Below are 57,671 nucleotides of genomic sequence, written 5' to 3'. Positions count from 1 at the left end.
CGAGGAAGATGTTCGGCGAGTCCTGGAAAAGGATGGAGCACAGACCGCCGCCATCATCATCGAACCCATGATGGGGAGCGGCGGCGGCATTCTGGCCGATCCTACATTCCTTGCCAATCTTCGGGTCATCGCGGATGAGTGCGGGGCGCTTCTTATCTTCGATGAGGTTCAGACCGCCCGCTTCTCCCCTGGCGGCCTCCAGGATCTAGTTCAGGTCCGCACCGATCTCACAACGCTTGGCAAGTCGCTAGGTGGTGGCCTGACATTCGGTGCCTTGGGCGGACGCGCGGACCTGATGGATCGGCTGGACCCGTCCCTTCCTGGCGCTATCGGACATGGCGGCACGTTCAACAATAATGTCCTGACCATGATCGCCGGCCAGGTCGGTCTAACGAAAGTAGCGACCGCCGAGGCTCTCCATGGGGCCAACGCCCGCGGCGACACGCTGCGCCAGAGCCTCCTTGCAGCCGCGAGGGCACGTGGATCAGTGCTTTCGATCGGCGCCTACGGGTCAATTCTATCGCTGCATTTTCAGCCCAAAGCACCCCGTAATCCCGCCGAAATCGCGACCACGCCAGTGCAACGGAAGCTCTTTCAACTGGACCTGCTTCTGCGCGGTTTCTACGTGCAGCGGCGTGGCACGATCAATCTCTCACTGGCCACGACCGATGAAGACTGCACCGCGTTCACCGAGGCCTTCGGGGGCTTTCTTGACCGCTATTCGGCCTTCCTGCCGTCCTGACGACACTCCCTGTAAGCAGGGCAGCCACGCATTATGAGCCCCCTGAAGCGAACCCGAACTGCGGCGCCTGCCTCCTCAGGATTTTTTCAGCTAGCGCGTGACCCTGGACGACATGATCATTTGTGTCGCACGCACCGCGTTCAGGCAGCAAATGCCCCTAAGCTCTCCTTGTTTCGCTCGCGCAAGATGCCTACGCTATGGTACTGTGTGTTTTGCAATTTTGGCTCTGACGCACTTTTTGACCCCTGATCAGGGGTCAAAGTTCGGCTCCGATTAACAGTATCGGGGCTCGAGCCAACCATCGTGGATCTATAGCAAGAGGCGTGCGCCGCATTCCGATTATTGTGATGGTTTCGGCGCAGCGAGGAGCTTCTTCCAAGCCTCGCAAGCGGCGTCGATGATGGCGTCGTAGTTGTCGAAGACGCGGTTTGAGAGCCAATTCTGCCGCAGATATTGCCAAACGTTTTCGACCGGGTTCAGTTCCCGGGGAGCGCGAAGCAGGAAGATCGCGTCATGTTTTTCGGCATCCTGAAGTTGGCGGTGGTGTGCCATACGGCACGGTCCATGACGAGCGCAGCGTGTGCGCCCTCTTCAACATGGCGGCTTATCTCGCCGATATGGCGTTGCATGGCCTCGGTGTCTGTAAAGGGCAGAGCCAGAGCGGCCCCGGCGCCGCGCGCCGGGCAAATCGCCCCAAACAGATACGCACTCTTGCAGCGCTGATCGGCCGGCTGGCGGGGTCGGTTGCCGGGCGTTGCCCATTGCCGCACGATGCCGTTCTTCTGGCCGATGCGGGCTTCATCCCGGAACAATGCTGATCGACAAGACCGTCGGGGCCGGCGAACCGTTGCACCCAGTCGCGCAGCGTCTTCCGATCCATCCTTCGAAGCCCCGCGCAGGTAGTGTTCTGAGAGTTCTGCAAATTCGCTGAGAGAGGGCGGTCATGGCAGGCTGGTGATTGTTCACGCCACCGATTCCCTGGAAGGAACGCCACCATGACCAAGATTGAAAGTAAGACCGCCAGCGCTGCCGTCAAAGACATTCTGCTTTCGCACCCGGATGGACTGCACGAAGTGATCCGTGCAGGAGGTGCTCGAGGCCGAGATGGATGAGGCGCTGGGCGCGCTTCGAAGGGCGAGCGGACGCCGGAGCGGCTCGGCTACCGCTCGAGTTACTGTGGCCGCACGCTTGTGACGCGCGTCGGCAAACTCGAGCTCAGAGTGCCGCAGGACCGCTCGGGGCGCTTCTCCACCGAGCTGTTTGAGCGCTACCAGCTCGGAACGCGCCTTGGTGGCGACGCTGGCGGAGAGGTATGTGCAAGGGGTACGACCAGAAGGTCAAGGCGATCACCGAAGAACTGTGCGGCCATGCGTTCTCGGCCTCGTCGATCTCGGCCATCAACAAGCGGCTGGACGAGAGCCTTGCTGCCTTTGCAAGGCGCCCCCTTCAAGAGCCGTTTCCTTTCCTCATCCTCGACGCGCGCTACGAGAAGGTGCGATCATGAGCCAGGCGGTACTGATCGCGGTCGGCATCGACTGGACGGAAGACGCCAGATCCTGGCCGCGGAGATGGCCAATCGCGAGAGCCGTTCGGTCTGGAAAGACTTCCTCGTGGCGCTGAAGGCGCGCGGCCTGAAGGGCGTTGAACTGGTCGTCTCCGACGACCATGCCGGTCTGGTCGCGGCGATCGGCGAGGTGATCCCGGAAGCGGCCTGGCAGCGCTGCTACGTGCACTTCCTCAGGAACGCGCTCGATCATCTGCCGCGCAAGCACGGCGACGACTGCCTGCAGGAACTGCGCTGGCTCTATCACCGGCGCGATCTCGCCGAAGCCAAGGCCGATCTCGCCGCATGGCTTGCCAAATGGTCGTCGCGCTATCCGAGGCTCACCGCATGGGTGGAAGAGACCATCGAATACACGCTGACCTTCTTTCGCCTGCCGCGCCAACACCACAAGCATCTGAAGTCCAGCAACATGCTGGAGCGCCTCAACGAGGAAATCCGTCGGCGCACTTATGTAGTGCGTATCTTCCCCAATGCCGAAAGCTGCCTGCGCGTGGTCAGGGCGCTTGCCGTCGAAACCAACGAAACTGGATGGAGGCAAACCGATACATCAACATGGACGACCTGCGCGAGCACAAGAAGCTCACTCTGCGCCAAGCCGCATGACCAGTTTCATGGCCGCCCCTTTTTGCAGAACTTGACGCACACAACCCGCGCGCAAGGCGTCGAAGTTCGCTCGCCGAATAGTCATCCCCATAATTTCACCGCTGAACCACACCGAATCTCCTTCGGCATCAGGGAATCACGGTCCACCTGCGACAGAAAATCACGAAAGAGTCAGCGCCCGAGACCGTTGGTATTACACGGTGGGTGACTACGACTCACGATTCAGCTCTGGGCCGTTTCCATTTCGACTTCTGTGCAACCGTCAGGTTCCGGTCTGTCTAGTCCCGTTCTCTGGTCAACAGCTCGACCCAAAGAGCAATTCCGTGGGGCAGGGCCTCGTCATTGAAATCATATTTGGGATTGTGGAGGGGAGCCGTCATGCCATTGCCCATAAAGATGAAAGCGCCGGGCCGGGCCCTCAGCATGTAGGAGAAATCTTCCGCCCCCATAATTGGCGCCGTGTTGCGCCGCACTGCAGCTTCTCCAGCGACGCGTGCGGCGGCATTCCCCAGAATGACAGCCTGGCTGGGATAATTGACGGTCGGCGGGTAACCACGGCGATAATCGAACTCGGCCTCTGCCCCAAACGCCTTGGCGACGGAGCTGGTCAGCGCGCCGACGAGGCTTTCGACTTTGTCGCGGCTGGTGTCTGACAAAGAGCGGGCAGTGCCCTTCATTACGACCTCGGACGGGATGACGTTATAGGCATCGCCAGCATGGATCGATGTGATGGAGAGCACGACCGGGTCAACGGGATCGACGCTCCTTGAGACGATTGTCTGGAGTGCGCTGACCACGTGGTTGGCGACTGAGATTGGATCGATGGTTTCGTGCGGCTGGGCCGCATGTCCTCCCTTGCCGATGATCTTGATATCGAAACGATCGGATGCGGCGAGCATGACATCGTCGGAAAGGGAGAACGTACCGACCTCCATGCCCGGCATGTTGTGAAGAGCATAGACCTCCTCAACACCGAAACGCTCGAAGAGACCGTCCTCGACCATCACCTTGGCTCCCGCACCACCCTCCTCCGCAGGCTGGAAGATCGCAACTAAGGTTCCGGGAAAGGCGCGCGTCCCGGCAAGGTGCTTCACAGCGCCAAGCAAAATCGCCATGTGCCCGTCATGGCCACAAGCGTGCATCCGTCCCACCGTAGCTGAAGCATAGGGCAGACCGGTCACCTCAAGAATGGGTAAAGCGTCCATGTCGGCGCGAATGCCTATCGTCCGACTCGACGGCGCAATTCCTCCACGGACCACCGCAACGACCCCGCTTCGACCGACGCAGGTTACGACCTGATCGCACCCGAAACTGCGAAGCAGCTCAGCGACGCATCCTGCCGTGCGCTCGACATCGAACAAGAGCTCGGGGTTGCGGTGAAAATCACGGCGCCATTCGATGGCTTGCCTGCCAAGCGTCTCGGATATCTTGAAAACTTCCGAGCTGGTAGTGTTCGTGTGTTGAATTGAAGAGAAATTCCGCGGCATTAGGAGCCTCGTTGTCGTATTGTGGAGTTCTGTTCTTGCGGCTGGGCCTGCGTAGCTTCCTCAGAAGCGGCGCAAGAGTAGGCCAGACCGACGGGTCAACAGGGCAACGCAGCCAAGAGAAATCACGGTCAATAATATCAACAGCGTCGCAACCGCAGTAATCGTGGGGTCGATCTGCAATTCTAGCTTGTTAAACATCAGCTTAGGGATAGTAAAATTCGATCCGAACAGGAATACAGACAATATAACTTCATCAAAACTAACGATTAATACCAAGATTCCGACGGCTGCAATTGACGGCATCACGTTTGGTATAACAACCCTTGAAAATACGATCCGCCCACTTGCTCCAAGTGTCCGGGCGGCGTCCTCAATGCGGTTGTCTAGAGACGAGATGGCAACAGACGTAAGAATAATGACGTACGGAACACTTTGCAGAGTGTGCGCGATGATGACTGCGGTCAAAGAGCCGAGCAACCCCGTTCGGGCAAAGGCTATGTAGAGGGCAATTGCAAGAATGATCGATGGCAGGACGAGAGGAGCCATGAAGTTGGCCTCTACCGCCCATCGAGCGATAAACCGACCTCGCACCAGCGCGTAAGCCGCCACTGTTCCCATTCCGAGAGCGAGAACCGAGGATATGCACGCAATAATGATCGAATTTCGCAATGCAATCATCCAAGCTGGATCGCTAAAGAACGCCGCGTACCAGCGCAGGGAAAAGCCCGGAGGCGGAAACATCAGGGACTCCGCGGAGGAGAAGGACATTGGAACGACGATTAAAACCGGCAGAACCAAGAAGAGAAGTGTCGCGACAGCAAGCAAGACCACAAGCCCGCGCTCAACCACCGAAAATAGTCTCAGCGATGGTCCTTGCGAGCGGACACCCTCACCGCGCCAAGGACTTGCGCTCGAACCTGCGCCATTCCGCGCATCGCTATTCATCACCATCCTCCGTCAATTTCTGCCGCCGGAGCGCAATCTGTAGTTGATGCCGTACAAAAGCAGGATCGTTACCATGAGTATCACCGACAACGCTGCTGCTGTTTCCCAGCGTGGAAGCGTGTTGATGAGGACGTCCAGCATGTTGGCGATCATCACCACGTTGCCCCCGCCCAGAACCGCCGGGGTGATGTAGAAGCCGAGCGACAAGATAAAAACGAGGGTTGCGCTCGCTGCTACCGCCGACCCGCTCAGCGGAAAAAACAGGCGCCAAAAGATCGCGCGTTTGGAAGCGCCCAACGAGGCTGCCGCTTGGAAACATCTTTCATCGAACCGGCTAAATGCCGAATAAAGCGGGAGCACAAAAAAGGGTAAAAGGACGTTGACCATGCCGATCAGGACGCCGTATTCGTTATAGAGAAATTGGACCGGCTGATGAACCAATCCGGTAGCAAGAAGCGCCCGATTGAGGAGCCCGTCGTTTCCGAGAATGACAATCCAGGAATAGGTCCGGATCAAGACGCTGATCCAAAAGGGTACCAGTACGAGCACGAGACAGGCGGCGCGCCCACGTGACGAGAGCCCTCGCATCCAGTAGGCAAGCGGATACCCTAAGAAGATGCATGCAAGCGTTGTCATGCTCGCGATACGCAGAGTGTTGGCTATGACCCGCAGGTAAACCGGCGTTTTAATAAGATAGACGTAGTGCCGCGTGGTCGGCGTCGGATTTGAGAAACTCCACTCTAACATTGTTAGGACTGGTACATCGAATGCGAGCATCATGAAAAGCAGGAGCGGCGCCACCATAACGAAAAAGCGCAACTCTCCAGTTTGTATGCGGGCGAGCCACATGCTGATGTCCCTCCTTTGATCCTAGGAATGGAGCACTGCGAGACCACTGTTCGGAACTACCGAACCCGGCATGAGCAGAGCTTGGGTTCGGTCCTGTCTTTTTCGGCGGTCACGTCGCCGAATGTGCAAGCGATACGCCGTTTAGCTAACGCGCGAGTTTCCACTCCTGCCACCGTTGCGCTACGGCATCGCCGTTCTCGAACCACCATTTGCCGTTCGACAGTAGCTGCCGATCTTTGTTTTTGGGTGAAGTTGGCATTTTGTCCTTGAGCTGTTCAGGCAGATACTGGGCCATTTGTGGGCTATTGCCTGGGTAGAAGACCCGTTCTGCCTGCAATGCCTGCTTCTCAGGTACGGTCCAGTCGTGCAGGGCTAGCATTGCCGCTTCCACCTCCTGGGCAGGTGCTCCCTTCGGCACCACCCACCACGCAATGTCGAGCAAAGCTTGGTTATAATTGAACTCCAGCTCAGGCCGGGGCATGATTCGGCCATTCCAAGCCATGCAGTAAGCAACTTCGTTGTCTGCAAGTAGCGTTGCCGCTTGTTGGCCCGACGTCCACCACACGGAAACATTAGGCGCAATCCGCTCGAGGGAACGGAAGGCACGATCAACATCCAGCGGATAGATCTTGTCCAACGGAACGCCGTCAGCCATCAATGCTGCTGGAAGCACAGATTCGGGTTCATCTCGCAGGCAGCGCTTTCCGGGGAACTTTTCCACGTTCCAGAAATCTGCCCAAGTCTCGATTGGCTGAGTTCCCTTCTTCCAGGCCATGCCGGTCGAGAAGTAGCTCTGCCCAAAGGCGTAATCCTGCCTCGTTTCCGGGAATACTGACAGCGGATTAATCAACTTCCAGTTGAGCTTCTCTAACAGACCAAGAGAGACTGCCTGCTCCAACGTCTGGCTATTCATGTCCCATAGCGAGGCCGTGACGTTCCCAGATTCAACCATGGCACGAAGTTTGCCGAAGCTGGTCGGCGAAACGTAATCGATCTGGATGCCGGTGCGTTCCGTAAATGGCTTGAAAAATGCCTCGACCGAGGCGTCGTGGCTTGCGCCGCCCGAATCTCCGACGATGAATTTCTTCGCAGGCTCACTCACTGCTATGGTTGGGTGAACCACTGTAGCGACGAAAAGGCATGAGATTGCCATGGCTGCTGCTGTGAAACGACGGGCCATTGTCATTGAGCTCTCCTCCGGGGTGACATGATTGTTACTTTTCACTGTCCTGGAGGAGCCACCCATCTTCAGGTCTCCAGGTAATGCACACGCGATCCCCCGGCGAGAACCTCGGGACCACGTGCTGACATGATGCGACTAGGTTCGTGCCGATGGACGGTTCCTGCATGGTGTAACGGACGATCTCACCCTGGTAGACTACGTCCGCAACTTCGCAATTGATGCCGAACCGGCCGGTTCGCACGTCAGTCGCTGGTTCGAGGTTGATGCGCTCCGGCCGAACAAGCATCGTCGCGCGGCTTCCGGGTAATCTACTGCCAGAAGGGAGTGGCAACTTTATTCCGCCATCCAGAGTGAGAACCGCGTCGTCGCCTTCTCGGGCCACATCACCGTCAAGCAAGTTGGCGACGCCGAGAAAGCCCGCCACGAAGCGATTGGCAGGCTGCCTGTAAAGCTCTGCCGGTGTGGCTATCTGCTGAATGACGCCTTGTGCGAGTACAGCAATGCGGTCGCTCGTCGACATCGCCTCGTCCTGGTCATGCGTAACCAGAATGGCCGTTACGCCCAACGTGCGCTGCAAGCGGCGCAGTTCCATCCGAACCTCTTCACGAAGCTTCCGGTCGAGCGCGGCCAGAGGCTCATCCAGCAGCAGAAGCCTCGGTCCGAATACCACCGCACGGGCGATGGCGACCCGCTGCTGCTGACCGCCCGAAAGCTGTGAAGGCTTCCTATTCTCCAAGCCATTCAGGCGCACGAGGTCAATCGCCCATTCGACGCGCGCCTTGATGTCACGCTTGTTGATGCCGCGCACGGCCAAAGGGAAAGCGATGTTGCTAGCCACCGTCATGTTCGGGAACAATGCGTAGGATTGGAAAACCAGACCAATGTCGCGTTGGGCCGGGGGGACGAGTGTGACGTCACGTGATCCGATCATGATGCGGCCGCCTGTCGGTTGGACAAGTCCGGCAATCAATCCCAGGAGAGTGGACTTGCCGGAGCCGCTTGGGCCGAGAATGGAAAGGAACTCACCCTCGGCTACCGTGAGATCGATGCCCGCGACGGCAGGTAGCCCGCCGTAATCTTTGCGTAGCCCCGAGACCTCGATTACAGGTGATCGATTGGCTATTACCTTGTCATCGCTTATTAATTGATGACTGGCCATGAGACCCTCGGAACATAACCGACCCTACTGAGGACACGCCGAGCCATCGCGCGGGCGGAGGCTAACACAGCTTCCTGATCCAGTTGCGTTGATTGGCCGTTCAGCAGCACCAGCTTTCCATTGACAAATACCGTCGAGGCGAGCGTGCTATGGCCGGTCAATAATAGTTCTTGGACAGGATTGATGCCCGGCAGCGTTTCGGGCTCGCTATTGCTTCTGATCACGATATCTGCCCTCTTGCCGACCTCAATGGCGCCTATCATCTCAGACAGTCCCAGTGCCTTGGCAGCGTGGGTTGTCCGCATTTCCAAAAGCCGAGTTGAGGGGATGTAGTGCTTGTCCTGCCTTGCAGCCAAGTATCCGATGTGTTCCAGGCCACCGAAGGTCCATACTTTTGCTACGTCAACTCCAAATACGACATTGCATCCGCGGTCTATAAGCTCTGGAATACGCGGCTTCTTGTCGGAACTGATGCCGTAGTACATGGCATTCCCGGGGTGCCATACTAAGGACATACCAGAATCGAGAATGACCGAAATCTCGTCATCACGAATCACGTTCATGTGGACAAACAGGCAATTTGGTCCGAGTAATCCACGTTGAGCAAAGTAGACCATGCTGCTGCTGCCGCCGTTGAGGCGAGCGTCATCGCGCTCGGCCTGCTCCGGCGTAAAGTTGTGGTGCATGGTGAAGGTCACGCCAGCAGTATCAGCGCAATCCTTGGCGGCGCGCATCAGGTGTTCCGACTGGGAGCCCTCCCCGTAAATTGCCACGTGCCCGCGAACGAGCCCGTAAGGATCGTTGTTTCGCACCAGTTGCCCGCCGAGAACCTTGAACGCACGCTCGGAGTCGTTCGGAATGCGTGCCGTCTTTGAGGGCCGAGCATTCCCGGCATCGCTCACGTCCCAGAGATAGGGATCTGCTAATCCCGCTCTAACGCCTACCGATTCTACCGCTGCGGCTGCCGCATCGGGCTCATAAACGGTACCTGGCTCTAGAAAGAAGGTGTAGCCGTGTTTGAGCATCTCAAGACCAACGACTTGAGTTTGGATATACTCGTCCTCAGCCTCGAGTTGGTTCGTCCATTCGGAAAATGCTAACGGCGCTGTGGTTTTCGGGTCGTCAGGTGCAATTCCCCGGATGAGGTGAATATTCGCGTGGTAGTGGCAATCAATAAAACCGGGATGGATCACCGCCCCTTTAGCGTCAAACAGCCGGCGAGGTTGGAAACGGGTTGACAGATCCGCATCACGACCGACTGCGATGATCGTTTTGTCATTAATCGCAACCGCCCCACAGCTGTACACGGTGCGCTCGGCGTCCATTGTAAGGAGGTAGCCGTTGCGAATTAGAGTGTCACAGGATTCTGAAACCGGTTTGCCCGTCATAATTTGCTGCTCCCCTCGACGATTGATTTCGGCAATTCGCGATCCCAACAGTCAGCCCGAAGATCGGGCTTCTCCTCCTTGAGTTGCCGCTTGTCGACGCGTTCCGAGGGGGTACGTGGAAAGTTCTTCCGGTATTCGATGAACCGCGGAACCTTGAAGGGCGCTAGATGACTGCTGCAAAAGGCCGCGATTTGTTCAGGCGGTAATTCGGAGGGGTTGATATCATCGACGAGTAGGATGTAGGCTTTGACCTCCTCGCCGCGGATTTCATCAGGCACCGGAACGACCGCCGCATCCTTGATCTCAGGCATCTGGCGGAGAACTGTTTCGACCTCTACCGCCGAGATATTCTCGCCCGATCGCCTTACGACGTCCTTCTTGCGCCCTTTGAAATAGACAAATGAGCGCTCATCTCGCATTACCAAGTCGCCCGAGTGGAACCAGCCATCGCGAAGCGCCTCCTGGGTGGCATCAGGCAAGCGAAAGTAGCCACTAAATAGTCCCGGTCCGCGAATTAGCGCTTCGCCGACCTGTCCCGGCGGCAAATCCCTGCCCCCATCGTCGACGATGCGCAAATCGACCTCTGGCGCCGGTATGCCAATTGCTCCCGACCCGATCATTTCGTCATGCATGTGCCATGGCATACGGCAAATCGTGCCGGCCTCGGTGGAACCGTAATTGTCCAGCCAAGGAAACCCGAACCGTCCCACCAGCGTGGCGTGAAGATCCGCGGGAACGGCAGCGCAGATCGCATGGTCCACACGATGCGCCCGCTCAAGAGGATGCGGCGGCGATTTGGCGAGCAGCACTGGCATCGACGCGATGGCATGAACGCGCGTAACCTCAAAGCGATTGACGATGTCCCAGTATTTCGAAACGCTGAACCGGCGAGCAACCACCAATGAGCCGCCTGAATGAAGCATCATGAGAAGGAACAATGCTGGATCGGCATAGAAGAATGGTCCGGTGGAAAACGCACGGTCGCGACCACCTGGTACCATACGTATGTCGGTATCGATCGATCGCAGCCAGCGTTCGTGATTGAAGAGACACCCCTTGGGCACGCCGGTCGTACCCGATGTGTAGAAGATCGCGATCATGTCATCGCGCTTGCATTGGGCCGCACGCAGATCAAATGGTGCGGAGCCGCGCGCCGGTGCCGGGAGCCCTCGTGGCTCCTGCCCATCCAACGTGACCACTAAACAGGGGTTTGGAAGACTTTTGGCCAAGCGAGCGAGTAAATCGCCATTTCCTGATTCGGTGATCAAAACGGTTGGCCCGCTGTCGCGGAGGATATACCCTGCGTCGTGCTCGCGCGCCGTAGGATTGATTGATACGAGTATGCCCCGGTTGGCCATGGCGGCGAACAATGCAACGAGATATTCCGTGCGGTTGCCGATCGCGATCGCGACACGGTCGCCCGGCTTGATGAGGGGGCGCAGATAGGCAGCGAAGCTAGAGGTTAGCTCCATGAATTCGGAGCGGCCTATAGTCACCCCGTCCTCGAACATAAGCAGCGGCCGGTCACCGTTGCGATCACACCCCGTGCAAAGCAGTTCGATCAGAGTCTTGGCAGAGCAGCCGCTCCAGGGCGCTCCGGCATTCAAGTGCGACACAGCTGCGCCGAGCTTTACGGCCTCGATCATGCTGCAACCTCCGCCCATCCATTGCTAACGATCCTTGTCCCCGCGCGGTCGACCGCCTCGAACACATAATTTTTGGCCTGAAGAGTTGAGGCAGCAGGGCCGAGCCTCACGGAAATCGTCTGACCCGGCTCGATCAGGAGCAAACCCGAGAAGCGCATAGCTAGCCTGCGCAGCCTCCGTGAGTCCCCTCCGCAGCACAGATCGACCAGTGCCCGGGAAACGAAGGCCATCGTGCAGATGCCGTGAACGATCGGACCCGGCAGGCCGAGCGCCTTCGCGGCGACCGCATCGAATGTATAGGGACTCCGGTCGCCGGAAGCCTCCGCAAATCGCAGCGTCTGGTCAGGATCAAGCGGATAGATTAGCGTCGTAGCGAATTGATGCTTGGCACCGACTCCGCCATGGGCCGGGGCCATCCGACCGCAATCCTGGTCCGCGAACGCACCTTTTGCCAGACTGTATTGGAAATGCTCCGCGATCAGGTTCTCCCGTTGATCCTTCATGATCGCGTGAGTCACAACTACTGTGCCGATCGAGCGCCGCTGAACGCCGATAACCCGGGCCTCCGTGAGCACTGTTGTATCCGGCTCGATTGCGCGGTGAAGGATCAGGTCATGTTCGCCGTGGAAGGCGAAGCCGTCGAATACGGCGCGCCTGGCCCTGCCGATCACATCAAGCGTTGGCACGACCGCGAACACCGGCGGCGCAAGCACCCCTTCGACATGAGATAGAACCGTATCATTGGTTGACCGCGCAAAGGCGACGATTTGCTGCTTATCGACACCGAAAATGCCGATTTCCGCCTGGCCGCCAACCCGATCGAAAGCCCAGGTCACGAACAGAGCCCTCCCTGATGCGCTTGGAGGTCAGCAAGCAATTCCTTCCCCGACGGATGGGTAATGAGCCGCGACGGAACTTCCCGGTCCAGATCCTCGAAGGCCCATTGTCCCGAAGGATTCATCAGATCGCTGACAACCTGCGGCAGGGACAGGATAAGCAATCGGCTGCCATAGACTTGAAAGAGTTGCCCATTCGCCGGACATTCCTTTGCGGCAAGCCACGCGACGACCGATGACACATTGCTCGGATCCAGGGGGTCGAAGCCGTTATCAACGGGCGCCGTCTGGATCGATCCGATCATACGGGTGCGTGCCGATGGCGAGACCGCGTTCGAGCGCACACCATAGCGACTGGCTTCGATCTCGATCACCCGAGAGAGTGCGACGATACCGAGCTTTGCTGCAGCGTAATTGGCTTGGCCAAAGTTTCCCCTATATGCGGAGACGGAGGACGTGTGGACGATGGAGGCGTCGATCTGGTGGCCAGCCTTCGCATGATCTCGCCAGTAGGTCACCGCATGCCTGGACGTCGCCGCGTGTCCCTTCAAGTGAACGGCGATCACGGAGTCCCAGTCCCTCTCTTCCATATTTACAAAGGCGCGGTCCCGAAGAATGCCAGCATTGTTTACTAGAACGTGCAGACCTCCAAAGGTGTCAATGGCGAACCTGACCATATCCGCCGCCGCGTCCCAGTTAGAGACGTCATGGCGGCTTACCACCGCCTCGCCGCCTCCAGCGCGTATTTCCGCTACAACTTCGTCAGCTGGCGAAAGTCCAGTGTGCGAGCCGTCGAGGGCCACTCCGAGATCATTGACGACCACTTTGGCACCGTGGCTCGCCAGCATCAGCGCATGCGAACGTCCGAGCCCCGAGCCGGCGCCGGTGACAATGGCCACCCTATCTTTTAAACGAGTCATTTAGGCAAAACTCCCGGAATATGGTTCAAAGACCGGCAATCGAAGCTCACCCCCGCGTTCCAGCCACGCGACTCTGACCCTATCGCCGATAGAAGGCTCCCCATTGACGAGCCTGGTCATCAGGCGCGGCCCCTCTTCGAGCTCAACGATTGCCACCGAATACGGCGGAGGCAAATCGGGCAGGACCTGCCGCCATACCTTGGTCTTGCTGAAGACCACCCCAAGACCCGAAGCTTTTACCCATTCGAGGGTGTCAGAGTGGCAAACTACGCAGAATGGCCGCGGATAGAGGCTGTTTTGATCGCAATTGCGACACCTCTGTAAGACCAGCTCGCAACCCGATGCCGCCCGCCAGAACGGGGCGGAGAGAGGATCCGAATATTCTGCTATGACATCCGTCATGGCGATGCCCCTTCAGTTTGAGCCAAGGACGAGGGTAGCCGCGGAACCAAAGCAGGCCCCACCGATACCGTGAACCACAGCAAGCTCGGGTTCTGTCACTTGGCGAAGTCCCGCTTCGCCGCGCAGCTGCCGTACCGCTTCGACAATCAGCAGCAGGCCAAGCATGCCGGGGTGGTTGTAGGAAAGCCCCCCACCCATCGGGTTCACCGGCAGCGTACCGCCGGGGCCAATCCGCTCGGGACTTGCGAACGCGCCTCCTTCCCCCTTTCTACAAAAACCAAGATCCTCAAGTTGCATGATCACCGCGATGGTGAAATTGTCGTACAGGAGGACCAGGTCCATGTCGTCGGGCACAACGCCGGCCATTCCATACGCCTGTCGGGCCGACTCGACGCCCGGCGTGATAGTCGGGTCGGGTATCTGACTGACCATCCAATGGGTGACCTTTTCACCCATTCCAAGCACTCGTACGGCAGACTTGCGCGCATCGCGCGCCCGCGCCGCAGTCGTTACGACGACTGCACCGCCGCCATCTGTGACCAGACAGCAGTCAAGCGCATGCAAAGGCTCCGCCACGTATGGCGAGTCCATAACCTGACCCCTCGTCAGGGGCGTGCGAGCCCACGCTTTCGGGTTCGTGGTGGCCCAGGCCCGAGCGGCAACGGCAACGTCAGCCATCTGCTCTGCCGTAGTGCCATACTGGTGCATATGGCGCGCAGCAATCAATGCGTAATTTCCGATGGGGCGCGGCAGTCCGTACGGTGCTTCGAATTGCCCGCTGAGCGAGCGATCTCGTCCGACGTTGCCGCTGCGCGAGCGCAGGCTGCGCTGCCTGGACGCATATGCAATCAGCGCCACCTCACAGTGTCCGGCTCGGACTGCGGCGAAAGCATGGTGCACATAGGCCTCGAAAGAACCGCCCCCGATATCCGTGCTATCGACGTAGCTAGGTGCAATACCAAGATACTCGGCGACTTCTGCGACCGGCTGTCTTCCAGACACACTGACGAACAGGCCATCGACATCACGCAGGGTCATCCCTGCCTCGTCAAGCGCTTCGCGACACGCCAAGGCAATCATGGAGAGTTCGGTCTGATCTGCGACTTTGCCGAGGGGAGCTTCAGCAACGCCGGCGATGAACACCCCCCCTGCACTGCTTGTCATAATGCCCTCCCCGCGGTCGTTCCCAGCTGCAGTTGATGCAGAGAGCCTACAACGGTCCTTAGTCGCCTGTCCAGTAAGTTTCCGCTATGTGAAAACTAAAATTTCAACATGCGGAAAAATTTGCATGAGCATTGCTGCCTAATCGCGCCACTTGCAGAGCGATGCGTCCGGCAGTCCACCAGCCGCCAATGAAGTATGCCACACGAGTGGCTGGCAAGGCTCCGGATCTCGCGAAGCTGACCGGCTAAAACTATTTCGCGGCTTAGCGTTCGCTCAGCGCAGCTCGGATCGCAAGCAGAGCAACTCTATCGTCAATCCAACGTTGATTGACGGTGTCGTCGTCGGGAAAGGCGGATAGCTTAACGGCTGCAAACTCGGCGCCGGGGTCGACATATAGGGTCTGTCCGCCATGTCCGCGCGCCCAAATGGTGCGACGGCGGGTATCCTCAATCCACCACTGATTATGATAGGCACCGTTAGGCAGTAATTTGCGCATGTCTTCCGGGAGCTCGACTCTGCCGTTCCGAGTGGCTTCTATCCAACCGCAGGGAATGATCTGTCGGCCGCGCCAAGCACCCCCCTCAACCAGCAGTTGGGCAAACCGCCCCAAGTCGCGGAGCGTTGCGCACAAGCCGCCGCTAGCTATCGCGAAACCGGCGTCGTCCACAACGATATAGGCGTCCTCTTCGGCCCCCATAGGCACCCAAAGTTCATAGCTCATCAGGTCGGCCAATGACATTCCGGATACCCGCTGCAAAACGAAGCCCAGCACGCACGATTCGATCGAGCGATAATTAAACAGGGCACCGTGTGACCGCTCTGCTTCATGAAGCGAGAGGATCAGCTCCCAATATGTTCGCGGCCACCCCGGCACAGGCTGGCGGTACCAGCCAGCGTATAGGCCCTTCTGCATGTGGGAGCCTTCGTTCAGCGATTCGTCAAAAATCACGCCGCTTGACATGTCGAGAAGCTGCTGCACCGTCGCTCCGCGATACGCCGTCGCAGCGAGTTCCGGCAGATAGTGCGTGACTGGCTTGCGGACATCCAGCAGCTCTTTGTTCATCAGCATTCCGGTGAGCGTCCCGGTGAACGACTTTGTCACTGACATTACGAGATGCTGGTTTTGGGGGCCCAGGCAATCCATGTAATACTCGAGGATGATCCGGCCTCGATGTAGCACCAAAAGCCCGGCTGTAAAATTCCGCTCAAGAAGGTCTGCCACCGAGCGCTTGCCATCGGAAAATCTGACCATGAGTTCTCCCAGGGACTGAAGCGACTCGGGCAATGGCCGCACGGGGCCAGAACCGCGCCATATCGGGGCAGTAGTCGTCATTTCGCGCACGTGCTGGAAGGTCCAACGGTTCCAAGGCGACATGTCCCAGCCCACTCGCGGGATGAGCGGCGCACCAGGGTTACGTGGATCTCGGTGCTGCATGCCGGTCATGTCCTCACGTTGAGCGTCGCCAGCAGCTGCCACAATGCCACCTCCACCGGGCGCCCCTCAGGCTATAGCGCTGCTTAGCCGCCTGTCTAGTCGATTTCCACTATACGGTAAAAGACTTTCGATATGCGGAAAACGTGTTATGAAGCTGAAGTGAGGCGTTCCGGCGCCACGGCCGAACCAAAGGGCCTGAGGACAGACAGGGAGTCACCACACGTGAAGAGCGACATTGTACGCTGCTGGGAATTCGGAGACGTAAGGCAAGAATACGAAAGCCGCGACGCGATTCTGTATGGCCTCGGCATCGGCTTAGGAGGACACCCGCTCGATGTGAATGAGCTGCGTTTCGTGACCGAGAGCAGGCTGGAACATCCACTGCCGACATTCGCCACGGTGCTGGCCAAGCCACCGCTGGATGACCTGTTCGAGGCTGGCGAAATTGATCGCGTCAAGGTGGTGCAGGGCGAACAGCGTTGCCTATTCGACCGGCCGCTACCCCTTGCCGGCGAAGTAGTCGGTCGCGCCAGAGTTACAGGTGTATGGGACAAGGGCACTGAACGAGGCGCCTTAATCAGATGGGATCATGAGCTGTTCGACGCGCACTCGGGAGAGCGCTATTGCCGGTCACGCAGCATAACTTTCGCAAGGGGCGACGGCGGCTGCGGCGGGGATACAAAACCACCTCCAGCTCCGCATGCCGTGCCGAGCGGGCCAGCGGAAGCATTCTATGACCATCCCACCGTTCCCCAAGCGGCCCTGATTTACCGGCAGTTGGGCGATCACAATCCTCTGCACAGCGATCCTGAAGTGGCACTTAAAGCGGGCTTCGGTCGGCCGATTTTGCATGGGCTCTGTACCTATGGTATTGCGGGATGGGCCGTGATCCGCACGTTCCTAAACAGCCGGGTGGAAAATCTCGTGGAGCTTAACTGCCGCTTCTCGAAGCCTGCTTTTCCCGGAGAGACTCTGCGGACCGAGATGTGGCGGCATGCAAACGCTATAGCATTCCGGGTGCGCGCGCTGGAGCGGGACGTAATTACTATCGACAATGGCCACGCGCTCATTCAAAATTAAAATCGGTGTTGCGCGTCGTGTAGTGAAATGGGCTTCGCTTCAAGGGTGAGAAAGTTGTTTCGTGGTGTTTTCCGCCTATGATAATGGCGGAGTTCAGCCCTATCGGAGAAGCGAAGGTGAGAACCGTAACCAGTGAAATGAATGGCGAGCCCCGTGCGCTGGCGCGGACGGCCTCAACACCCAAGACAAGCCGCAATTCAGATCGGGCCACGGAAGGATCAAAGAGCCTGCGGCGGGCGCTTCTCTTGTTGCGCACGGTTGCCGCGCATGACGACAAGGGCATGCGACTGACGGAGCTTGCAAGCTCGACTCACATGCACACAACGACGACGCACAGGCTGCTTTCGGCACTCCAAGACGAGCGGATGATTTCGTTCGATCCCAACACGAAGCTCTATAAGCTTGGCCTTGAGATGCTGCTCTTGGCCGAGTCGGCCCATCGCATGACGATCAAAGATCAGTTGCATCAGGTTCTCGTGGCGTTAGCGCAGGATTGTGGCGAGGACGTTCATTCCATCGTTCCGGCAGGCGACGATCATGTGCTAATAGACAAGGTTGAAGGCACCGAACTGGGGCGCATTACAAGCCCAGCGATTGGGTGCCGTCGGCCGATTGGCGTTGGCGCCGGTTCCATCGCCCTTTTGACCGCTGTTTCAAATGCGGAGGCACGCAGCCTCTACGAGCGTAATTTGCCCCACTTGGCCAACATCCGGTGGACGACGCCTGATCGCATCTGGCGCGATATTGTTGCCGCCCGTCGCCGGGGCTTCTCGGTGGTAAAGGGCCAATTGTTGAAGGACGCGACCGCAATCAGCGTGGCAGCACTTAACAGCGTCGGGGAGCCAGTAGCAAGTGTTACTGTATTTGGACCCAACTCGCGGCTGGGGCGTTCAAAATATGATTTGATCGCCGATCGGATTCGGCAGCAAATCGTTGCGACGGGCAAATTCCACACTCCTCTATGCTCTCCCTCCTGATTCACCCATACTCTTGGGTGCGATAAACGCGTGGTTGAGCGCTGACCTTGATATCTTCTTACGATCCGAGCGGCGCGGGAGTTCGACAATTGGCTGTTGTCTGGCATCGCTGAAAGGGTATGGAGATCACACATTCACAGAAGTCTCGAGGGCCGAGGAGCATGCTTTTCGTCTGGCGCAACAAGCCGCTACAATTGTTTAACAGCCAGCCCCATCCTCTGGTGTATTTTCTTTATGTGAAGTGGTGGTCCGTCTTGACAGGAAGCTCGGTAATATGCCTGCCGCCATCACCGCCATTGATCGATGGGCTGGCCGCGGTCGGCTCCGCGAGGCGCATCGGCATCGACGTAGTGGGCCGCATTGCGGGCCGACGCGCGAGGAGATCCGCGGCTATCTGCGTCGCCTCGTGCCGACCACCCGTATCCTGATCCGCGGCGATGGCCACTATGGCCGGGCGCAAGTCATGGCCTGGTGAAGAACAACGGCATCGACTACCTCTTCGGCCTACCCGGCAACAAGGTTCTGGAGCGGCTCGTCGACGAGAGCGCCGACGACATCCGCACGCGCCGCGCGCTCGAGCGCAAGTCTGTGCTGCGCGGCTATGCCAAGACCCACTACAAGGCGAAGTCCTGGAACCTTGAGCGTCGCGTCTGCTCGCATCGAGGCAACCGCGATGGGCCTCGACGTCCGCTTCGTCGTCACCAATGTCGACAAAGGCCCCGCCGAGCACATCTATAACGTGATTTACTGCGCCCGCGGCCAGGCCGAAAACCTGATCAAGATGCACAAGAGTCAGCTCGCCTCCGACCGCACCTCCTGCCGCTCACCGATTGCCAACCAGTCTTGGTCCTAGACACCGCCGCATACTGGTTGAATCATCCTGCGCTAGGCGGTGCCCACGCCCCATCATCTGCGCAACGCCGAGTTACTTTTTCAAGCAAGCTGCAGCGCCACGGCTGGCCGGCCACCCAAACCCACCCTGGTCCGCGGCGACGGCGACCTATGGCCGGGGCGCAGGAGCCTGGTGCAATAACAACGCGCTCGACGACCTCTTCGGATTGCCCGGCAACAAGGTGCTCCAGCGTCTCGTTCATATACTCAAAGTGCAATAGCGCCGTCTGGGCGACTTCTGTACGCAAATTTTTGCGTTTCATATCACGCTTATAATGCTACGCTTTAGAGCCTCTATCGCGGCAGTTATTCTGCTCTTGATTGTTCTGATCACGTTCTTTATGTGAAGATTCACGGAATTTACAGATACCCCAAGAATCTTTTCCTATTTCCCACGACGATTTGCCCTTCACCGTCCATACGATGCAATCCTTTTCTCTTGCAGAAAGATTAGATGTGCTCTCGATGCCTGTCGAATTAGCGAATTCCGCGACTCTCAAATGGAACTGCAACGCCGCGAATTGCAAGTGCGTGATTGCTCTATTTCGGAATTCACCTCCCAGGCGTGATCGAAGTTCACGATCGCAAGGCTGCCGTCGGGGCCGTGCAACGGGACGCTAATTCCTGACCGTAAGCCAAAGGTGGCAACCTCGTCCAAAACGCGCCGCTCGTCTTCAGTGTGCTTTCGTCGTTGTCCTAGAAGGAAGGCTTCTATTCGCCTCCGACTTCTCTTGATAATAGGGTTTATCTTGTCATAGCCCATTTCTCCATCCGGGTAATTCAGCATGACCGCCGGATCGCCTCGCACCGGCTTTAAGCCTTTTTGGTCTCGTGCAAGAGAGCCATAGGAGACCCACGGGCAATCAAAATTCAGGGCAAAGCAGATAGCAGGTCGAACAACTGCTTGGGTTTTCCGATACCATCAGTCCGGTCGAGAAAACGCGCAAACTCGACCGCCAACCGCCTCCCTGGCAGCCCCAGGGAAATCTATCCTGGGTAACAAAAGTAGCTGGTCGGACACTCTAGGTGATAGGTCTCGAAATTCAGTGGCAGCAGCATTCGCCGGGGTTCCATTGGCTCTGCTCCGTAGCCATTTGTTTGGATGGTTGTCCAATTGGCGAACCACAGGTTCCAGCTGTGAGGCTACGGCTCCACGTCGTCATCGGCAGGCCAACATCATCGGCGCTCTAGCATCTCACCGCAATTGGTGGAGCTAATTTAAGTTACAATGGTGTTTCGCTTTCGCGAACCGCGCGCAACAAACAACACAAGGCGTCTTACCTCAATATGCATTTGCCACTTTCATGTTATAATAAATTGATTGCACGGCTTTTTTAGATTACTCACTGATCGGGCGCGCAACTTTCCTGCCGAGGAGAAGGGGCTCAAAACGACGACCTCACATTGTAAATTCGTAGGTGTAAGGCTCTTGTGGGTCCTGAGGCGCTTCCGGAAATTCTATTTCTAGCCGCTGACAAAGTCAGCGAAATGGCGACGGAGTTCCAAGGGTTGAGGGTGGCGTTCTGGATGGTGGTTTATCCGTTCGACTTTGGGATGCCTAAGCTTTGTAAGGGGCGATCGATATCGTTGCGGTAATGGCTTTCTTCAAGGTACGAGCGCGGAACCTCGATGGTCTGATGGCCTTTGGCGCGCAGATGCGCCTTGGGCTTGGCGAGAGCCGTTTATCAAAATCTTGTGCGTATCGACATTTGTCGCGGATGACAACATCGACCTTTGCCAGCGTCGGAGCGAGCAGCATTTCGACGTAGATCTCAAAGATGCGCTAGCTCATCGGGTGTCGACGACGAGAGGTGCGGTGAGCCATGGCAGCGCAGCCCGGCGATGAAGCCGTTGCCGTTTAGCCAACGGGGCGCAGGCGCGCGGTCCCATTTCGCCGATGAACACAAGCCGATCCGGCTCGAGCCGCATCCACGGCTGGCACCTCTGACGCCACTGCTGCCGCGCCTGCTGACGTCGAGATCACTGTTGGCCAGAGCAGAATGAGCCAAACGTGATTGAGGCGAGAGCGACCTGCAGGCTTGTTGCAGCAGCGGTCAGTTCGGCAAGTTCCCGGCTGGTCTTTGGATCAGCTGAGGGCTATGACTGAGGGGGCCCTCGTTGCGCGGAGGCGTCGGTCAGACATTCACGTCAGGTCCACCAGAGAACAAGATCTGGCCGAGCAAATCCGAAAAAGCAATTCAGAAGCACGCGACGCTTTCCGTTGCCTGATTGGCCGGTGACCCCATGAACGAAACCGCCGTCAAGTAAGGCGATGTCCCCGGCCTTGAGCTGGATGTCGCGACACGGCACATCCTTTAGATAGACTGCTGAATAGGGATAGCCCGTGGTCTCCACCCCCTGCGACTCTCGGTCGTCGACCGTGGGCTTGTGGCTCCAGAGCCGCAGATTGCCGCCTTCCTTGGACATGCTGGGGTAGAAGTTGAGCGCGGCTACGGTATTGTGCGCTACCGCAGAGAGCTCGTAATCGTTCCCGGCACGTAGCACTTGAGCGACATCGTCGTGGGGGTCCAAGGCAAATGTGCCACTGCCAGACCAACTGAGAGCGCGACAGACGTTAGCCTGACCGTGTTCTGAACGGGCCAGCCGCAATTCGATACCCTCTTTGTGAAGCTCGCGCTTCAGCGCTTCGAATACTGCTCGGACCGGGTCAACTAAATTGCCAAAAAGGGCCTCAACGTGCGGCCGTGCATTTTCCGCCTGCCTGAAATAAGTGGCTGCATCCTTCCTATAGTGGGAAGCGCCGACATATTGTCCGGGGACTCCATCTTTGCGCTCGTTAAGACCGGGACTGCCAAAAAAATTCTCGGTGATCTCGTCAGCTATTTCGCTGCTGAAAGCTTGCTTGATATGCAGAGCCGTGACCTCACCCTTCAGGACCGAGATGATCTCCGCAGTGCTGATCGACCCGGTTCGTTCTTTGATCGTAAGAGGCGAGATGGCCGGCGTTTGAAGTGCTTGGTTAGCAGCCATTTGTTTTCTCCTGTAGTGCCTGATCGAGGATGGCAATGCCGTGATCGAGTTCGTCATCTGAGATGGTTATCGGCGGAAGGACTTTGATGACGTCTCGATTTGGCCCTGAAGACTCGATCAGCAGGCCGTTTTGGAACGCGACATCGTGCACACGGCCGGCAAGGGCCTGTGAACCGCACTTGAGGCCGGCCATCAGACCGCGGCCGCGCTTCTGTTCAATGGAATTAGGGAATTTCGCAACAAGGCGATCAAGGTGTTCTTGCAGTTTGACGGCCGTCCGCTCGACGGCTGTAGTGAACTGCCTATCGGACCACATTATGCACATGGCCGCGGAAGTCACGAAGGCGAGATTATTGCCTCTAAAGGTCCCGCTATGTTCTCCCGGCTTCCATATATCCAGGTCGGGGCGAATGAGAACTATGGACAACGGGTTGCCTGAACCGCTTAGCGATTTTGAAAGACACACGATGTCGGGCTCGATTTTCGCGAACTCGAACGAGAAGAAATCGCCCGTTCGTCCCGAACCTGCCTGAATGTCGTCGACGATGAAAACAACATCGTGCTTACGGCAAATGCGCTGAATTTCTGAGAGCCAAGGTGCGGATGCGGTGTTCATGCCGCCTTCTGCCTGGATGGGCTCCAGGATGATTGCGGCCGGCTTTTCTATACCGCTGCCTGGGTCGCTCAACACGTGATCGATGTAGCTCGCGGAATCGAAAGTTTGGTTCGGATAGTTCTCGTAAGGGACACGGATCACATCGTGGCGAGCAACGCCGCCAAGCTGTCTGGTTGACGCTGAACCCGACACAGCCAAGGAGCCGAGCGACATGCCGTGGTACGAATTTGTGAAGGCCATGACACTCGAGCGGCCGGTATATTTTCGCGCCAGCGCCAACGCCGCTTCGTTAGCGTTTGTCCCCGTCGGCCCAGGAAACTGGATCTTGTAAGAAAGGCCCCGAGGCTTCAGGATCGACTCAACGAAAACTTTGATGAAATCACGCTTTGCGGCTGTATACATATCAAGCGACAAGACAATATTTTGCTCGGCGAGATATTTGATTGCCGGCGCCATGATACCCGGGTTGTTATGACCGTAGTTGAGCGCGCCAGACCCTACAAGGAAATCAATATAGGGCTTGCCGGACTCGTCCCAGATTGTCGCCCCAAGTGACTTTTTAAAGACCGTTGGAAACGATCGTCCATAGCGACGAACGTTAGACTCGTAAGCTGCAAAAATGTCGATATCCATCAAAGGGCCTCTCTGTATGCGGCTTGCGATCAACGTAGCAGGTTCTATATTGACGCATTCCAAACCGTTGAGCTGGACGATTAGCTACGGCCAATCTCGGACTTGAAGTAGCATGGTCGGCGACTTGCATTCGCAAAGAGTCTGTAAACTTGTTTGAAGAATCTGTTGCAACGCTTTGGATAGGGATGGGCACCCGCCTTGGGGCAACTCTATCGGCGGGGTTGTTCACGGGAGCCAATGACATAACCACCCCGGTTTGCCAGCATGATTGAAACTACGATGCTTGGGTATTTTTCTATTCCGGCCGTGACGGGATCCTTGCCCACGAGTAGCTGTGACAAATAGCGATTTCTCTCCTTCGATGTGACGGCGAGACCGGTACTCGCTCGAGTTTCGTTTTGGAGCGCGGACGAGCCAGACCGCGATTTGCGATAGAACTGGAGCTGACCGGCGCGCCCTCTAATCGAAGCCGTGGTCGCCGTGCCGGTGATTGGGCCGTTCCCTTGGGGCGCGTTGGCCCACCTGGCTTGACGGCATTTACAATACCTCAGTCGGCCCTCGCGAGGCGACGGCCGCACTGCGGCCACGGGCCGAGCACGCGAGTGGTGTTCGCCATCACGGGTTGACGCGGAAGGCGCCTGCTTCGAGAAGGCACGATCGAAGCGTCATCGACAAACACGGTGTTCGCCACCGAACCGGTGATGACGACGGCGGGGCTTTTGGACCGCATCCGATCCACATTCATATGATCGAAAACGCAGGCTGTGCTCAGGCGACGACATTGGCGATTTGTCCGATGCCGCTTTTTGTACGCAAGGTTTCACTCAGCCAGACATCCGACAAATTGTTGGATGTGAGACAGGGCGCAAAATCAGCCAACCGGTTGTTTTAATCCAATTTCCTCTCTGGCACGTTCTGTGCAGCGTGGCTTGCGAACGCATCAGCGAGAAAATAGTCCCATGATCACACTCACTGAAAACGCTGTCGCCGCCATCAAGGCCGCGCTTTCCCGCGCCGACGAACCGGCAGAAGGCTTTCGCATCATGGTCGAGCCGGGCGGCTGCGGCGGCCTCAAATACCAGATGGGTCTGGAAAGCGTCCCGCGCGAGGGGGATGCCATCATGGAGCCGAACGGGGTCAAGGTGTTCATCGACTCAAGCTCCCAGCCGCATCTCGTCGGCATGACCGTTGACTTCGTGACGAACCTGGAGTCCTCGGGCTTTGTCTTTGACAATCCCAATGCTGGGGACAAATGCGCCTGCGGCAAGTCCTTCCGCAAGGCGCCATGACGACAAGGATCGGCGCCGTGCGGGATGATACCGACAACGTCCACCTCATCAGCGACAAGGTCTATTTCATCAACCCCAACAATGTCGGCGCTTTGGACATCCCCAAAGCGGCCGGCAAGGTCGGCGCCGTCGCCTACGGCGATGGGCTTAAATTGACGATGGCTTTCGACCGTAAGACGCAAACGATCTCCGCCGCAACGTTCCAGACCTTCGGCCGCGGCTCGGACATAACCGCTTCCTCGCCGCTTGCCGAATTCATCGTCGGCAAGACCATCGATGAAGCCCTTCAGATCACCGATGAGGACATGGCGGATTTTCTCGGCGCTATGCCGCCGCACACGACATACTCATCGCTCGACCGCCTCATTCTGGAGCGCGGCTTGCGGCTGATGGGCGAGTTCTTCCGTGCTGTGAGGCAGGCTTCCGACGAGACGCCAGGTTTTTCACGGGTGGTCCTCGTCAAGGCATCATCGCCATGAGCGACGTGATCGAACCATTTCTCATGATGATAGGCTTCGAGGAGCCAGAGACCCTTCCCCACCGCCTCCACCCGCTGAAACCTTCTTCCGCGCGGAGTTCGGGCGTGTGGGTTTTCCGCATCGGGCGCCGACGGTGGAACGAGCTGCAAAGCGTGCGGCGGGACGCTTCCCACCTTTTGCCGCGTCTCATAAGCCGGCAGAGAAGTTCCCTTGCTCACTCGAGGGCCGCCTAAGCAATGTCATATGCGGTCAAGGAAATTTTCTACACTCTTCAAGGTGAAGGGCGAAATGCGGGGCGGGCTGCCGTATTTTGTCGTTTCGCCGGCTGTAACCTTTGGTCGGGACGTGAAGGCGACCGGGAAAGAGCATTTTGCGGATTCTGCGACACTGATTTCGTTGGGATTGATGGCCCCGGTGGCGGACATTTTGCCACCGCACGGGAGCTTGCGTTGGCGGTCGAGCAAGCCTGGCGCGGGTCCGGACCTGGGCAGCGTCTTGTCGTGCTCACCGGAGGAGAACCCCTCCTCCAGATCGATAAACAACTCCTGGAAGCGCTGCATTCCTTGGCATTTGAGATTGCCGTGGAGACCAACGGTACCACTCCCACGCTCGCCGGCATCGACTGGCTGTGCGTCAGCCCGAAATGCAATGCACGCCTCGTGGTCACGGCAGGGGACGAGCTAAAGCTTGTATACCCTCAGTTTGGCGCGGAGCCCGAACATTTCGAAGTTCTCTCGTTTGAGCACCTTTTGCTTCAGCCAATGGATGGGCCAGGGCGCGATGCGAATACGGCCGCCGCAGTGGCCTATTGTCTTGCCAACCCACGTTGGCGCTTGAGCCTGCAAACTCACAAGCTTCTCGGGATCCCATGAAAATTACGCAAGTGTTCACCTTCGAGGCAGCGCACCGTCTTCCGCGCGTGCCAGAGACCCACCGCTGTCACCGCTTGCATGGCCATTCATACCGTGTGGAACTGCGCCTGGAAGGGCCTGTCGATCCAGACACTGGCTTTGTCATCGATTTCTTCGATGTTGAGGCTGTGTTCGGACCGCTTTTGCAACGTCTCGACCATCAGTATCTGAATGAGATTGTGGGTCTCGAAAATCCGACCGCGGAAAACATTGCGGTCTGGATCTGGAACCAAACCAAGCCGCTTATTGGCCAGATGTGCTCGGTAACGGTCTATGAGACGCCGCTGTGCTGGGCTGAATACGAGGGTTGACCTGATGCAACGAGATTCGGGAACCGCACTCGTGCTTTTCTCCGGCGGGCAGGATTCGACAACCTGCCTGACCTGGGCGCTGGAGAACTTCGAGCGCGTCGAGACAATCGGCTTCGACTATGGACAGCAGCACCGGATCGAGCTCGATGTGCGGCCATACCTGCTTGGGCGCATTCGAAAAGACTTTCCGGCCTGGGGTGGACGACTAGGCGAGGACCACATGATTGACATGACCGTGCTCGGCCAAATCAGTGATACCGCGCTCACGCGCGACGTCGAGTTCGCAGTGAACGCGAACGGCCTAGCGAATACCTTCGTGCCTGGCCGCAACCTTTTGTTCCTCGGCTTTGCGGCCGCGATAGCTTACCGGATCGGCGCAAAACACCTCGTGATCGGCGTGTCCGAGATGGATCGTTTCGGCTACCCGGATTGTCGAGATGACGCAGTTAAAGCGATGCAACTTGCCCTGAACCTTGGAATGGAGACGCGTTTCGTCATTCACACACCCCTTATGCGGCTGGACAAGGCGCAGACCTGGGCGCTGGCGGATTCGCTGGGCGGCGAGCCGCTGGTGAAGCTCATCTGCGAAGAAAGTCACACCTGCTATAGCGGAGACCGCGAGCATCGACACAGCTGGGGTTTCGGTTGCGGGACCTGCTTCGAGTGTAATCTTCGCGCAGCAGGATGGGAGCAATTCCGATCCTCCAAAGAAGGACCCTTGGCCTCCCATGAATTGACGTGAGCGCCCAGTTCCAGGCCAACGGTGGCAATCTGTTCCATAGTGGTTTCCTTCTCTTTGTGGTGTTCAGCAAGACAGGTACGCGCCTTCGATGCCGTTTCGAACGGCTGTCCCATACCATCGACCTTGATGATCCTCGCCGATCGCGTGGCGCTGTTTTGGCAGCACCATGGCGAGCAGACTGCGATCGTTATTCTTGATCCCGGTCGCATTGAGCGTGGAGCGTACTGCCGAGAAAAAGGAGAGGTTGTGCTCACGAGAGGCGGTTGATGCTCCACCCTGCTGATATGTGGAGATCGTCGATACACGTCCATAACCAGCATGGCCGCACCATCATTGAAGCGACGAATGACGCGCATCGGCAATCGATGCCGGCGCCTGCGTAAACCGGGCGGGGGCAGGCGCCCGCGGCGGAGCGATGTTGCGGATATCGCTCTCTTCGGCGCAATCAAAGGATTTGTCGATCGCGCCCTGCAAATGCGCCCAGTGAGCACCTTGGCCGTGCTACACCGATAACAAGCCAGTTTTGCTTTGACAAGGTATCCCTGTTGCTGGGCCGCAGCGAATATCCCCGACTAAAATTGACTGCAGCGCGTCGCGCTTAGCGCTCGCTGGGCGGAGCTGGTCCGGGTTGCGAAGCCCGGCGAGCGCGGATCGTCTTGGACTAGTGTGGGGATCAGCCGCGGTTCTTGAAGCGCCAGGATTCATGTCCGATTTCGATAATCTCGCAATAATGCGGGAGATGGAGAGCAGTGCGGTCGTTGTCGCGTCGAAGAAGCGGCCGCGCCGGCCGTCGCGGATGAGCGCGCGGGTGATGGCATTGGCCCGATACGAGTTCCCGTTCGGGGCCAAAATCAGCACACCATAGAACAAACGCTATCAGGGGGAGATCTCAGCCGCCAGGCGAAGAAGGAGAAGAAAATGATGGAACGCAAGCTTGACGTGATCGCAGCCTCGCTGAGGAGTGTCGGGAGCGTGTCGAGGCATGCTTCGAAAAGTTAGAGGACGAAGGTCGAGAGCTTCGGCGAGCCGCGCCGTGCGGCTGGGAAGGCTCAGGCAGAGATTGTCTCCGACTCTAAGATCACCTTGGGTCTCGAAGAGGGATGAGCATGGCCGATATTTGTCTGTCGACACGGAGAGCTACTTAGAGGCGATCGGGGGACAACTCGACCTCATCGTCGCCTCCGCTCGCGCGCCCCTGCCACAGAGCGGCTCGGTGAAGTCGTAGCCCAAAAGCCTGCTCCGCCGAGTGCCAAAAGAGCGCCAGATGGACGAATCTGCTCGAAGGCCACGCGCGCCGGCTGAACGCGCCGTTTCGGTCAAGACAGATGAAGGGACGACGGTCTGTTCGCTCGCAATAGCTATTAGCAACCCCTCGTTAAGCCGTTAAGCCGGATATCGACCTGCCTGTTCTCACGCTCGCGGGGGACCCCTCTTCCCCCGCCCATGCTGGCCCGGTTCACCTCCGCGCCAGGGTGTCCGGCGATGTGCTCGCCGAGCACGACCAACTCGAGCACGCTTGGCCACAGCTTCGGTACCTGATCAAGTAGATGCTTCAACGCCTGCGCGACAGTTTCGTGGTTTGCAATTTATCAAATTCATGGCGATCATTGCCGCATCCGCTAAATGACAAAAAAAATTAAACGGCCATGTCTGCTGTCTCTTATGCGGCTCCAGCCCACATTGAGCACAAGCAAAAAGTGGTAAGCGTGCCAGCGCCACGACCACCACGTCGTGGCGGCAGTTATCAGCCCACAGGGTTTCCAACTGCAATCGGACAAGCTTGGCGCAGCGCTGTCACGGCAGACACGGCACGTCGAGACCTGTCGAGCGTCAGCCGTTGCGAAAGGTATAGCCGTAACCGTTGATCGCCGGCGCGCCGCCGAGGTGGACATAGAGGACGCGCGATCCCCCTGGAAAGAAATCTCTCTGGACGAGGTCAATCATCCCTTGCATGGATTTTCCCTCATAAACCGGATCGGTAATCATGCCCTCGAGCCGAGCGCACAGGCGGATTGCCTCCTTCGTTTCCTCGGACGGAATGCCATAACGCGGATACGCATAGTCTTGAAGCAACACCACGTCGTCCTCGACGAGGTCCGTTCCCAGCTCAACGAGCCTCGCTGTATGTTGGGCAATACGAAGCACCTGCGCCTTTGTCTTTGTAGGCGTGGCGGAGGCATCGATACCAATCACGTTGCGCCGTCGACCGTCCTCGGCGAACCCGACGATCATGCCGGCATGTGTTGAACCGGTGACAGTGCAAACGACGATGTAGTCGAAGGCAAACCCAAGCTGTTTCTCCTGGGCGCGCACCTCCTCGGCGAACCCGACATAGCCGAGTCCGCCATTCGGGTGAACAGATGCGCCCGCTGGTATCGCATAAGGTCTGCCGCCCCTCGCCTTGACCTCATAGAGCGCCTTTTCCCAACTATGGCGACTGCCGATGTCAAAGCCCTCGTCGACCAAGCGCACCTCTGCTCCCAAGATGCGGCTTAAGAGAATGTTGCCGACCCGGTCGTAGGCGACATCCTCATGCGGAACCCAGCTCTCCTGAACCAGAAGACATTTCATGCCGATCTTGGCGGCAACGGCAGCGACCATGCGCGTGTGGTTGGACTGCACGCCACCGATGGTGACAAGGGTATCGGCATCCGATGCGATCGCGTCGGGGATAATGTATTCGAGCTTGCGGAGCTTGTTTCCGCCGAACGCCAGACCGGAGTTGCAGTCCTCGCGTTTGGCATAGATCTCCACGTTACCGCCCAGATGCTCGCCGAGCCGGTCGAGCTTCTCGATGGGTGTGGGTCCAAAGGTGAGCGGGTAACGCTCGAATTTTTCCAGCATATTTCCTCCGGCGATGATCATTCAGGTGAAATAGCCACGCAAAACTCGTCTCATAAGCGCTGCTGGGATTGGTCGGCCGCGCTCTTCGACCCCCCATCCGAGCCTTGGGGATTTCCAGCGCTTTCCTTGCGACTGAGACGAAGCGATCCACATGTCGGCATGCTGCGGGTGAGCCGACCATCACCCAGGAAACCGACGGCACCCGGTCGGCACCTGAGCGCAGCCAGACCGCCAAATCAACAGACTTCGATAAAAAGCAATGGCTTCTTTTTTGTGATTGGACCGGCAGTAACCGCCCAGTTGCCGAGCCGAATTTCTGCGAGGCGATTTTGTGGCGCTCAACGCCTCACAGAAGTTTCAGCTGCTCAATCGAAGTGCTCGTCTACCTGATCACGACGGGTGCCAATGCCCTCGAAAGGCTGGCCTCCCCGCGTCCGTAAGTCGCCGCATCATAGTTGACGAGCGTGTCGGTTCTGGCTGTATCCAGCAGCTGATTGGTGATCTGTGTCGGTGTTGCGGACGTGAATTTGCTGCCAAGGATGGCGGCATAGCCTGCAACCACAGATGCCGCGACAGACGTTCCGGTTAGGCCAGTCTTGTCGCTCTCGACACCCACCGTCAGGAAGTGGTTCTGCACCTCCGAATCTGAACCGGCGTAATTCGAATAGGAGGCGAGCCTTGTCTGGTTTTCGGGAGTGCCATTGCGCTCCAGCGCACCCACAAAGATTGCCGATTGCTTCCCAATCAGGTCGAGAGCAAGGAAATCAATATCCCCATCGGCAAGGGTATCTACCGCTACGGACCCGTTGCCGGCTGCCTTTGTGAAGACCGCAGCACCCGCCCGAGCCGCATCGACAATCGACTGCTCAAGCCGGTACCCGCTCACTGGTTCCTCAAGGCCATAGCTCAGATTAATGACATTGAGGCCCTGCTTCAGCGTGAGCGGAACTTGTTCCGAATAGTCAAGCTCGGTTATGTTTGCGCCAGGCGCGACCATGCCGGCTGCTTGAGCGACCCACTGCCCATGTCGCCGCCATTGGGAGCCATGGCCGAGATCCCCCACCTGTCCCATGTTACCGGTGAAGTCATCTATGATAGTTACCGACACGCCAGACCCATTATAGCCCGAGGCCCATGCTGCGCCGACGTCCGGGCTCATCCAGCAAAAGGTGCCGTCGGCATTTTGTGGGCAACGCGAGCTGCTGCCGTCCATGGTTGGCCTCGCAGCCCCGCCATCGCCGGCGAGCCTGGATTGGAGGTCATCGGCGAAACCGGGTGGTGCCGACGTCCATAGGACAAGACTGGCAAGGTACGCCACCGGCAACAATCGCTTTATCTGCATTCAACTCTCCTGTTTGAACTGTTCTTCATCAACAAGACGAAGCATTTCACCATTGGGTAGAACGACCTCGGAACCAAAGACCGATGTTCAGCAGGTTCAGATGAGCGTTCGCCAGGTATTTGAATGTGTCCGCCGGCCGGAGCAGCGACGCCACGGACGGCAATTCACCGCCTGGGCGCCGCGATCCACCCACGTTCGGACGCATGAGGGTAGGGTGGCAGTCTAGTGAATCGAAACGGGTGCCAGCGCCCTCGAAAGGCTGGCTTCGCCGCGGCCATAAGTCGCCGGATTGTAGTCGACGAGCGTATCGGTCCTGGCTGTATCCAGCAGCTGATTAGTCACCTGTGTCGGAGTTGCGGACGTGAACTTGCTGCCGAGGATGGCGGCATAGCCTGCAACCACAGGTGCCGCATGAGACGTGCCGTATAGGCCAGTTTTGTCACCCTCGACACCCAGGGTTAGGAACTGGTTCCGCAACTCGGGGTTTGAGCCGGGATAATTCGAGTATCTGGCCAGCCGCGTCTTGTTGCCGGGAGTGCCATTATGGTCGAGCGCACCCACGAAGATTGCCGATGGCGCCCCGATCAGCCCGAGGGTTAGTCCATCGAAATGCCCCTCGTGGGGCCTACCTACCTCGTTGCTGCGGTTGCCGGCACTCTTTGTGCCGATGGCAGTGCCTGCCCAGGCGGCATCGACAATCGCCTGCTCGCGCGGATGCTGGCTCAGTGGCTCTATGATGTGGTGGCTCGCATTGATGATATTGAGGCCGTCCTGCAGCCCGATCGAAGACCGCTCGAGATAGCCATACTTGAATATGTTTGCGCCAGGGGCGACCATGCCGGCAATTTCAGCGACCCAATCTCCATGTCGCGTCTGCCGACCGCGACCGAGATCTGCATCAAATGGCTGTCCCGTGAAGTCGTCCATGACGGTCACCGATACGCCGGAACCGGTATAGCCCGATGCCCATGCTTCACCAATATCCGGGCTCATCCAGCAAAAGGTGCCATCGGCATTTTGTGGGCAGCCTACGCTACTGCTTTCCGTGGTTGGCCTTCCGGCCCTCCCGTTGCCGCTGACCCTCGCATCGAGATCGCCAGCAAAACTGGGTGCCGTCAGCAGGCACATGAAAAAACTGGCAACGAGACCTACCGGGAACAATTGTGTTTTGTGCACAATAGACTTCCTGTCTGGATTGTTCTTCATCAACGAAACGTACCCCGCATGCCTTTCACTATTGCTAGAACTTACCTGTGAACCGGAGATCGAGTTTCAATCGGCTTGGATTTATGTTTGCCATATATTTCAACGTGTCCGCAGGTCGGAGTTGCGAGGCGGCCAGCCGGCAATTCACTGTCTGGAAGCCGCCGATGGCGCCATAGTCAGCCATGCAAGGTCGTTCAGTCAGGTTCCCGCCCAAAATCGAAGTGACGGTGAGAGAAAGCGTGGTGGACAGCGTCGGTCGCTTTTGCAGAATAAAGCCGAGTTTCACACTTGGCTCGATTCGGACCTTTTCGGCACGTTGGCCGGTGCTCGCGCCCCACAGGAGACCGAAATCATCCGACAGTTGTGTCAACATTTCAAATCGCATGTCGATCCATTTGCTATGGTACCATTTGTCGAAAGACACTTTGGTACCGTCCGACAGCTCGTATCCGCCTCGTCCCAGATGGTTGGCGGCCGCGGTTAGCTCCGAACCCTGGTAAATGCCGACAAGGCTGGTCTCCTGTCCGTGCGCAGTCATATCGCTGACGAAGAATGCCATCACGAACAAGACGTAACCGGCCCCGAACCGTACGCACACCTGCAACGCCCATTGTTGGGCCCGACAGCAATTCATGTGGGATCGGGACGCGTACTGCAGTCCCTCGCCGCATCTTCAACCCATCCGGATGCTCTAGCCCCAGACGCATGGCCGCCAGCGGGCAACGTATTCATTCGCAACAAATCTGTGATCTCCCGTCCTTCAATTTTGCCGAGCCATCTCTTCGCTCTTCCCTGGCAAGCAGCTCCCGTCCTCTCAAGGGAATTAAGCGCAATTCATGCCAATCCGGGTGACGGTGGAACGGAAAAGATTGTAGGATTGTTTTCAGCGGCTTAGACAAAAACGTCCAAGATGCCGGCCAACCAAGGCTGTGTCGTCAAACCGACAAAGCCGGCCCAATTGTCGGATGTCGACGAACACGCTGAACATAACCCACCCCCATGGGCCAACACTCCCTTCTCGCTCCGGCCATGCATCTGAGAGCCCTCGAAAGGCCTTCATTTTCCATTCGACGCAATCCTCTTCAGCCCGGAAATTGCGCCGCCCAAATTTGGCATGCCCGGCAGAGACGGAGCTCTCTGCCGGGCCGGGTTCGCCTTGGGAGGTGGCGTAAGCTAGCGACTTTCGTCGCGGTGGGACCACTCAATCCGAGCGTTTTGCGCAATAGCGAGCATTTACTGTGCCAAGCCAAAAGCGCCTAAAAAACACCCCGAGGGCCAGCTTCCTCACGTTGCGTACCCGACATTGTCGGCTATCGGACAATGCCGAACGTGATCTCGGCATCGACCTACGTCTGAACCAGAGCGCACCCGCAAAATCGTTCGCTGCCATTTCGACCAGGCGAATTGGTGGTGACAGGTTTTAGACCCGAACTGTTCGCCGGCTGACGGCAGGGCGGATGTCGCTTTTAAAGAGGAGCTGTCTGTATCTTCTTCAAGAGACAGCGTGCGGCCCCGAGAGATGGCGCGGCGAATGCGGTCGGGCAGTTGATCGCGATCGCCACGATCGGCATGGACGCGCCGTGGGCCAATCAGTACTCCGGGGATCTCGCGATGTGACGCCCAGCAAGTAAGCCGCGAGCGCACGAAGAACGAAGGTTACACGCGTTTTTCCGGCTTGGCCCAGACTTAGAGGATTGAGGCACTCGAGTGCACCTCAGGCGGGCTTCGGAAGCATCGCGGGTCAGGTCGCCTCGGAGGTAAATAGGGTGAAAGATATCCTCGCCTGGGATGGCGAGCGGGCGACAGCAGGGCCGTCGCACGACATGGCAATGCGGAGGGCTCGAATGGCGGTACGGCGATGTCGACGAGGATGCGGACAGCTGTTCTGGGACGCACGGTAGCAGAGACCTGCCAATCGGCGCCGAACTTTGACCCTGATCGGCGTCGACTTAATAGCCCCGCTTGCATAAGCGCGACGAGGAGCGATCGCCGGGCGGAGCTGGTCGGGTTGCGCAGCCCGGCGAGCGCGGATTGTTTGGGCGGTGGGCGCGTCAGGCGCGGTTTGTCAGGCGACCAGGGTTCGTTTCCGGCTCTATGATCTCGCAGTGATGGGTGAGGCGGTCGAGCAGCGCCGTGTCATCTTTGCGTCGCTGGCAAAGAACTCGGTCATTCGCCGAATGCCAGGTCGGTGGTGACGATGATGGATGTGCGTTCGTACTGATGAAATGGAAGAGAAACTGCCCGCCGCTGCGGGTGAAGGGGACATAGTCGAATCGTCGAGGACGACGACGGTGGGCGAGGTAGTCAGCGATGCGTCCCTGCTTGCCGTTTCGGTGCTCCTGACCTCGATAATCAACTTGAAACAAAGTGACGAATCGGAGCTCTGATCTTGTTGCGGCGCCTCAAGGGAGGAGCAGCGATATGCCGAGCGTTTGATTGCGCTGTGGCACATCTTGAGTTTCATTTATATGCTCATCGTCGCGCGACTGGCACCGAACCTCCTGGAACCTATCGAAAAGCTCAGCCCCTTGCCGGGCTTTGCCCGCGCAGCTGGATCGCCAAATCAGAAAGAGCACACTTGCGAAATAGCCCAGCTGAAGAAGTAGCGAACAGCCCAGCGTCGTGATCACTGCTAGACGGAACGAATGCGAGGCGAAGTAAACCGTCATAGCGCTGCCGCACAGGACCAGCCCGGCGAGCCGACAAAAGGTGATGAAGCGCAATGCCGTTCTCCTGATTTCGTCTCGTCAATCATGCAGCTCATGCTGCGATCTGGTCGGCCGCGACATGGGTCTGGCAGTTCTTTGGGCAGACGCGGCTGCAGGCTCCGCAGCCAATGCCCCGGCATGGTCGACAACCATGACCATGCGATTGAGCTCACCATCGAAATCGTCGTCACTGCCGTCGCAGGCGCCGAGGATTTCACCCGCGTCATTGACGCTAAAGATGCATGACCTCTCGCGAGCAGACCTTGAAACAGCGGCCGCAGCCAATACAGATCTTGCCATCTATAGCTGTCAGGTATTGCGGCACCCATAAGGAGCCGTCGCGGCTGATGAATGTGCTCCTCATCGCAAAGTCTTCATTTTGGCGAGCTCTCTCCTGCACCATCCAGCTCGCCGTAAACGGCGTGCTTTCTCTCGGCGACATCCTCTATCTCAATCCATTTGACCGGGAGATCCTCGGCAAGGTCGCCCAAATTCGTCCTGGCGATTGTCGCGCGCAGTTGAAGCTTTCGGACTTTTTTCGTCATCTCATCCAGATTTGACATGATCCTTCCTCGAAAATCGGTTTCTTCACGCCGCGCCACGTCCCGGTAGGCAATAGCTGCAGTCGCATCGCCGACCAGTTTCGCCGCGGTAGCCACGAGTTTCCGGAGATTCTCGAAGCCGAACCGATAGATGCCTCGACAGACCGACGAACTGCCCGACCGTGAAAAGCACGCGCCAAGAGCACCGGTCGTCTTCATTTCGGTTGTTGACTATGTCATCACGTCTGAGCGCTCCTCGATCTCAAGCTCCACTACGGTCTAAAACATGCCGAGCCGCCCAGCGCGACCGGATCCGGATCGCCAATGATCGGATATTCCGCTGCAGTTCCTTGATGATGATGAAATTGGCCAGCAACCCGGTGTCCGATTTCTTGGCATGAGCCATTGAAGGCGAGCACGGATTAACCGCGGGAGGCGGACGGGCGGGCGAGAGCCTCGCCGTCCTTTTGACGGCAGGGCGATGCGCCGCGTGCGACATTTGGTTTCCTCGATTTCCGTGCTCGATTTCTGCTTTCGGGTTCGCCGACCCAGGGCCCGGTTGCGCAGCCGACGTCCGACCTGGCCGGGGCGGATCCCACGTCGATGCCTTCCCCTGGGCTGACCACGTCCCGGGTCGTGACGTCTTCCGATAGGCCCAAGTCGGCTCGGGCATCTCTTCCGCGCCGATCCGGTGAGAGGTACTCAGGTTCGAGCCTTGACGTTGAGCAAACGATCCAACCCTGTGCTGCCTGGACATACTTGCCGCGGGCGCGCTGCAGAAATTGGCGGATTGACCAGGGTTCTTTTTCACTTGTCGTCTCTTCGCTCTCAGGCGACTGCGCTTTGATTTTCAGCGGCCGTGTTTTGCGGAACCACGCAAAGATCCCCGGAGCATGCGTTCTCACCCGTGTAGTTGGCCAGGGCTTGGAGCAATGCGGTAAGGTAGTATTGTTTGATATGGTCCGGCATCATCCCTGGATTCCCCAGAGATTTCAGCGCCACCTCGATCAACTCGATTGCTCGACCCTTGTTGCCGCTCTCGTAATAATACTGAGCGACCGGGACGTACCACCGGAATTTAAGAGGCCCCTCGCCGTATGGGGGATTCAGTGTCAGTATCTGTTCCGAGAGCTCGTGGCCCATCGCGAAGCGTTCAGCACGGGGGATATGTGAGTTGTCAATCGCGGGATCGAAGAGTTGGTTCAGGGCCATGACCATCCAAGAGACGGCATCGAATTTTTTGTCGATGGCGTCCTCGACCAACTGGCGCATGACGGGCAAGCCGGTCTGCATGTCGCGCAGCTTGTGAAGCAGTAGATTCGCGTGCGTTTCCCGGAACCCGATATAATCGGGCACTAAGGCGAGGCCTTCTTCGATGGCCGAGACCGCCGCCGTCCAATCCTCGGCCTGCATCGCCGGGTGAAGCTTGGCGTAAATCGGTCGGGTCAGTGCTAGCTCGCGTGCCTTGGATTGGTTAGTAGCGATCCGCCTTGCATCGGCGCGTTGAGCTTCATCGCTGTTGCGCCAACTGCCGTTGAGAACCTTTGGCAAAACGTCATCGAGTTCCGCCGGATGTCCTATGAAAGCGATGAGGCCGTCGCGGTCGACTAAGAACGAGGCGGGAATCCCGAGAGATGAACTGGGTTCCATCCATAGTCTATTCATTTCGCCTGTGTAATCGAATGCGATGCGATAATTCAGATTCGGGAACCTCTCTGTCAGCCAAGCATCCAAGCTAGTCCGCGTCTCCTCCGCGGTCGGGCCCTTTTCCCCAGCTGCGACTCCGATGACCTCAAATCCGCTGTCTTGATACTTCTCCTGCAACTGCGTCAGATGGGGCATCACCGCCACACAGGGTCCGCACCAAGTCGCCCAAAATTCTAGGAGGTACACCTTGCCGGGGTGAAAGTTGGCGAGGGGCTCGCCACGCAGCCAGTCGTCCACTTTGATCGGAGGAGCCGGGGACTCCTTATGCAACACCATATTGTTCTCCAAAGCTCTATTCTCACACCTTTCGGGCGTTTCTGACGAGCCGGTTCTCCTCTGAGAAATGGAAGAAACCGGTTCGGTGACCAGCACTCGTCTTGCGCGTTCGCATGCGGCTAGTCCTCACCCATTGTTGCCGCATCTCAACCAGCAATGGTCGTGCCAGCCCGCTTAGTGAGCGTAAGTGTGTGGTTAGCTCGGAAAACCTTTGGGCGTAGAAGGCGGTCGATTGTTTTGAACCCGACATGGTTCCTGCCGCTGTCTGGTTTTCGACACGCATCACTGATGCTTCACGCTTGAGAACCGAAGACAGCTTGGCTGTCTCGCCTGGGGCAATGTTCGGCGTCGGCCCGTCTAACAGCATCATTTCGGGGCCGGTCGAAAATGCGCCGGCGATCTCCACGACCGGCTCCCGCCTGCAGCCACTGCGTCCTGGCCTGCTGATGGCTGAGCCTCCTTCTTGGGCCGGGTCGGTGAGGCGGTGAGGCCCAGCGCGTAGACTGCGAGCCGCCGCCGTTACCGCTTATGATGTTTCGCGAGACGGCTGATCCCGCATTCACCAGCCGATATTTCGTGAAAGAGCTTTGGAAGCATTGCAGGTTTCTTGCGTAGACCACCCGCTGTTGCGGGCATTCGCGCCCGCTTCGCTGAATCGGAGGGTCGAGCTGGGCCAGTCTGGTCTCAATTGTCTGGTGGCGGCCCGTAGAGATGTCGGCTTATGCCGCGCAGATCTCGTCAAGATTCGGATGGGCTATAGGCCTTCGGTTCATTGAGCAAAGGATTGTCGGCTCCCGTAGAACCCCAGTACGGGTCGGATATCAAAGATTGTCCCTGGCGGAAGGCGCCGGACGGAGGCAGGCCATTTTTCGGTTGAGACGCCGATGCCTCTCGCAAGCATGCTGGCAAATCGGGGCATCAGCGGTGCGAGTGTCTGCGCCAGGATCGCAGCGGCTGTAGCCTGAAGCGCGAGCGAGGTCCGGGTGCGGGCGGGATAGAGACGTCGCGCCGCTTCGTAGTCTTGCGCCTGACGGTAGATCAGGCAATCGCGCACGAAATCGCAGGCCTGCGCGGCCGCGCGCCGGACCGAGAAGCCATCATCCGAATAGGCGCGTTCCATCGCCGCGCGATGGAACTCTATCCGAGTAAAGAAAGCGCGATCTGCGGGACCCCAGTCGCCTGCGTCGGGCACACAGCCGCTAAAGTCCTGCTGGATTTCCCGGTGAAGCGCATCAAGCCATTTCAGCCAGGTCCCTTGGAACACCTCGTGCTCGGTGCGGCGTAACGCGTCCAGTGTGAAGTTCGTCCCCTCACCTTCCGGGCGTGTCAGGCCCAAATGAAGACGCACGGCGTCGACTGTCTTTGGGCCCAGAACCTCTTTGCCCCAGACCGCATGGCCACGGCTGGTAGAGAACTTCTGGCCGTCGAGCAGATAGAACTCGTTCACATGATACCGGATACGCGGCGTCCAGCGGGAGAACACCTCAGCGTAAAGCGCGGGATAAAGTAGCGCATGGTAGAAGGAATTGTCGAAGCCGAAGAAATGGACAATCTGCCAGTCATTGCTGGGCATCGCCGCATTCCAGTCGCGCCCCAGCAAGCGAGCTAGCGCCTGGATGTTGTAAAGGATTCCGAAAGCCATCTCCGGCCAAACCCACATCACCTGCCCCGGGAGCCCTTCGGCCGGCAGGGCCCAGTCCGAGGGGCGGGTGATGGGCACCCAAAAGTCGCCGCGTTGGCGTACACGCACGAAGAGATCCAAAATCCGAGCGGGAGCGCCCGACGCTCTTAAATGCCGGTCGATCTCGTCGTAGCATCGATGCAGCGCAAGTTCGGCGCGACGCACGGAGCCGACCATCGGCGCCTCGACCGAGTGCCGCGACCCGGCCCTACCCAAGTCGTGACATAGGTTCGGCGCGCCGCATTCCTCGCAGATTTTGCCACCAGCCGAGCTGCCGCAATCGGGGCAGAGGCCGCTTACATCCGGTTCGTAAAGGTAATCGCCTGTCACTGCATCAAATAGCGCAGGGCTCTGGCGCAGATCTACCGCCGTGCTGCTCAGAAGAGTGCGGAAACACGTGGCTTGAAACTCTGCGTAATCGTCGTCCCCCAACGTGGGCAGGAAGCTGTGGACCTCACAGTCGAGAAGCGCAAGCGTGGCTCTGAGCTCGTCGGCGTAGTGGCGCGCCACCTTTGCGGGCGTCGATTGATCGGCATCGGCACGCGTGGCGACGTAGCTCTGGTGATCGTCGCTCCCAGTCAGGTGGTAGGCTTCGGCCCCAGTCATGCGCAGGAAACGCGTGTACACGTCGGCGCCAAAATACGGGCCTGAAAGATGCCCCAGCTGCAGATCGCCACTGGGCGTCGGCGGCGTGGAGAAGACGAAGATTGGCCTGCGGGGAGTCGTGACCTGTGCAGCAGCTTCGAGGGCGGCCTTGCCGTCGCGCCAGTAGACATCGACGAAATCTAGGTCTTCATCCCCATCATTGCACAGCACATGCGCTTCAAAGGGGTGGAACAGAACGACGTCGCCGGCTTTGACCGGGATTTCCCCAAGGTCGGTCCTGACCTTGCCCGCCCCAGACAGGACTACGAAGGCCTCGATTTCGTCGTGCCGATGAGGCTCGGATGTGACCCCTGGTGCCACCTTGCCGAATGAAAACCCGGTGCCCGCGCTTCCCGTTCCAAGCGTGGCTATGTCGATACCGAACGCACGCGACAGCTCCGTTCGAGAAAACCTGTATTTGCGCATGACGAAGCTCAGCCGTTGAAGCAGTGGTATCTTCGGCTGCGAACGCAACAGCCTCTGCTGCAAGTTGCGAAGAGAGGCGGCAGCCCGGACCGGTTGGCGGCCCCCGCGAGAACAATCCGGCTTTAGCCGAGGCGGGCTAAGACTGCGCGCCAGTAGGAATTTGGACGCCGGTGGCTACCTCTATCCGACGTGCCGACGCGTCGTAACGGGGCTGCGATACTCCAGTAGCCACAAATCAGAACGCAATGCTCCGCGCATTTTTGGCGGTCGATCGTTCCTTGGATGCCACCGCCAAGGATCCGCAGTCGGCCGGTCATATCCCGCTGCCCATTTCTTCTGCAACGGTGTCGGACCAGCACTCGACTGAGGTAGGGCCGATGAAGCCGGGATGCTCGGGGTTGGCGCGCGGCGCGCGCCCCAGAAGGCTGTCGAGGATGCGACGCGCTCGCCAGGCCAGCAGGCTTAGATTCGGATCAGCCAGCCCACGCTGCCCTAGGCTCGCGTTCTGTACGAAGATGCGGCTGTCACACGGTCCGTCCCAGCACACCGAAAAATCTTCGCGAATAGCCAATTCATTGTCGATCTTTTCAAGCCGGTTCGCGATCGGTTCCAAGAAGCCTGGCACCGCGTTCTCGTACCCGGTGGCCAGGATGACGATGTCGGCCGTGACGTCTTCGGACTCCTCCATGCCGTGCTGCAGGGTGAGTCTGTGGCCCGCGCCGGCGTTGATGCAGTGCGAGACAGTGCAGCCCGGCCGCAGAGTGATTTCGCATCGGTTTGGCTCTAGAAACGCGTGGCGGTAAAGCGCCTGATAGATCGCGCGCAACGTGCTTTCCGCAACGCCGTCCGAAGCAAGCACGAAGCGCCGCAGGAACAGCTTGCGCTGCGACTCGCGCATTGACGCAAAACGATCCGAAAAGAAGGGCATGAACAACTCGTTTGTGAACGGGCTGTTGTCGATGGGAAGGAAGTTTTCCCGCTGTGAGACCCAGGTTATCGAGACAGGCCGCCGTCCTTTTGGCAGGCCAACAAGGTGCAACAGCACCTCGGCTCCGGACTGTCCGCCGCCGACCACGCAGACATGGCTATTGTGCACCTCAGGATGGATGTGCAGCAATTCAGATGAGTGGAACAGGTTGCGTCCAATCCAGCCCTGAAACTGACGCGGAATATGCGCCTGCTTGCCAATGCCGACCACGACGTTTCTGGCACCGAGAACCGCCCTATCGGTGCGCACCCGAAACTCGCCGTCAAAGCGGATTTCGCGCACGGTCTCGCCGCCGCGGACAAGCGGGTTCTTGTGGAAGGCCCAGTTCAGGTATTGCTCGAACTCAGCTCTGAGCACGGCTTCGAAGTGTGCATTCAGGAAGTGGTACAGACGCCCGTTCTCATGGAGGTAGTTCACGAAAGTGTAGGCTGATCGCGGGTTCACCAGCGTGACCAAATCCTTGAAGTGGCTGACCTGGAGCTCCGAGGAATCGAATGCGCTGCCTGGGTGCCAGCGGAAGTCGACTTGCCGATCCAGGAACAGTGCCCCTTGCCCCATTTGCTCGTGCATCTGGCACGCCAGGCTCAAATTCGACGGCCCAGCTCCCACTCCAATGCAAGAGAGCTCCACTTGTCTTGCTCCTTTAGGTGCTTCCCAACTAGGCGATGTTCGCGAGGAATATCGGCTCTGGCCATCGGCTTCAGTCTCCACGCGGACGATCTCGACTTCGGTGCCGCTGGATTTGCTGGATTTTGTCCCCGCTTTCGTATGGTCGGGTATGAAGCCCACATGGATCCCGGCCAAGTGATGCGATCGACACTTATGTCCACGACTTGTGGGCGTGGACGGGATCGACGTATCTCCGCCCGCTTCGATGATCGCGTTTCGGTCAGCGACATGCTTTCGAGGCTTGTTCCGTGTTTCAATCGGCAAAGCCGCCCGCCTCCACAATGGTACGCCTTCCTTCGACCGACTTGGGGATCGGCGAGGGCGCGGTCTCGAATGCGGCGACATTGAGCCTGCTCATAGGAGGGCATCCGCTGATGTTTTTCGGAAGATCCCCCGCATCAAACGTGCCAGAAGGAAACTTTCATGGAAGCAACGGTTAGCGGGTTTGTGATCCTGTCGGGTATCCGACAATGAGGCGGGAAACCTTGCGCCGGTGGCCGATTTGCCGCGTCGCCGTCCTCTTGCCATGAGCCGCTAGTTAATCGGGCAGCTCCGCATCGGAATTTTCTCTCAGGACGGCCAGCAACCCAGGTTCACGGACTGTGGCGCGGTAAAAGGCTCTTGCCCTTCTCGCGGCCGAAATCTGAAAAGGCGCCTTTGGAAGCCGGGGTCCCACGAGGTCTCTCCCGTCTTGCGGAAGATTGAGAAGAGATCCGGATTTTGAGACGCAGAACCCAGCTAAAGGCGGTCACACTATGTCGAGGCCGTGTGCCACATCCTGCAGCACCACGAGCCTGACGGTGCTCGTGTGACCAGCGAGACGCATTCGATCCGCAGCTTTGTGGAGGCTGCCCCAGGCGGGTCCGCAAGGAGATATTTTGGGAAGGCGAAGTGTTGACGGGTTGGGCCGCGAACGCAGGAATAACCAGGCGCTGATCCAAAAAGACAACGTTGTTTCGGGCCAATCGAGGTTGGACCTGCTGATCGGTCGTCAGACGAAGCGAGCCAACTTGCGCCGCGGTGCGATGAACGAAATTCTCGCCGGCTCGAACTTTACCGCCTTACGAGGAGGTTGCACAAAAAGCGCGGCCTTGCCCAATCGTACCACAAGGGGGCCGACAGGGCGGCCGAAATGTGCAACCTGGTTAAGAAGCTGGCGCAACGGAGCCGAGCGAGGCGGACTCGAGGGGACGAGGATGAAAGCGCGCAAATCCTTAAAGAGACGGCGCGCGTCGAGAAAACTCGTGTCTGGCTGAGATCGGGGCAAGGGTAGCCAAGGCTCCCCAACCGTGGCGAGGCCCGTGATCACGCTTTAGGCACCCAATAATGATAATGGAAAAATCTGCGCGAAACGGTCGCACCGGTATTGACATTAATTGACACTCCCCGCGAACACTTGCATAAGCCACATAGCGGTAGTGACTAGGTGCATGCCGCACCCAAATTTTCCCTAGGGGCGAGGTCTGATCTATGGCGGCACTGGCGAAATTCAGACCAGTTGATTCCGGCCAACACGACAAGGACGAACTCCGCGAGATTGTCCGTGAGCGCTCTTTTCGATTCGGACGCTACACGCTCTCGTCGGGCATAGAGAGCGACATCTATTTCAATATGAAGCCTACCATGATGGTGGCGCGAGGCGCGCAACTTGCCGCTCTTGAGTTCCTAAAAATAGCTAAGCAAGTGAAAGCAGAGTACGTCGGCGGACTTGAAATGGGAGCGGTCCCCGTAATCGGATCGATGGCGGCTGTCAGCTCGGTGATGAACAATCCCATAAACACGATCTTCGTTCGCAAGGCTCCAAAGGCCCATGGCACAAGGGATGTGATTGAAGGTCTTGGGCCTAAAGAAGATCTTCAGGGAAAAGTGGTCCTAATCGTTGACGACGTTGCCACAAGCGGCAAGTCGATATTGAAGGCGATTGAAGAGGTTCGCCGCGTCGGCGGCATTGTGGGTGACGCTGCTTGCCTCGTGGACCGTGACGAGGGAGCTACGGCCCTGCTAGCCCAACATGGCGTCACGCTGCACTCCGTACTGCACGCGAGCGAATTTGTGGAACGCCACTGACAATCTCGTACAACGTCTTTCCGGCGACCTAGCCTTGGAGGACATTCCGCCGCTTTGCAGCGAGTGCAGGCGCCTCGCGAACAAGAGTGATTGCCCTTGCCCATCCTCCCTCCTTTTGGTGCAACATATGCTCGCTGCCGTTCACCAGCGGGTTGACGCTATTGACTACCTCTCAGAGCAACGCGCCCTAAGACTGAAGGCTTTTACCGGCTATCTGGCGGCGGTCGTTCGAATAGCTTCAAAGAGAGGCGACGCGGCACCCTGGATTGATCTAGCAACCCGGTTTAGCGCTCTTTTCGGTCCCGACGAGGTTGCCCATTAATCTCGCGCTGATCGTTTTTTCGTGGAACGAGCAGCCCTCGTCGGCAATCGCGAGCGGCATGCCGGCGCATATGCGAGCGTAAAAGCGCCGAGCAGCCGGTGCTGAATCTCGAACGTGACGACGCCGATTGGCGCGATGTGCGTCGGCTCGGGGCCCTCGTGCCCAAGCATGGTGCGTTCCCATTCCCAGCATCATGCTGCAGGGCAGAGGAGGTGCTGTCCCGCCAGTGTTAGATCACATTCAATTCCCTGAACGCCCGCCCCTCCGCGACGCGCTCATATCCGAACGCCGTGCAATCGATCGTGCGATAGCTGCCATGCACGATGAGCTCCGACGGCGCCTTGCCGACCGCCGGCGCCTGCTGCAGGCCGTGGCCGGAAAAGCCGTTGGCGAAGAGAAAGTTGTCGACCTGCGCATCCGGCCCGACCACCGCGTTCTGGTCGAGCGTGTTGTAGTCGTGAGGGCACGCGCGCGTCGGCTTAATGGCTTCGAAGGCGGGAATGGGGGTCGCCAGCGCCGGCCAGATCATCTCTTCGAACAGCGGCCAGTCGGGCTCGAAACCGTTGGGGTCGGCGGGGCCGTCGCCCTCTTCCGATTCGGCCCCGCCGGTGATGTAGCCCGAGCCTTCCGGTCTGACTAGATGCCGGTCGGATCGACCAGTATTGGCATGTCGTCATATTTCTCGCGCGCCTCGAAGAGAAAGACATTGCGCTTGCGCGATTCCACTGGCAGCGCCAGTCCGGCCATTGCTGAAACTTTGCCGGCATTCGGCCCGGCGGCGTTGACGACGATGCCCGCGTCGAGCCGCTCGCCATTGTCGAGCTTTGCCCTGGTAACATTGTCGCCCTGCGGCACCGGCATGCCTGCCTCGGCATCGTGCTGGCCCTCCTGAGGCGCATGATGGCATGAACCGCCTGGTTGAGCGCGCTACGCGCTTCGAGATCATCCTGCCGGTTAATTTGAATGGAGCACGCCTTTTCCGAAAACCGTGGTGAAGAATGGCTCGAAAATGCGGGTCCGGTTGCTGGGCGAAATACCGCCGCCCTCGTCGCTCACCAGGACAATGGCCTTGCCGTCCCCGTCGCCCCTGTGATTAAAACCAGCGTGGCGCCGTGCCTCGCCGAATTGTCGATGAGATTGGCGAGCACATCCGCATTCTCGGCCGATATGCGCAGGCCGGTCGCTCCGCCGGCCTCGACGCGAAGTGCCGGCCTGTCCTGGGCCTGCAGCAGCGCCAGCCCGGCACCAATCGACGTGCTTTCGCCACTGGCGCGAGATTTTCGGCGCGCCAGGTCGAGCAGGCGGCGCACCAGCAGATTAAGCCGCCCCACGTCAGTGACGATATTTGTTCGAAAACCGCCGCCGCTTGGCCTCATTCATTGCGCTGCCTAGGTGCCAGCGGAATCGAAGTGCCGACCCAGGATCAGTGCCCCTTGCTCAATCTCTTCGAGTATCTTCCACGCAAGGCTCAAATTGGATGGGGCCAGCACCGAGACCAACGCAAAAGAACTCCACTTATCTTGCTCCTCTGATGAGTGTTTTCCACTCAGCGGGATTTTCGCAGCGACCCGCATTGGGCATTGCGAATGTCACAGGCACAGTGGAGCCTCGAACAGCATCGGTGCCGCTTCGGAACCGTCATCGGGCCAAAAACAGCGGCAATGTCGGCTTATCAAAGATCCATCTGGTCACACCGCCAAAGAGCCGCTCACGCAGCCGACGGCTGCCATAGGCGCCCATGACTATCATGTCGGCAGAAATGTCGATTGCGTGCTGCGCAAGCACCGTGGCCGCCGATTTGCCGGCACTTGGCAGTAGGTCAACCGACACCCGAGCACCGTGCCGAGTGAGATAGGCAGCGATGTCGGCTCCAGGCTCCGCGCCATTGCCGTTGTAGTCGACCTTCGGATCGACCAGGGCGACACGAACCTCCTCAGCAACGCATAGGAGACCCAGCGCTTCTCGAACCGCACGGAAGGCCTCCACTCGCGAATCCCAACCAACCAGGACTCGCCGTGGCCACAGCGTCGCCTCAGCACCCTTAGGCACTACGAGCACCGGCGTTCCCGTTTCGAACAAGCAGCCGTTGACCACAGGAGGTCCGAGATTCTCGTCGTTGAGGAGCCCTGGTCCGATGATCGTCAGGTCGGCGCAGAGCGCCCGCTGTCGTGCCGCTTCACCGAGGCTGGCCGGATCGCAATAGTCGGTGTCAACGTCATAGTTGAGCGACATAGATTCCAGCAGTTTCTGGATATCGCTGGAGCGCTTTTCCAGCCTGACCGCGTCCTGTGCAAATCGATCGATTTGCCGCAACTGATTGTTCAATTTGGCACTTGCCAGTCCACGTCCTACCGGCCACTCGAGGACACCATCTCCGATCCGCCACATAAGGAGCGTCGGATGGGGTATAATCAGTACGGAAAGATAAGCGCCGATTTCCGCACACAAGCGGGCAGCAGTTCTGACGTCCTGATCGGAATGGTCAGCGCCGGTCAAACAGAGTACGGTTCTAAAGGCCATTTTCCTAGTTCTTCCTGAGTATTCGTTGACGGCGTTTCAGGCCGCAAGACCGGCTCACCGCGCGAGGAAAAGGGAGTGGCACCACACCAGCGACTTGATCAGCCGTCCAGCTTCTCGAGCGAGTAGCCGGACGACCTCACTGTACGGATGACGATATCGGTCGAGGCCGTCTCCAGCGCCCTTCTGAGCCGACTGATGTGGACATCGACTGTGCGTTCACCGACATGAATATTGGCCGGCCAAGCCGCGGCGATCATCTCGTCCCGGCTGAAGACCTTGCCGGGAGTTTCCAGCAAATGCCGCAGCAAGTTGAACTCGATTGGTCCGAGATGAATGTCATGGCCATTGCCGCAAACCCGGCGGGCATCGAGATTCATCGTAACGTTGCCAAAAGAGAGCCAGCTGCCGTTTTCAACCCCGTTTGAACCCGGCTTCGGCAGCGCCAGCCTCGTCCGCAGACAATCGAGCAGCTTGGCCGGGTCGATCGGCCGCACAAAGCTCTCAACGCCTGCCTTCAACAGATCGAGGTGCTGGTTCTCGGCGCCAGGCGCGATCAGGGCAATGATGAGCAGACCGCCGGTCCGGGGCTCCCGCTTGAGCCGGGCGCAGATTGCGGACCCGGTAAGGCTCGTTGGACCGCAGTCCAGCACCACGGCCTGGAATTCCCGATCGTCGGCCAATGCAAGCGCCTCCTTCGCGCCGCCTGCCAGCTCACTGGCGAAGCCGTCCACCTCTAGTATGTGGCTGAGGAACAGATAGAACTCCGCATCTTGCGAACAGATCAGGACGAGTGGCTTCATTGGTGCTACCCCGAGAACCAAATTGGCCTCGACCACGTTGGCCGCGTGGGCTGGCCCAAGCGGCTCCTCAACGTCTGACATGGTTTCTCTTGCTCGAAATCCGGTTCATGCGCGTGCCACCTCGGGATAGGCGTCGATGGCTGCAATGGCATCGTCGACCAGTTTTGTACCGGCCGCGGCGAGTTTGCAGAACGTCTCGAAGCCGAACCGATGGACGTCGCGCAGGGTCTTCGACAGAACAACTAGCCGCCCGGCGGTGAACAGCACGCGCCCGAAGCCCTCATGACTCATTTCGATCATCGGCGATGCCATCAGGCTGGAGCGCTCCTCGATCGCAAGGGCGACGGCAGTGTAAAACTTGTCGAGTCTCCACAGCACGTCCGGATCGGGATCGCCGATGATTGGAATCGCACGGCGCTGTTCCTTGCTGACGATGAAGTCGGCCAGCAGCTCGGCGTCCGCTTTGCCGTCCCAGGACCCGTGGGAATCCTGCGCACGGATCAGTCGCACGAGGCATTTGACGAACGGGCTGGCAAGGGCCGCCTGGTCATCGTTGACAGCAGGGGTGATGGCGACTTCAAACATTTTGCTCTTCCTCGTTTCAGTCCTCGTCCTCGAAGGAGGGGTTCTTTTCGGCGAAACCAGCGTCAGCCAGCACCTTGCGCAGCCAGGGCGCAGGACATGTCCTCAGCATCATCTGCGTGCGCAACAGCACCGCTTGGATCGTTTGTGGCTGCGGCACCTTGATCGGATGGATTTTGGCAGAAACAACCTTAGCTGCCGAAGGCCCGCCGATGGCCAGACAAAACAGCAGCTGGCAGCCCTTCAGCGCCTCCACCTTTGGCGTGATGCGGTCATCGCCTTCGGTCCGATGCTCCCCACTCTCATCGGAAACGTCATCGAAGGCCACGGCTTCCACGAGATGCCACTCCTCGCGCGTGACGTCGTAGACAGCAAAGCGCTTGGCCGACCCGAAATGGGCATCGAGATTCTTCATGTCTTGCGTGGCGATGGCAACGCGTAATGCGCCTGCTCGTCGTCGAGGCATGCGTGGGTGAATCTCGTCAGTGACGAGTGATAGGCGACGAACGTAGCTCATCTGGCATTTCTCGTTTTCGGAATGGATCAAGCGCCTCAGGCGTCGGCGCGTGCTGATTGGCCTGGAAGATGTTGGCAACCTCGAAGATCAGGTCGCGGGTCCCCTGATAGAGGATTTTGAGCTTGTGCTGGCTGCCGAGCCGGTCGAAGATCGGGAAGCCGACGCGCATGAGCGGGATGCCAAGGCGTTGCGAAGCCTGGCGACCGTGGGAGTGCGTAACGAGGAGATCCGCGCCCGCTGCAAGAGCTTCCAAATCGCGGAGATCGCCGATCTGAACCCACTCCGCCGATACTTTTTCCAGAATCTTCGACATATCGGTCGTGGTGACCGCCGCCGCGATTTTGGAGCCCATGCCGGCGAAGAACGTTGCGAGTTGATAGAGTTGGTCTGGTTCAGCAGCGATCGCAATTTTCTTGCCTCCGAAATGAAAATGTCCGTCGAGCAACGCATCCTGCAATTGCGCCCGGCGACGGCGCACCCGGGCCGGCACCACCGCGCCCGAAAGCCACGACAGCAACGAGACGAACCGGTCGACAGCCTTCAATCCGGTCAGCGACTGCAACACCACGTAAGGCACGCCGGTCAACCCGTGCAGCATTTTCGCCGGGTGACGCATGTGTTCGCCGATGGCGATGCATTGCGCGGCGGTGCCCAGCTCCCGGATATCCTCGACGCTGGTGCCGCCATAGGTGGTCGTTACCCAGCGGTCAGGAACCGTACCGTCGAGCGAGCGGGAGACGTCCGGCAAAATAACCGGCTTGAGCCCAAAACTTTCAACCATGTCACGCAAATGCTCGATGTCGGCGACAGTGAGGTTGCATCCGGGCAGGATCGCAATCTTCTTTGGCTGTCTGGTCCGTACGCCCGGCCGTGTAATCCCTTCGATCATCGCCGCGACAGCTTTGGCCCAGCCTGCTTCGATCGCACCGTCAAAATCCGGCGTGTTGGCCAGCACAACTTCAGTACCGGCGAGCTCTTCCACATGCTTCAGCTTGATGTTGGCAATATCGCTCGCGCAATCTTCGCCACGGGTCTCTACCAGCGCGGTCGTGCACACTCCTATCAGCTTTGGCTTAGTGCGGGTTTTGAGATTGAGGATCGCCTCTTCCAGATGGTCCGCTCCGCCGAGTATGGCGGCCACCTCGTCCATCGCCGTTGTCTGCAAGGGGATCGCTTCCTTGAAATGACGCACAAAGAGCACCAGCGCGAAGCTGGTGCAGCCTTGGCTGCCATGGAACAGGGGCATCGCACCGTCGACTCCGAGAAAAGCGAGGGCGGCACCCATCGGCTGTGACGACTTCAGCGGGTTGACCGCCGCTGATTTGGTATTGCGAAGGATGCGGACCATCGGATGTCCTCAACGCTCGCCGAAGCGCTGAGCCGTCGCGCCGGTTAATTCATTGAAAGCGTTCACACTCGCGGTCCCGTCCTTCGTGCTCGAAAGATCGTCCTTCACGGCAGGCTGGCAATCCCACGGCGCCGGCTCACGCACCTGGCCCCAGATCGGGTTATGAATGGCGAGGTCGATCTGCCGTACAAATTCCACCATGCCGTCATAGCCGGCATATGGATGTTGGCGTTCCTGGTTGATATCGAGCCAGGGTGTCTTCGCCTTCAGCGCGATGAATTGCGTGCGCCCGCCCGACAGCATGATGTCGGCCTTGTCTTTTGAGAGCATTGCGTAAAGATCGCGCGCTGCCATCTGCTCGAACATGTGGTTTTCGTCCTTGAGGATCCGTTTGATCCGCTCCTTGTCTTCGACGGTGGATTTCTTGACCGAGGTGCCGACGATCTCCATGCCGATCTCCATCAGCGCGTTGACGACCGACCAGGACTTCACACCGCCTGTGTTGAGCAGCACGCGCTTGCCTTGAAGCCGCCGGCGGTAGGCCTCGAGCTTCTTCCACGCAATCGCCTCCTGCTCAGCAATCAGCCTCTCTGTGCGATCAAGCATCTCCGCATCGGCGCCCTTCCTCACTAGCAGCTCAGCCAGGTTGCGAAGTGCTTCCGAAGTATCGGTTATCCCGTAGAAGGACCCCTCGAAGAACGGGATGTCCCAGCGCTCCTCCATTTTGCGGGCCAGATTGATGAGCGCGCTCGAGCACACCATCATAGCCGCACGGGCGCGGTGCGCGGATGCAACGTCGATGTAACGCGCATCGCCCGGAATGCAGGCGCGCACCCGGATGCCGAGCCGATCAAGCAGCGGCTTCACCAGCCAAAATTCGCCGGAGAGGTTGAATTCGCCAAGGATGTTGATGTCGCAGGGCCCCGCGTCGTCTGGTTCCACCGTGCCGATGACATGATCGAGCAGCGCTTCGGCGGCGAGTTTGTTCCCGAGGTTCTTGGAGCCGGCCAAGCCCGGCGCGTTGATCGGCACCACGGCCAGACCGAATTTTTCGGCCGCGCGTTTGCACACGGCCTCGATGTCGTCGCCGATCAGCGCCGTCACGCAGGTCGAATAGACGAAGACTGCCGGTGGAGCGTATGTTTCCTTGATCTCGCGGATCGCCTTGAACAGCTTCCGCTCGCCATGCCCCATCACGACGTCGAGTTCGGTGAGGTCGGTCGTGAAGCTTGTCCGCCACAGGGTTGGCCCGGACGAAGCTGCGCCTCTGTTGTCCCAGGAATTCCCCTCGCAGGCGAGCGGCGCATGGACCAGGTGCGCAACGTCGGTGATCGGCTGCAGGACGATCTTGGCGCCGTCAAAGGCGCAGCCGCCGGCTGCCGCCCCAGGGGTCAGCGGCTTCGAGCAGCCCTCCTTGCGCGCCTTGGCATCCTTGCCGCGGTTTTTATCGCATGCGGGCTCGTCGAAAACGTCCTGGATCTTGGCACTGAGCGAGGTCATTGCGTCAATCTCCGAACTCATTGGGCGGGGCGGCCACGGCGGAAAGCCGGCACCGGCTCTTAGCGGGTGAGGTCATAGGAATAATCCGTCACGCCAGTCTCGCTCGTCTCGCGATCGAGCTTGTCGAATATCTTGTCGAGGATCGTCGTCAGCACGCGTAAACCGCCCTGGTAGCCCATGAGCGCAAAGCGATGGTGATGGTGCCGATCGAAGATTGGAAACGTCAGCCGGATCAGCGGCGTGCCGGTATCGCGCTCCAGATACTTGCCGTAGGAATTGCCGATCAGCAGGTCCACCGGCTCTGTATAGAGCAGCGAGCGCATTGCCCAGAGATCCTTGCCCGCCCAGACCTGCGCATCCTGGCCGAAGGGCGAGGATGCAAGCAATTCCTTCATCTCGGCCTCCCAGGCCGATGTGCCGTTGGTCGCGAGGCAATGTGTCGGCTCGCCGCCGGTCTCCATGACGAAGCGGGCCATGGCGTAGACGAAGTCCGGATCCCCATAGATTGCGTACTTCTTACCGTGCAGCCATGACTGGCTGTCGGCCATCGCGTCAACCAGTCGGCCGCGCTCCATCCGGATGGTCTCGGGAATCTGCTTGCCGGAAATCGCCGAGACCTTCATCAGTAACTCGTCGGTCGCCTTGACACCTAGTGGATAGCGGAAGGACGCCGTCGCCTGCCCGACCTCGCCGCAATATTCCAGCGTCTTTCGGGTGTTGTAATGCTGCAGCGACAGCGTCGCCTCCGCGTTGAGTGCCCCTTTCACGTCTGCGATCTTTGTGCCGCCGTCATACATGCGGTATTCGCCGTCCGACGGTGTGTCGAACTGGTCGGAAGCGTCTTGAATGAAGGTATAGGTGATACCCATCAGGTCGAGGAGGCGCTTGAGTTCCCGGTTGTTTCCGACGCAGAATCCGTCGAAGCCTGGAATGATGTTGATGGTGCCATCTATTTGGGAGCGCTCGCTGCCCTTCCAGAAATGCTCCAGCACACCCTTGACCATGCCGTCATAGCCATCGACATGGCTGCCGACGAAGGCAGGCGTATGAGCGAAAGGCACGTCGAAGTCGCCCGGGACCGAGCCTTCGTTTTTGGCGTTCTCGATGAAGCTGCGCAGGTCGTCGCCAATGACTTCAGCCATGCAGGTGGTCGAGACGGCGATCATCTTGGGGTCGTAGAGCTTGTAGGTATTGGCGAGCCCGTCAACCATGTTCTTTAGGCCGCCAAACACGGCCGCGTCCTCGGTCATCGAGGAGGAAACCGCTGACGACGGCTCCTTGAAATGTCGCGACAGATGCGAGCGGTAGTAGGCAACGCAGCCCTGGCTACCGTGGACGAAAGACATGGTCCGCTCGAACCCCGCGGCCGCGAATACCGCGCCGAGCGGCTGGCATGCCTTGGCGGGGTTTATGACAAGCGCCTCGCGAGCGAGGTTCTTTTCGCGGTATTCCCAAGTCTTGGTCAATTCGCGTTGATCGGCGACGATCTGATCAGGGTGCGGACATTCGAAATTCAGTTTCTTCTCGGCAAGCATATGTTTGTATTCCGGCTCGCGGAACAGGGGGGCGTGGTCGAGAACTTTTTCGGCCGATTGCGGCATGGTGGTCACCTTTCCATCTGGCCGCGCCAAGCGGCAGCACAGGGACATCAAGACGTTAAGGGCCTGCCTCGGATCGAGCGCGCCCCAAGCATTTATCGGCCTCCCTGCCTGGCAGGGAGGCCAGTCCTCATTCGGCGGCGAGCGCCGTCGGCGGCGCGTCCTTCATCTTCTTCCACGGCGCGCGGTAGAGGTCCCAGACCGGGTTGTTGATGGCGAGATCCATGTCGCGGGCGAAAATGGCGAAGCCGTCATAGCCGTGATACGGGCCGGAATAGTCCCAAGAGTGCATCTGGCGGAACGGGATGCCCATCTTCTGGACCGGGTACTTCTCCTTGATACCGGAGCCAACGAGATCAGGGCGGATGCCTTCGATGAACTTCTCCAGCTCGTAACCGGTGACGTCGTCGTAGACGAGCGTGCCATTTTTCACGTAATGGCCGGTGCGCTGATAGTCGTCGTTGTGGGCGAATTCGTAGCCGGTACCAACGATCACCATGCCGAGGTCCTCGTAAGCAGTGATGACGTGGCGTGGGCGCAAGCCGCCGACATAAAGCATCACCGTCCTGCCTTCGAGGCGCGGTCGGTACTTGGCGATGACGGCATCGACCAAGGGCCGGTACTTGGCGATGACCTTTTCGGTCTTCTTCTCAATTTCCGGGCCGAAATGCTTGGCGATGTTGCGCAGAGAAGTTTCGATCTGGGAGGGACCGAAGAAGTTATATTCCATCCAGGCGATCCCGTACTTTTCCTCCATGTGCCGGCAGATGTAGTTCATCGACCGGTAGCAGTGGATCAAATTGAGCTTGGCCTTGGGCGCGCGCTCTATCTCGGCGAGCGTGGCGTCGCCCGACCAGTTGCCGACCACCCGAAGGCCAATCTCCTCGAGCAGGATTCGCGACGCCCAGGCATCGCCGCCAATGTTGTAGTCGCCGACGACGTTGACGTCGTATGGGCCGGACTCGAACTCGACATCTTCCTTGCCGAAGACCCAATCGCGGATCGCATCATTTGCAATGTGGTGGCCGAGCGATTGTGAAACGCCGCGGAAACCTTCGCAGCGCACCGGTACAATTGTCTTCTCGTGCTCCTTGGCCTTCTTGCGCGACACTGCCTCGATATCGTCCCCGATCAGGCCGATCGGGCATTCGGACTGCACCGAGATGCCGCCATTGAGCGGAAACAGGTCCTCGATTTCGTCGATGATCTTTTCCAGCTTCTTGTCGCCGCCGAAAACGATGTCCTTCTCCTGGAAGTCGGAGGTGAACTGCATTGTCACGAACGTGTCGATGCCGGTCGTGCCGACATAATAGTTGCGGCGTTGCGACCAGGAATATTGCCCACAGCCGACCGGCCCGTGCGAGACGTGGACCATATCCTTGACCGGACCCCACACCACGCCCTTGGAGCCGGCATAGGCGCAGCCGCGAATTGTCATCACGCCCGGAATGGATTTGATGTTCGATTTGACGTCGCATTCGGAAAGGCCCTTGTCCTCCGCTGAGGCCTCGTCCTTGCTCATTGCGACACCGAGGTGCTTCTTGCGACGCTTCGCCGCCTTGTCTGGATATTGCGACAGCACGTCTTCGATAAGCTTCGCATGCAAGGCGCCGTCATTCTCATAGTCGAGGCCCATGGGACCTGCCCCTTTCAAGGTTCGGGTAACGCCTCGCCAACGAGGCCTTGTTTCGCAGAAAGGGGCGCAGGTCATGGTCGGCGCCCCTGTTGGTAGCGGGGTTACTGAGCGACGGACAGTTTCGCTTCCTTGGCCTGAAGCTCGGCAAGCATTTGCTCGTCGCTCTTCATGATGCCGAAGTCGAGCAGCATGTCCTCGAGCTCCTCCATGGTGATTGGGGTCGGGATGGTGCCCTGGCCCGAATTGAGATGGATCTTCTCGGCCAACGCGCGGTACTCCCCTGCCTGTTTGGAGTCCGGCGCATACTGGATTACCGTCATCTTCCTCAGTTCGGCGTGCTGGACGATGTTGTCGCGCGGCACGAAATGGATGAGCTTGGAATTGAGCCTGGCGGCCAGCGCTTCGGAGAGGTCGAGCTCGCGGTCGGTCTGGCGCTCGTTGCAGATCAGCCCGCCGAGCCGCACGCCGCCCGAATGGGCGTATTTTAGGATACCCTTGGCGATGTTGTTGGCGGCATAGAGCGCCATCATCTCGCCCGACATGACGATGTAGATTTCCTGAGCCTTGTTTTCGCGGATCGGCATTGCGAAGCCGCCGCACACCACGTCGCCCAGCACGTCGTAGGAGACATAGTCGACATTGTCATAGGCGCCGTTCTCCTCAAGGAAGTTGATCGAGGTGATGACGCCGCGGCCGGCGCAGCCGACACCCGGCTCAGGCCCGCCGGACTCCACGCACTTGATGTCTTTGTAGCCGATCTTGAGCACGTCCTCGAGTTCGAGGTCCTCCACAGAACCTTCCTCGGCGGCGAGATGCAGAACCGTGTCCTGCGCCTTTGCGTTCAGGATCAGGCGGGTAGAGTCGGCTTTGGGGTCGCAGCCGACGATGAGGATCTTCTGTCCGAGGTCGACCAGGGCAGCGAGCGTATTTTGAGAGGTGGTGGACTTGCCGATGCCTCCCTTTCCGTAGAATGCGATCTGACGCAGACCTGACATGTTGCTTCCTTCCTTCTTTCCATCCATAGCGGCTACCCGCGACTTGAAGTCCGGTCGGCAGAATCCGGCGCCTCGCACAGATCGTCTCAAAACTCGTGCCAATTTGTCCGGCTGGATCGAAGAAGAAATTTTATGATTGCTTTTCAGCTATTTAACATTTGGCGAAAATATTAAATTGGCTAAATAAACTTATGTCGCAGGCCCGACAAAGGCGACAGGAGCTGTCGATGGCTTACTCGCGACCGCTATTGAACCGTAAGGGAGGAAGGCAACCACCCCATCTGCCAAGCCACCGGCAGGCGTTTTCTTAGGCGACGCGCCAGTTGCAAAGTCCAGCGCCGTCGCGTCGGCCAGCCCCAACCGACTTTTGGCAGGATCTTTGTCCAATAGGGCCGGCATGCGTTCACCTGTCATACCGAATCGGCTCGGCTACGACATAAAGACACGCTAACGCCTGCCGCCGATCCGATCGGACATCTGAAGGTGGCAGTCGCGTGGCGATAAAAGCCTTATCGCCTTCCCAGGGAGTTTGCTGGAGCACCTTCTGTAGGTCGTGCCCCACCGCGTGGTGTAGCTCGGCGGTTACGAAGCCGCTCGCGAGCGCGCCCTCAACAGCGCTGGAGCGAGCGAGCGGCGAAGCCGCGGCGCATGGCCGAGAAGGCGCGGCATGGTCGGGGTCAATGAAGGCCTCATCACCACGCCTGAGGCGCCGTTCGGCGGCGTCAAGGAATCGGGCCTCGGCAAGGAAGGCGGACATCAAGGCATCGAGGACTATCTCGACACCAAATATGTCTGCATCGGCGGACTTGGTCTCTAGCGTCGCCGGCTTTGCTGTCATTGAGGCGGAAGCTTCGGGCGTTGTCGCAGGCCGTCATCGGCGACATAATCCACACCGGTGCGCGGCGATGAGCTGATCCGCTCCCGCAACGTCGTTACAGCTGGAGCTGGAAAAGCCACCCGGCTTTCAGCCGCGCTAGACATCATCGTCCGCCCGATGCGCCGTTCGCCAAGGCACTGCTGCGGAAACGCCCATCTCGGTGCGCGATTGTGTAGCCCTGTCGTTTACGTCGACATCGCCTATCGCGGAGCGTACCCGCGACGGCAGCTTGCGCCATCCTTCGTTCAAAATGCGCTGGCATTCAGTGACGTGCGCCGGGGAGTTCGAGGAGCGCGTACGCTATCTCGTCCTCGGTCCCAGCCAGATTCCGCAGCGCGCTCAGCCAATTCCTGCAAGGCCGGTTCCAAGGCGAGCTGATATTGAAGGCTGCGCTCCGGATGCGGCCGGGCAGCTTGGGTCCACGATTGCAATCCTTGATCGCTTCATTGCAGGCCATGGGCTCTCGCCGCTCTCCCTACCCAGACGGGGCGCGCCAGCTCATGTGTTGTTGTTGGTGTGCGCCCTCGGCAACCAGGCCGATCACCTCTTCCTCGATCGCCTTGCCCTGGTCGACCGCCGAGAGCAGATCCGTCAGCAGGTTGTCGCCCGGATCCTGGCGCTTGTCCCACATC

42 protein-coding genes and 8 pseudogenes (1 of these 50 running past the window's edge) are annotated in these 57,671 nt (G+C 58.7%); 12 read left to right on the top strand and 38 right to left on the bottom strand.

All coding sequences use genetic code 11. The annotated features are described in order from the left end of the window. Window positions 1–742, top strand: partial view of an aminotransferase class III-fold pyridoxal phosphate-dependent enzyme gene (locus tag CK215_RS26335; protein ID WP_095832628.1) — the 3' portion only. 575 nt of this gene lie to the left of the window's left edge; only the last 742 of its 1,317 coding nucleotides appear in the window; its start codon lies off the left edge, out of view; the stop codon is at window positions 740–742. A 256-nt stretch (window positions 743–998) separates the two neighbouring features. On the opposite strand, the pseudogene CK215_RS32040 reads toward CK215_RS26335, so the two are convergent. Then, a pseudogene (locus CK215_RS32040) lies at window positions 999–1,551 on the bottom strand (transposase); the annotation flags it as partial. Window positions 1,552–1,737: 186 nt separating this feature from the next. Between CK215_RS32040 and CK215_RS26325 the strand changes: the two are divergent. Beyond that, a pseudogene (locus tag CK215_RS26325) lies at window positions 1,738–2,909 on the top strand (IS256 family transposase). Between the two features lie 278 nt (window positions 2,910–3,187). On the opposite strand, the gene CK215_RS26320 reads toward CK215_RS26325, so the two are convergent. The 11 genes from CK215_RS26320 to CK215_RS26265 form a co-directional block, all read right to left on the bottom strand. Then, window positions 3,188–4,396 (bottom strand): M20 aminoacylase family protein, encoded by a 1,209-nt coding sequence (locus CK215_RS26320; protein WP_095832626.1) that lies wholly within the window; start codon window positions 4,394–4,396, stop codon window positions 3,188–3,190. Between the two features lie 60 nt (window positions 4,397–4,456). Further along, the gene (locus CK215_RS26315) at window positions 4,457–5,341 is read right to left on the bottom strand and encodes an ABC transporter permease (protein WP_170950398.1); all 885 of its coding nucleotides are present in this window, start codon (window positions 5,339–5,341) and stop codon (window positions 4,457–4,459) included. A 12-nt stretch (window positions 5,342–5,353) separates the two neighbouring features. Then, on the bottom strand, window positions 5,354–6,190 hold the full coding sequence (locus CK215_RS26310; RefSeq protein ID WP_095832624.1) for an ABC transporter permease: 837 nt from the start codon (window positions 6,188–6,190) through the stop codon (window positions 5,354–5,356). 145 nt (window positions 6,191–6,335) lie between these two features. Continuing rightward, window positions 6,336–7,376: an extracellular solute-binding protein gene (locus CK215_RS26305; protein WP_170950397.1), complete on the bottom strand. Its 1,041-nt coding sequence runs from the start codon at window positions 7,374–7,376 to the stop codon at window positions 6,336–6,338. Between the two features lie 28 nt (window positions 7,377–7,404). Next, on the bottom strand, window positions 7,405–8,532 hold the full coding sequence (locus CK215_RS26300; protein ID WP_095832622.1) for an ABC transporter ATP-binding protein: 1,128 nt from the start codon (window positions 8,530–8,532) through the stop codon (window positions 7,405–7,407). Further along, the gene (locus tag CK215_RS26295) at window positions 8,514–9,920 is read right to left on the bottom strand and encodes an amidohydrolase family protein (protein WP_095832621.1); all 1,407 of its coding nucleotides are present in this window, start codon (window positions 9,918–9,920) and stop codon (window positions 8,514–8,516) included. Before CK215_RS26295 ends, CK215_RS26300 begins: the two co-directional genes overlap by 19 nt. After that, window positions 9,917–11,566: an AMP-binding protein gene (locus tag CK215_RS26290; RefSeq protein ID WP_170950396.1), complete on the bottom strand. Its 1,650-nt coding sequence runs from the start codon at window positions 11,564–11,566 to the stop codon at window positions 9,917–9,919. The genes CK215_RS26295 and CK215_RS26290 overlap by 4 nt, the downstream gene beginning before the upstream one ends. Next, complete coding sequence (locus CK215_RS26285) at window positions 11,563–12,402, bottom strand: MaoC/PaaZ C-terminal domain-containing protein (RefSeq protein WP_095832619.1); 840 nt, start codon at window positions 12,400–12,402, stop codon at window positions 11,563–11,565. Before CK215_RS26285 ends, CK215_RS26290 begins: the two co-directional genes overlap by 4 nt. Next, on the bottom strand, window positions 12,399–13,322 hold the full coding sequence (locus tag CK215_RS26280) for an SDR family NAD(P)-dependent oxidoreductase (RefSeq protein ID WP_095832618.1): 924 nt from the start codon (window positions 13,320–13,322) through the stop codon (window positions 12,399–12,401). Before CK215_RS26280 ends, CK215_RS26285 begins: the two co-directional genes overlap by 4 nt. A gap of 414 nt (window positions 13,323–13,736) precedes the next feature. Then, window positions 13,737–14,888, bottom strand: a complete 1,152-nt coding sequence (locus CK215_RS26270; RefSeq protein ID WP_095832616.1) for an acetyl-CoA acetyltransferase — start codon at window positions 14,886–14,888, stop codon at window positions 13,737–13,739. 262 nt (window positions 14,889–15,150) lie between these two features. Further along, complete coding sequence (locus CK215_RS26265) at window positions 15,151–16,140, bottom strand: serine hydrolase (RefSeq protein WP_245418816.1); 990 nt, start codon at window positions 16,138–16,140, stop codon at window positions 15,151–15,153. Window positions 16,141–16,545: 405 nt separating this feature from the next. Between CK215_RS26265 and CK215_RS26260 the strand changes: the two genes are divergently transcribed. The 3 genes and pseudogenes from CK215_RS26260 to CK215_RS26250 all read left to right on the top strand — a co-directional run. Continuing rightward, entirely contained in the window at window positions 16,546–17,403 is an 858-nt protein-coding gene (locus CK215_RS26260) for a MaoC family dehydratase (protein WP_210201694.1), read from the top strand. A gap of 116 nt (window positions 17,404–17,519) precedes the next feature. Further along, window positions 17,520–18,380, top strand: a complete 861-nt coding sequence (locus CK215_RS26255) for a helix-turn-helix domain-containing protein (protein ID WP_170950395.1) — start codon at window positions 17,520–17,522, stop codon at window positions 18,378–18,380. Window positions 18,381–18,774: 394 nt separating this feature from the next. Beyond that, window positions 18,775–19,266 (top strand): annotated as a pseudogene (locus tag CK215_RS26250) (transposase); the annotation flags it as partial. Window positions 19,267–19,767: 501 nt separating this feature from the next. Here the strand turns inward: CK215_RS26250 and CK215_RS32030 are convergent. From CK215_RS32030 to ectB, 3 genes are all read right to left on the bottom strand, one after another. Next, window positions 19,768–20,145 carry an autoinducer binding domain-containing protein gene (locus CK215_RS32030; protein ID WP_245418821.1) on the bottom strand — a complete coding sequence of 126 codons (378 nt, stop codon included), beginning with the start codon at window positions 20,143–20,145 and terminating at the stop codon, window positions 19,768–19,770. 1,274 nt (window positions 20,146–21,419) lie between these two features. After that, window positions 21,420–22,262 carry a hypothetical protein gene (locus CK215_RS26240; protein WP_095832612.1) on the bottom strand — a complete coding sequence of 281 codons (843 nt, stop codon included), beginning with the start codon at window positions 22,260–22,262 and terminating at the stop codon, window positions 21,420–21,422. Then, the gene (ectB, locus tag CK215_RS26235) at window positions 22,252–23,511 is read right to left on the bottom strand and encodes a diaminobutyrate--2-oxoglutarate transaminase (RefSeq protein WP_095832611.1); all 1,260 of its coding nucleotides are present in this window, start codon (window positions 23,509–23,511) and stop codon (window positions 22,252–22,254) included. The genes CK215_RS26240 and ectB overlap by 11 nt, the downstream gene beginning before the upstream one ends. A gap of 959 nt (window positions 23,512–24,470) precedes the next feature. Here ectB and CK215_RS26225 point away from each other — a divergent pair. The 5 genes from CK215_RS26225 to queC all read left to right on the top strand — a co-directional run bounded on the left by CK215_RS26225 (window position 24,471) and on the right by queC (window position 27,243). Continuing rightward, entirely contained in the window at window positions 24,471–24,800 is a 330-nt protein-coding gene (locus CK215_RS26225) for an iron-sulfur cluster assembly accessory protein (protein WP_095832609.1), read from the top strand. Then, on the top strand, window positions 24,797–25,279 hold the full coding sequence (locus CK215_RS26220) for an iron-sulfur cluster assembly scaffold protein (protein ID WP_245418815.1): 483 nt from the start codon (window positions 24,797–24,799) through the stop codon (window positions 25,277–25,279). The genes CK215_RS26225 and CK215_RS26220 overlap by 4 nt, the downstream gene beginning before the upstream one ends. A 236-nt stretch (window positions 25,280–25,515) precedes the next feature. After that, window positions 25,516–26,151: a 7-carboxy-7-deazaguanine synthase gene (queE, locus tag CK215_RS26210; protein WP_095832607.1), complete on the top strand. Its 636-nt coding sequence runs from the start codon at window positions 25,516–25,518 to the stop codon at window positions 26,149–26,151. Then, window positions 26,148–26,501: a 6-carboxytetrahydropterin synthase QueD gene (queD, locus tag CK215_RS26205; protein WP_095832606.1), complete on the top strand. Its 354-nt coding sequence runs from the start codon at window positions 26,148–26,150 to the stop codon at window positions 26,499–26,501. The genes queE and queD overlap by 4 nt, the downstream gene beginning before the upstream one ends. Window positions 26,502–26,505: 4 nt before the next feature. After that, a complete protein-coding gene (queC, locus tag CK215_RS26200) occupies window positions 26,506–27,243 on the top strand; it encodes a 7-cyano-7-deazaguanine synthase QueC (protein WP_095832605.1) in 738 nt (245 codons plus the stop codon). Between the two features lie 1,830 nt (window positions 27,244–29,073). Here the strand turns inward: queC and CK215_RS26190 are convergent. The 12 genes and pseudogenes from CK215_RS26190 to CK215_RS26140 all read right to left on the bottom strand — a co-directional run bounded on the left by CK215_RS26190 (window position 29,074) and on the right by CK215_RS26140 (window position 42,217). Continuing rightward, window positions 29,074–30,087 (bottom strand): 1-aminocyclopropane-1-carboxylate deaminase, encoded by a 1,014-nt coding sequence (locus CK215_RS26190; protein WP_095829657.1) that lies wholly within the window; start codon window positions 30,085–30,087, stop codon window positions 29,074–29,076. Between the two features lie 382 nt (window positions 30,088–30,469). Beyond that, window positions 30,470–31,429 carry a S8/S53 family peptidase gene (locus CK215_RS31460; protein WP_170950394.1) on the bottom strand — a complete coding sequence of 320 codons (960 nt, stop codon included), beginning with the start codon at window positions 31,427–31,429 and terminating at the stop codon, window positions 30,470–30,472. A 222-nt stretch (window positions 31,430–31,651) separates the two neighbouring features. Further along, window positions 31,652–32,635, bottom strand: a complete 984-nt coding sequence (locus tag CK215_RS26180; RefSeq protein ID WP_245418820.1) for a S8/S53 family peptidase — start codon at window positions 32,633–32,635, stop codon at window positions 31,652–31,654. A 34-nt stretch (window positions 32,636–32,669) separates the two neighbouring features. After that, the gene (locus CK215_RS26175; protein WP_245418819.1) at window positions 32,670–33,194 is read right to left on the bottom strand and encodes a hypothetical protein; all 525 of its coding nucleotides are present in this window, start codon (window positions 33,192–33,194) and stop codon (window positions 32,670–32,672) included. Window positions 33,195–34,686: 1,492 nt separating this feature from the next. Further along, window positions 34,687–34,974 (bottom strand): annotated as a pseudogene (locus CK215_RS31655) (ATP-binding protein); the annotation flags it as partial. A gap of 63 nt (window positions 34,975–35,037) precedes the next feature. Next, complete coding sequence (locus tag CK215_RS26165; RefSeq protein ID WP_095829644.1) at window positions 35,038–35,358, bottom strand: exopolysaccharide production repressor protein; 321 nt, start codon at window positions 35,356–35,358, stop codon at window positions 35,038–35,040. A gap of 37 nt (window positions 35,359–35,395) precedes the next feature. Beyond that, window positions 35,396–35,707 (bottom strand): annotated as a pseudogene (fdxB, locus tag CK215_RS32025) (ferredoxin III, nif-specific). After that, window positions 35,704–35,906: pseudogene (locus CK215_RS26155) on the bottom strand (CCE_0567 family metalloprotein). The pseudogenes fdxB and CK215_RS26155 overlap by 4 nt, the downstream one beginning before the upstream one ends. A gap of 807 nt (window positions 35,907–36,713) precedes the next feature. Then, the gene (locus CK215_RS26150) at window positions 36,714–37,868 is read right to left on the bottom strand and encodes a TlpA disulfide reductase family protein (protein ID WP_170950393.1); all 1,155 of its coding nucleotides are present in this window, start codon (window positions 37,866–37,868) and stop codon (window positions 36,714–36,716) included. A 22-nt stretch (window positions 37,869–37,890) separates the two neighbouring features. Beyond that, window positions 37,891–38,274 (bottom strand): hypothetical protein, encoded by a 384-nt coding sequence (locus CK215_RS30950; RefSeq protein WP_141245535.1) that lies wholly within the window; start codon window positions 38,272–38,274, stop codon window positions 37,891–37,893. 363 nt (window positions 38,275–38,637) lie between these two features. After that, window positions 38,638–40,620, bottom strand: coding sequence for a class I tRNA ligase family protein (locus CK215_RS26145; protein WP_141245534.1), 1,983 nt, complete (start codon window positions 40,618–40,620; stop codon window positions 38,638–38,640). Between the two features lie 313 nt (window positions 40,621–40,933). Further along, a complete protein-coding gene (locus tag CK215_RS26140; RefSeq protein ID WP_280953090.1) occupies window positions 40,934–42,217 on the bottom strand; it encodes a SidA/IucD/PvdA family monooxygenase in 1,284 nt (427 codons plus the stop codon). A gap of 1,530 nt (window positions 42,218–43,747) precedes the next feature. Between CK215_RS26140 and pyrE the strand changes: the two genes are divergently transcribed. Continuing rightward, window positions 43,748–44,344 carry an orotate phosphoribosyltransferase gene (gene pyrE, locus CK215_RS26130; RefSeq protein WP_066993327.1) on the top strand — a complete coding sequence of 199 codons (597 nt, stop codon included), beginning with the start codon at window positions 43,748–43,750 and terminating at the stop codon, window positions 44,342–44,344. 551 nt (window positions 44,345–44,895) lie between these two features. Here the strand turns inward: pyrE and CK215_RS32430 are convergent. The 11 genes and pseudogenes from CK215_RS32430 to nifH form a co-directional block, all read right to left on the bottom strand. After that, window positions 44,896–45,515: pseudogene (locus CK215_RS32430) on the bottom strand (FAD-binding oxidoreductase); the annotation flags it as partial. Between the two features lie 203 nt (window positions 45,516–45,718). After that, the gene (locus tag CK215_RS26115) at window positions 45,719–46,042 is read right to left on the bottom strand and encodes a hypothetical protein (protein ID WP_348626615.1); all 324 of its coding nucleotides are present in this window, start codon (window positions 46,040–46,042) and stop codon (window positions 45,719–45,721) included. Between the two features lie 262 nt (window positions 46,043–46,304). Next, window positions 46,305–47,186: a universal stress protein gene (locus CK215_RS26105; protein ID WP_095780036.1), complete on the bottom strand. Its 882-nt coding sequence runs from the start codon at window positions 47,184–47,186 to the stop codon at window positions 46,305–46,307. A 98-nt stretch (window positions 47,187–47,284) separates the two neighbouring features. Then, window positions 47,285–48,067: a response regulator transcription factor gene (locus tag CK215_RS26100; RefSeq protein ID WP_095780035.1), complete on the bottom strand. Its 783-nt coding sequence runs from the start codon at window positions 48,065–48,067 to the stop codon at window positions 47,285–47,287. A gap of 24 nt (window positions 48,068–48,091) precedes the next feature. Beyond that, entirely contained in the window at window positions 48,092–48,571 is a 480-nt protein-coding gene (locus CK215_RS26095; protein WP_095780034.1) for a NifX-associated nitrogen fixation protein, read from the bottom strand. Window positions 48,572–48,587: 16 nt separating this feature from the next. Further along, window positions 48,588–49,085, bottom strand: a complete 498-nt coding sequence (gene nifX, locus CK215_RS26090) for a nitrogen fixation protein NifX (protein ID WP_095780033.1) — start codon at window positions 49,083–49,085, stop codon at window positions 48,588–48,590. Continuing rightward, a complete protein-coding gene (nifN, locus tag CK215_RS26085) occupies window positions 49,051–50,433 on the bottom strand; it encodes a nitrogenase iron-molybdenum cofactor biosynthesis protein NifN (protein WP_095809485.1) in 1,383 nt (460 codons plus the stop codon). Before nifN ends, nifX begins: the two co-directional genes overlap by 35 nt. 9 nt (window positions 50,434–50,442) lie before the next feature. Further along, the gene (gene nifE, locus CK215_RS26080; protein ID WP_095829649.1) at window positions 50,443–51,933 is read right to left on the bottom strand and encodes a nitrogenase iron-molybdenum cofactor biosynthesis protein NifE; all 1,491 of its coding nucleotides are present in this window, start codon (window positions 51,931–51,933) and stop codon (window positions 50,443–50,445) included. A gap of 59 nt (window positions 51,934–51,992) precedes the next feature. Beyond that, window positions 51,993–53,534, bottom strand: coding sequence for a nitrogenase molybdenum-iron protein subunit beta (gene nifK, locus CK215_RS26075; protein ID WP_095829650.1), 1,542 nt, complete (start codon window positions 53,532–53,534; stop codon window positions 51,993–51,995). A gap of 127 nt (window positions 53,535–53,661) precedes the next feature. After that, window positions 53,662–55,167: a nitrogenase molybdenum-iron protein alpha chain gene (gene nifD, locus CK215_RS26070; RefSeq protein WP_095829651.1), complete on the bottom strand. Its 1,506-nt coding sequence runs from the start codon at window positions 55,165–55,167 to the stop codon at window positions 53,662–53,664. Window positions 55,168–55,268: 101 nt separating this feature from the next. Beyond that, the gene (nifH, locus tag CK215_RS26065; protein WP_095780066.1) at window positions 55,269–56,162 is read right to left on the bottom strand and encodes a nitrogenase iron protein; all 894 of its coding nucleotides are present in this window, start codon (window positions 56,160–56,162) and stop codon (window positions 55,269–55,271) included. Between the two features lie 664 nt (window positions 56,163–56,826). Between nifH and CK215_RS26060 the strand changes: the two are divergent. Beyond that, window positions 56,827–56,979, top strand: a pseudogene (locus CK215_RS26060) (aldehyde dehydrogenase family protein); the annotation flags it as partial. Window positions 56,980–57,671 lie beyond the last annotated feature (692 nt).

It is taken from the genome of Mesorhizobium sp. WSM3864 (assembly GCF_002294955.1).
In the GTDB taxonomy this organism is placed as follows: Bacteria; Pseudomonadota; Alphaproteobacteria; order Rhizobiales; family Rhizobiaceae; genus Mesorhizobium.
Note: the sequence above shows the minus strand (reverse complement) of the source record. Positions and strands in the feature narration are given on the sequence as shown.

Coding starts and splice junctions, on each gene's coding strand:
- CK215_RS26320 (WP_095832626.1), bottom strand. CDS start 4,396: ATGCCGCGGAATTTCTCTTCAATTCAACACACGAACACTACCAGCTCG.
- CK215_RS26315 (WP_170950398.1), bottom strand. CDS start 5,341: ATGAATAGCGATGCGCGGAATGGCGCAGGTTCGAGCGCAAGTCCTTGG.
- CK215_RS26310 (WP_095832624.1), bottom strand. CDS start 6,190: ATGTGGCTCGCCCGCATACAAACTGGAGAGTTGCGCTTTTTCGTTATG.
- CK215_RS26305 (WP_170950397.1), bottom strand. CDS start 7,376: ATGACAATGGCCCGTCGTTTCACAGCAGCAGCCATGGCAATCTCATGC.
- CK215_RS26300 (WP_095832622.1), bottom strand. CDS start 8,532: ATGGCCAGTCATCAATTAATAAGCGATGACAAGGTAATAGCCAATCGA.
- CK215_RS26295 (WP_095832621.1), bottom strand. CDS start 9,920: ATGACGGGCAAACCGGTTTCAGAATCCTGTGACACTCTAATTCGCAAC.
- CK215_RS26290 (WP_170950396.1), bottom strand. CDS start 11,566: ATGATCGAGGCCGTAAAGCTCGGCGCAGCTGTGTCGCACTTGAATGCC.
- CK215_RS26280 (WP_095832618.1), bottom strand. CDS start 13,322: ATGACTCGTTTAAAAGATAGGGTGGCCATTGTCACCGGCGCCGGCTCG.
- CK215_RS26270 (WP_095832616.1), bottom strand. CDS start 14,888: ATGACAAGCAGTGCAGGGGGGGTGTTCATCGCCGGCGTTGCTGAAGCT.
- CK215_RS26265 (WP_245418816.1), bottom strand. CDS start 16,140: ATGGTCAGATTTTCCGATGGCAAGCGCTCGGTGGCAGACCTTCTTGAG.
- CK215_RS26240 (WP_095832612.1), bottom strand. CDS start 22,262: ATGGCTGCTAACCAAGCACTTCAAACGCCGGCCATCTCGCCTCTTACG.
- ectB (WP_095832611.1), bottom strand. CDS start 23,511: ATGGATATCGACATTTTTGCAGCTTACGAGTCTAACGTTCGTCGCTAT.
- CK215_RS26225 (WP_095832609.1), top strand. CDS start 24,471: ATGATCACACTCACTGAAAACGCTGTCGCCGCCATCAAGGCCGCGCTT.
- CK215_RS26220 (WP_245418815.1), top strand. CDS start 24,797: ATGACGACAAGGATCGGCGCCGTGCGGGATGATACCGACAACGTCCAC.
- queE (WP_095832607.1), top strand. CDS start 25,516: ATGTCATATGCGGTCAAGGAAATTTTCTACACTCTTCAAGGTGAAGGG.
- queD (WP_095832606.1), top strand. CDS start 26,148: ATGAAAATTACGCAAGTGTTCACCTTCGAGGCAGCGCACCGTCTTCCG.
- queC (WP_095832605.1), top strand. CDS start 26,506: ATGCAACGAGATTCGGGAACCGCACTCGTGCTTTTCTCCGGCGGGCAG.
- CK215_RS26190 (WP_095829657.1), bottom strand. CDS start 30,087: ATGCTGGAAAAATTCGAGCGTTACCCGCTCACCTTTGGACCCACACCC.
- CK215_RS31460 (WP_170950394.1), bottom strand. CDS start 31,429: ATGCAGATAAAGCGATTGTTGCCGGTGGCGTACCTTGCCAGTCTTGTC.
- CK215_RS26180 (WP_245418820.1), bottom strand. CDS start 32,635: ATGAAGAACAATCCAGACAGGAAGTCTATTGTGCACAAAACACAATTG.
- CK215_RS26175 (WP_245418819.1), bottom strand. CDS start 33,194: ATGGCATTCTTCGTCAGCGATATGACTGCGCACGGACAGGAGACCAGC.
- CK215_RS26150 (WP_170950393.1), bottom strand. CDS start 37,868: ATGGTGTTGCATAAGGAGTCCCCGGCTCCTCCGATCAAAGTGGACGAC.
- CK215_RS26145 (WP_141245534.1), bottom strand. CDS start 40,620: ATGCGCAAATACAGGTTTTCTCGAACGGAGCTGTCGCGTGCGTTCGGT.
- pyrE (WP_066993327.1), top strand. CDS start 43,748: ATGGCGGCACTGGCGAAATTCAGACCAGTTGATTCCGGCCAACACGAC.
- CK215_RS26115 (WP_348626615.1), bottom strand. CDS start 46,042: ATGAGGCCAAGCGGCGGCGGTTTTCGAACAAATATCGTCACTGACGTG.
- CK215_RS26105 (WP_095780036.1), bottom strand. CDS start 47,186: ATGGCCTTTAGAACCGTACTCTGTTTGACCGGCGCTGACCATTCCGAT.
- CK215_RS26100 (WP_095780035.1), bottom strand. CDS start 48,067: ATGTCAGACGTTGAGGAGCCGCTTGGGCCAGCCCACGCGGCCAACGTG.
- CK215_RS26095 (WP_095780034.1), bottom strand. CDS start 48,571: ATGTTTGAAGTCGCCATCACCCCTGCTGTCAACGATGACCAGGCGGCC.
- nifX (WP_095780033.1), bottom strand. CDS start 49,085: ATGAGCTACGTTCGTCGCCTATCACTCGTCACTGACGAGATTCACCCA.
- nifN (WP_095809485.1), bottom strand. CDS start 50,433: ATGGTCCGCATCCTTCGCAATACCAAATCAGCGGCGGTCAACCCGCTG.
- nifE (WP_095829649.1), bottom strand. CDS start 51,933: ATGACCTCGCTCAGTGCCAAGATCCAGGACGTTTTCGACGAGCCCGCA.
- nifK (WP_095829650.1), bottom strand. CDS start 53,534: ATGCCGCAATCGGCCGAAAAAGTTCTCGACCACGCCCCCCTGTTCCGC.
- nifD (WP_095829651.1), bottom strand. CDS start 55,167: ATGGGCCTCGACTATGAGAATGACGGCGCCTTGCATGCGAAGCTTATC.
- nifH (WP_095780066.1), bottom strand. CDS start 56,162: ATGTCAGGTCTGCGTCAGATCGCATTCTACGGAAAGGGAGGCATCGGC.